This window comes from Janthinobacterium sp. FT14W, assembly GCF_009208755.1.
GTDB classification, from domain to species: Bacteria; Pseudomonadota; Gammaproteobacteria; order Burkholderiales; family Burkholderiaceae_D; genus Janthinobacterium; species Janthinobacterium violaceinigrum.
This window is the reverse complement of record NZ_WFLL01000009.1, coordinates 110,940-155,817: the sequence shown is the minus strand read 5'-3', so window position 1 is coordinate 155,817 and position 44,878 is coordinate 110,940. Positions and strand designations below refer to the sequence as shown.

The following is a 44,878-nucleotide window of genomic DNA, read 5'->3' as shown; positions in this document are numbered from 1 at the left end:
GATAGCACCTGGTTGCCGCCTTTCAGGAAGCACAGATCGCAGTTGCCGTGCATCGTCTTGCCGCTCATATTCGGCAGGCCCAGGTCAAAATCTTGTGCTGCCCAAAATGCGCTGACGTCAGCCACGGTCAGGCCGGCCGCCGCCAGGGGCGCTTCTTTCACTTCGTGCTTGCCGTAGTCCTGCGTCGACAGCCGCGCCACGCGCATGGGCTCGTCGGCGCGCATGCCGATAAACGTGGTCCACTCGACCAGGCCTATCGATTTCAAATAGCGCTGCATCGGGCGTACCTTGAGTTCCGCCGTGCAGAAGCGCGCCACAGGGTTCGGGAGGAATTTCTTTTCGTCGTGCAGATCAGCGAACGGCTCGCCGCGGCGGCTGGCCGTAGCAAAGTCCACGATGGCAAATTCCTTGCCGCGCGCTTCATTGCGAGGGCGGTTTTCTATCCAGACGATGGGAACGCCCCAGCGTTCGCCGCAGTCGCGCACGAATTCAAGGGTTGCTTCCTCTTCCTTGCCAGTGTTGGCGAAGCACACCACCACGTCGGCCGGCAGCGTGCCGCCGTAGGCTTGCAGCGTCATCCACAGCATCATGCCGCTGGTACGGCCGCCGCTGAACGAAATGACGCCCGGGCCGTCGAACAGGAATGGACTGTTCATGCTGGCACCGCGCAGCGTTGAGCCAGGGCCACCAGCCAATGCGCCAGCTCGGGCGGCGTATGCTCGCGTTCTGCCTTGCCGCACTCCGGGCGCCAGCCCGGATCGCCTTTTCGGCGCCGCTCGCCGACGCGGTTGCGGCCGGATGGCGCGATCACATGCGAGGCTTCGCCCAGGACGATGGGCATGGCCGGTATTTGCGCTGGCGGACAGCCGACGATGTACAGCAAGGTAGCCTTTTCGGCGCGGTGACCAAACGAGCTTTGGAAAATCGGCAGCGTCCAGCCGCCAAATCTGTCCCGCTCGCCGACCGCAGGCAAGCCACAGTGTGGCCAAAGGGTCGAGCGCTTCGGGTGCTCGAGCACGCCGCCGAACTTGCGCACCTGGGCGACGGCCCACACCGCCAGTTCCTTTTCGTCCGGGCGCGGCTTGGCCAGATGGCGCAGCGTGCCCCAGGAGCGGCAAGGCGGATGCGCCACCACTGGCACGCCACCCGGCCAGGCGCGGGCGTCGCGCTCCGCGTCCCAGGCGTCAACTGCCGGCATGGTTTTGTAGATCGAATTGGCGCGCACGAACAAGGCCGCCACGGCAGGTAATGAGCGTTCCCTTGTCATGCTGGGCACCCGACAGGCGCGGTTGCCTTCTTGACCGCCTCGATGGCTCCCAGCGGCACCGCCCGGAACATACCCGCCCACTGATGATCCAGCTCCACCCACGCATGCAGCTCCCCATTGCCCACGTCGCGGCGCAGGTCGTTGACGGTGCCGGCCTGGTAGCCTTCGTCGGTATCGAACGTCACGCGGTCGCCCAGGGCGATTTGCCGCGGTGAATCGGTCAGGATGGTCAGCATTGCGGTGCTCCTTTCAGTTTGGCGGTAACGCCGCACACGCCGTAGCGGTCGATGGCGGCGTCGATCACGTCACCGCTGGATGCGGCAACCTCAAAAAATTCAATGCGTTCGGTTTGCGTGCGAACGATCACGGCATAGGTGCTCATGTGCCATTTCCTTCTTGGGGTGGGGTGTCGGGGACGATCAGCCAGGGCCACGGGCAGGCGTTGACGGCCGCCCAGGCGGCAATCAGCGCTGTTTTTGCCTCGTCCGACAAATTAGGGACGGGCGCCGCCGGCGGCGTGGCCGGGGTAGGGCGGTCGGGGTGCGTACAGTTATTTACACGAGTCCGAGGAACGGCAACCCCAACAGCCACCCCGCGCCCGCCTGTGGCCTGTACCGGCGTCCACGTATGGCGCACGGACTTGAAGACCACGCCGATGAGGTCGCTGCAGCGCACGCCGTAGGGCGTGGTGCGCAGCGTTTCGCCATAGCGGCCGATGACGGTCTTTTCGTCTTTGGCCAGGGTGACGACCAGCTCTTTGCGCGGCACCAGGGCGCCGCCCTGGGCGCGCAGGTATTCGGCCCAGCAGGCGCGCTTTTCGCCGTCGATCTTTTGCACGGCGTCCCAGGCGCGGCGCATGGCGGCCGGGGCTTCGTTGAGCATGCTTTCCTCGATGCGGCGCAATTCGCGCCATACGGTGACGGGTGCGCCGCCCCATTGCTGGAATTGACGGATGCCCCAGCACGCGGCCCAGGACTCGACCCGCGCCGATGGCGTCAGCTCGACATCGCCTTCGGTGTCGGCCGTGACGACGTAGCCTTCCTTCGTCTTGTGCTCGGCCACGCCGTCGATGTTCTTGGCCACGTACTTGGCGATGTAGCCGGCGGCGCTGCCCTTGGCCCAGTCGATGCGTTTCACGTCCAGGCGGCGCGCGAAGGCGCCGGGCTCGCCACGGTCCACGCGCCAGGCGTAGCGCTTCATAATGCGGATGGCGCGGCCGGCCACGTCCTGCAGGTGGGCCGTTTTGTATTTCGCCGTGGGGCGCACGAACAGCAGCAGATGCCAGTGCGGACAGCCATCGTGGTGCGGCTCGGCGATGCGAAAGCCGTACAGCCCTATGCCACGGCGCGCCAGCGCGGAGCGGCACAGCGACGTCATCTTGCCCAGGTAGGTATTGGCTTCGCGCGGCGTGGAGCCGTCGAACTTGTCGTTCGGTTTGCCGCTGTGCTGCATGGCGTGGAAGCGCGACGGGCACGTCCAGGTGATGAAAATGCCCTGGTCGCCGCACTCGCGGGCGATCTGCTCAAAGCCGTTGATGCGCAACATCAGCTCGCCGCGCCGGATGGCCTTGTTGGCCGTTGTCTTCTCGGCCAGCTCGGCGATGCTGAATTGTTGGCCGTTCTCGTTCTGTACCAAGGTGGAGGCCAGCGCCGCCGCGTTGCGGCGGTTCTGCGCCAGGCGCGACAGCACGGCGTCGTTGCTGGCGTAGGGTTCGCCGCGATAGTTCACATAGCCCAGTCGGATATTGCCCGCTTCAAATGCGCGTTTGACGCGCTTGCGCAGTTGGCGGCGCCACCAGCGGGCATCCACCAGGCGGGCGATGGTGTCGGTCATCGTGTCGAACTCAGGCAGCTCGATGCCATACGAGGCGCATTCGTCCTCCATGATCTGCAAGGCGTGTTTGTCGGACACGGCCATCCATAGCATTTTGGTCACGCCGGCCGCCGCGCGCTCGGCGGTGGCCACAATGTCGGCGTCGCTTTGCGACAGATCGACGCCGGCCGGCACGTACTGTTCGGCGAATTCGCGCACAAAGCTGGTGGCGATGGACTCATAGACTTTGTACCAGGACGACCAGGCCATCTTGGCCAGGGCCGCCGTGATGACGCGGTTGCGCCATTTGTAGGGGATGCGGGCCAGCTCGGGCGCGAAGTACGGGGAGCGCAAAAACGCCTCGTGACGCTGGGCAGGCTTGAGAATTTCTTTAGATGGCATTCGACAGTCTTTCGTACACACGGATAGCGGCAGAGGTAGCGGCGCGCAGCTCGATGCGCTCTTCCTCGGTAAATGAGTTAATCGGCGATTCCCAGCGGTCGGCGTCCAGGCCGGCGGCGATCAGCACGGAGCGGCGCGCGCCGCGTGGCGACAATCCCCAGGCCTGGGCCACGAAGGGCGCCAGATTGCGCGGCTTGATGCTGCGAAGCTGGGCCTTGGCTTCGGCGATGGCGGCCAGCGCATGCCCGGCGCCTGGTGGCGTCGGCATATCCTTGTCGCGTGCGGCCAGAATCTCGGTGGCAGGCTGGAAGGATAGGTGGTTGTCGATAAGGGACGCCGGCATGGTTCAGTCCTTAATGGCGCCGATGGCCCGCAGCACGCCAGGGGCAATGACGATCAGGAGCGACAGCAGCCAGATGCCGCAGGTTTTGGCCACGCGCAGCATCAACGTGTTCCTGCCTTGAGAAAATGTTCTGCCCAGTACGGGAGCGTGTGCGATGCGCCGCAGCAGTGGCGGGAACCCGCTTCGTTGGCGAAAATGTAGTTCACCTCGATGGGCAGCTTGCCGACCAGGGCGCGTTGCTTGGTTGGCGCGAAAAAGCCGTCGCGCTCCAGTGCTTGCGCATCGCTGACGATGAAGGTCAGATTGGCAGCGCCGTAGGCGTGATAGGTCTTGGCAATCTCATGGATGCGGACGGTCAGCGCCGCGATGCCTATGTCCGCGCTGGCTTGCAGCAAAAAACACGTTGGTGCCACCGGGACAATGCAATTTTGCAAGGTCGGGCGGATCGTGCTCGATGCCATGGATTGGTCGGCGTGACGGGTGGCGTGCAGCGTGTTTTGCATCGGTTTTCCTTATTTTGGGTTGAACGAATCCTGCACGCTCAAAAAGGAGCGCAGCGGGGCACAGCAAAAGAGGGGAGTTACGGCGGCCGGGTTACGGCAGCGCGAGGATCGGGATAGTCATCAGCAGCCCACAGTCAGGTCCAGGGCCAGCTGGCTGGTGGTTGCCGTGCGCGCATGCTGGGACAGCGGGATGCGGATACACTTGCATCATTCAACGCACGTAATTCCGCGCTGGAAGGGAATTTCCTCATGCCGCACGCGTGTCGGCGGCGGCGGCATCTGTTACGGAAATCCCCGCATCGATGAGCGCCAACAGTTCGGCGTTCATGCTGCGACGATTCTTCTCTGCGCGAGACTTGATGGCTTCGCGCTGTTTCCCGTCAAATCTGATTATAAATTTGTCCATCTTGGCTTCCTTGGTGTCGGTGCTCATGTTAAATTCCTTCTTATGGCTTAGAGCCATATTGCAAATATATGGCATTGAGCCACTATAGGCAAGATTTATTTATGGCTAAGTGCCAGTATTGCAAAATGGCTCAATGCCAGTATCCTTTGCTGTATGAAAAGTCACACACCTCCACTAAGAACAACGCCGCCGCCAAAAACTCCACGGGCCGCAGCGTCGGCTCGCACTGCGCAAGATTCCGACAAGTACATCGTTCGCTTTCCCGATGGCATGCGGGATAGGATTGCTGCTGCTGCAAAGGCAAATAATCGTTCGATGAACGCGGAGATCGTGAAGTGTTTGGAGTGGGCTCTAAACGTCATCGGCGAGCCCACGAGCCAACCCAACATTCCAAATGTAACGGGTGATATTCCGTTTACCATGGCTCAAGATATTGCTCGGCTGGCCATTGATGCCGAGGTTTCTTTCGACGAGATGCTTGCGCGAACATTTGTCGCAGGCTTGCACAAGGACGCACCGCAGGTTGTGTACATACCGATTTTGCCTGGCGTCACAGCATCTGAAATTAAATCTGTGCTCCGGGAGGCAGGGGAATTTGTCCGTCCCGATGCAACGATAATGACCGAGCTTATTACTCGTTGGTCTGGGGTGCTGGTTCCTGTCAAGGCTAACCCATCTGATCTCCCTGTTAAGCGGGTTCGGCGCACAACTCCTACGTGAAAGTAGAACTTAATCCAATCCACCTTATAAGTACTAGGGAAGCGCTGATCAATTTGGGTTTTTAACGAGGTGGCCGCGCCAAATGGTTGACCGGCAAACCGCTCAAGCTCGTTTTTTGTTCAATTTGACGCGATGCTTCGCGTCTTTCTGCAATCAAGACGGATTACGGGATTCGATGATCGAAAAGCGCCTGCCGGTCAGTACTTGGTTGGCAAAGGTGAACAAGGTAAAAAGCTGTGCAGTGTTGTTGTCCAAGCCGCGATAGCGCGTCTTACGATGACGGAAGAGGTTCTTGATGACGTGAAACGGATGCTCGACTTTTGCCCGCACGCTCGCCTTCAGATGCTCCAGTTTTTCGGTCAGGCGCCCCAATTTATTCTTGGGCAGCGATTTGCGTTTGGAGCGCTTCATGGCCACATGCCACGTCACCGATTTGCCGATATTTTCAAGCCGCTTTTCCACACCTTGGTAGCCGGCGTCGCCAAACGCGGCGATCTCGTCACCATGCAGCAAGGCATGCGCCTGCGTCACATCAGCGACATTTCCTGCCGTGCCGATGACCGTATGCACCAAGCCCGAAGCGGCGTCCACGCCGACATGCCTCTTCATGCCAAAGTGCCAGTCGTTGCCTTTCTTCGATTGGTGCCTTCGCGCATCATCAAGCCTTTCTCGGCCAAGTGCCCGTTGATCGTGGCGAAGATCTGGCGCGTCAGTCCGTTGGCCTCAAGCAGGTGGCGGAACTTCAGCAAGGTCGTCGCGTCCGGCGCCGATTCGCGGCCCAAGTCGATGCTGACGAAAGCACGAATGGACTGGTTGTCATAGATCGCGTCTTCGATACCTTCATCGGACAAACCAAAGCACTGCTGGGGCACGTACATGCGCAGCATGCGCGCCAGCCCAATCGGTGGCCGACCGACACCTTCAACTTTCGGATAGAACGGCTCGATCACCTTGTACAATTTCCCCCACGGCGTCACGCTGTTAATCTTGGCCAGGAAGCGGTCGCGCCGCGTCAATTTCTTCGTGGCGGCGTATTCAAGGTCGGAAAAGCTTTCTTGCATGATGGTTCGCGGGTGTTGATGCAGTGTCATTCTCCCAGGGCAGCGCGACGCATGGAACAGTATCGCGTGAATTAATCAGTATTTCCTTAGGCGTTCTAAGATTATTCTAGAGTGGACTAGATTTCAATGGATATTCCCAGTATGACCCTGACTTTTCGTAGAAATGTATGCTGCACAAATTTTTTATATTTTACAATTTGACATTTTTCCGTGAAGGTGTAAAAATATTGACGGATAAATTGTGCTCGTGATAATTGGTATTCGGAAGAAAATATTTAAAATTTTCTTGTGCTTGGCTAAATGTCTAATTATTATTGTAGTAGATTGTCATATTTGGTGTGTTGAATTTTCAGTTAACCGTAAAAATAATCATTAATTATAACTATCATGATATTTCGCAAAAAATTTTTCAAGATGGGTATCTGTCTTTTCTTCGCCCTGTTGAGCAGTAATGCAATAGCTGGTTGGACGACGGCAAAAATAGCGTCAATTGTGGTCTGGGAAGGAGGTGATCTCATCTATGTTTTTCCTGAAGGTGGCGTGAAGAACACACCAGCATGCGATGCTTCTGGCGCCACCTATCTTTCATTTTCCTTGAAACGCCCGCGTGCCAGGGAGTATTACGCAGGATTACTTGCTGCCTATATTGCCGGAAAAACTGTTCAGTTCAGGGGCGCTGACGCCTGCACCGATCAATCAACATCTGAGACACTCCAGTATTTTCAACTTGATTAAATCCATCATGTATCCGTTAGCTTTACTCTCCGTTTGATTAATGTAGAGTAGAGAGCCACTGGTCAATTTGATTTGAGGCAGTAATACCTACGCTCACTCCCGGACTCGATGACGCGAAAATGTGGCTCCATCCTCGAATGCGCAGCTATGGAGCCAATGAGTCGACTCGACATCCGCTCACCAAGCGCATCTCCCCGAATGAGGCAGTCCGCGTATTGATCGGACTGGCGCGTAAGTTGCGTGTGTAGGTGTATCCAAATAATGCGTTGGTGTATCGGATGAAGATATTGAAGATGTGCGCCACGACAGCTAGTCTATTCACGCTTATTGGGGAATCGCGCTTACCCGTGAGTCGGTGCCGGGCATGACTAACTTGGTGCTGGTCTGCAGGTATGTTACGTTCGCAGAGTTCCGCCGTCCGTCTGAATTGTTGCACGATGGGGAACATCACGTTAAATCGAGCAAAAACATGCTGGATAAGGCTACTGCTTGAGCAGTAGGCGCATGAACTTAGTCAAAAAAGCGAATTGATCGGCACCTCTCTAGGTGCCACGTCATTTAATTTTTCAAGATTCAATGTATCCTTTCAAAAAATTACAGCTATTCCATTTCTCAGTACGCTACTACTGGCCGTGGATGGCGGTCGGTTTATTGCTATGCGGGTCGGTGTGGCTGGGTTCATATGAATTGCCGGCGAAGCGGTCCGAGAACGCAATACTAGCGACCAAAATACGCCTGCTGGAAGCCCAGTCTCGTGCGCAAGCGGCTGATTCTGTTACAGCGCAACAGAATTTGGCAGTACAACTGGCCAGCTTCGACAGCCTGTCACTGGTGACGGCGGACTTGCAGTCGCTGGCTACGCAAAACGGCTTGCTGATGTCGGATGCGAGCTTCAAGCCAGCCGCCGACAGTCAAGCCGCTGCCGGAATCGGGCGCGTCGAGGTCAGTGCACGTATCAAAGGTGCCTATTTACCGCTGAAGAAAACCCTGGCCGCGATAATGGCCATGCACGGCGGACTCGCGCTGGACTCGATGTCGCTGCGCCGCGCCCGCGCCAGCGATATCGTCATGGATATCGATGTGCGTTTCATTTACTTTTACCGGAAGCCAAGCTGATGGCAATATCGATGCCGGCCTTGCCATCCAGACGGCAAGGCCTATGGCTGGCAGCGCTGCTCACGGCGATCTTGTGCGGTTGGACCGCTTGGCGAGAGCAGGAAAGCCTTACCTTGTCCACCCAGGATGCGGTGCCGCGACGGCAAGCCGCCCCGACCGTTCCGATGGCGCCGGTAACCAGCGCTGGAGAGGCCGCTAGTTTGCTGGAACGCGACCCCATGGTGGAATCAAAAACAGACCTGTTTCGTTACATCAGTTTCCAGGCGCCCGCACCAAAGGCTTTGGCGCCACCGCCACCATCACCGCCACCAAAACCGAGCGCGCCGACCTTTCCCTATCAGTACTTCGGGCGCATGGTCGACGTCGACGGACGGACGGTCACTTATTTAACGCGTGGCGACACACTTATTCCCATCCAGGCGCGCCAGTTGTTGGATAATACATACCGCATCGACGCAGTGACCGAGACGCAGATTGTGGTGACGTACGTGCCGCTGGAAGAAAAAATAGTGATCGCCGTGCAGACCGGCAATTAAAGGCTGCGCCAGCAGGGCGTTCATGCATAACAGGGAGTAGGGCATTGCGTTACAAGGCACATTATTTAGGCTGGGCTGGCGCGGTATGCAGCGCCGTCTTGCTGGCGGGATGCGGCACGCAGTATATACGCGACGATGCACAGCGCCAGATCGGCGCTGGCAAGTATGAGGAAGCGCTGATGGCCTACGATACGGCCTTGCAGCGTGATCCGGAAAGTGTGATTTTGCGCACTGGCCAGCTTGCCGCACGTGACACCATTCTGGCACGCTTGCTGACGGCAGCGACGGCAGCGCGCTCGCGCGGCAATGAGACACAGGCGAAGGAAATTCTGCAGCGAGCACTGGCGATACAACCCAATGAGGACAGAGCCAGGGCCATGTTGCTGGAAATCGAACGAGACGCCCGGCAAAAAGCCGCCGTGGCCAACGCCCGCGAGCTGATTGAAAAAGGCATGCGCGAGCGTGCAACGCTGGTGATCGAAGCAGCGCTGAAAGATACGCCAAGAAATGCCGAATTGCTCGGCCTGCAGCGGCAACTGGAGCTGGCCAGCAAACAGTCCGAGCTGAGTGTCGCTCGGCTTGCCGAAACGCGTCCCATCTCGCTCGACTTCCGCGATGCCAACCTGCGCATGGTGCTTGAGGCTCTGACGCGCAACAGCGGCATCAATTTTGTGCTCGACAAGGACGTGCGCCAGGATTTGCGCGCCACTATTTTCTTGCGCCAGACACGTCTTGACGATGCGCTTGAGCTGCTGACCTCGACGAGCCAGCTGACCTTCAAGGTGCTCGATGCATCCACCGTGTTGATCTATCCGAAGACAGCAGAAAAAGCCAAGGAATACCAGGACCTGGTGATTCGCGCCTTTTATCTGTCCAGCGCGGACGTCAAGCAAACCGCCTCGCTACTGAAAACCATGCTGAAAATACGCGAGCCTTTTGTCGATGAAAAGCTGAACCTGATCATGGTGCGTGAAACGCCGGAGACAATACGCCTGGCCGAACGCCTGATCGCACTGCATGATTTGTCCGAACCAGAAGTCATGATGGAAGTCGAAGTGCTGGAAATCAAGCGCTCCAGCCTGACCGAACTGGGTATCAAGTATCCGGACGGCTTCAACCTGACGCCACTCGCGCCTGCAGGCTCTGACGGTTTTACGCTGGGTAACCTGAAAAGCCTGAATCGCGATTCCATCGGCATCAATTTGCCCGATGTCCGCATCAATCTGCACCGCGATGTAGGCGACGTCAATATACTGGCCAATCCCAAGATTCGCGCGCGCAACCGCGAAAAGGCCAAGATCCTGATTGGCGACAAGTTACCAGTGGTCACCACGACCGGCAGCTCCAACAATAACAGTTTCATCTCTGAATCGGTGCAGTATGTCGAAGTCGGCTTGAAACTCGACGTCGAACCGAATATCTACCTGGATGACGAAGTGGCGATCAAGGTCGGACTGGAAGTGAGCTCGCTAGTGCGCGAGATCAAGACAGCTGCCGGTTCGCTGGTGTACCAGATCGGCACGCGCACCGCCAGCACGGTCCTGCGTCTACGCGATGGGGAAACCCAGTTGCTGGCCGGCTTGATCAGCAATGAAGAGCGCATGAGCGCAAACCGCGTGCCCGGCATCGGAGATTTGCCTTTGGTCGGCCGGTTGTTCTCTTCGCAGCGCGACGATGGCCAGCGCACGGAGATCGTACTGTCGATCACGCCGCGTATCGTGCGCAATATCCGCAGACCAGACCTGAACCAAGCGGAGTTCTGGTCGGGGACCGAAAACGATGTGCGCAGCCGGCCTTTGACCCTGCCGGCTGTGGAAAAGCCAGGCGCGGTCAAGGGCACGCCACCGATGCCCGGCCTGCCAGGTGCGGTGCCGATGCCGATGGCCCCGGGAGCGCCACAGGGTGCGGCGCCGATGATGGTACTGCCGCCGGAGGGAGGGGCACCCGTAACGGCGGCACCGCAAGTAGCCGTATTTCTGGTGGGGCCACATGAGGTCAAGGCTGGCGACACGTTTACCGTGCATGCCAATGTGAAGGCAGCTACTGCTTTACGGGGTATGCCGCTGAAGCTGCAGTTTTCGCCGCAGAACCTGCAAGTGGTCGATGCGGATGAGGGGGCTTTTTTCACCCAGGATGGCGCTTCTGCCAGCGCGAGCAAATCGATGGAGCAAGCCAAGGGGCAGGCATCGATGGCCATCCTGCGTACCGGTGCGGCCGGTGTGAAAGGAGAAGGCACGATGATGAGCTTCAAGTTCAAGGCGCTTGCGGCGGGTCCCGCCGAGATCCGCGTGCTGTCTGCCAAATCGATTTCCTCTACGCCGATCGACGCCGAAGCATTGCCGGCGCCGCTGCGCGTCATGGTCAAGTGAGTACGGGCCATGCTTAAACCGCGCGAGTCCGGACATCTTCTGCGCGCCGGCTATACCACCGTCGAGCTTTTGGTGGTGATGGCCGTAATGGGTATTTTGGCGACGGCCGCCATGCCGCTGGTCGAGCTGACGGCGACCCGCAATAAGGAGCGCGAGCTGAAGCAGTCCCTGTGGGAGATCCGCCGTGCCATCGACGGTTACAAGCAGGCCTATGATGCCGGGAGGATCGGCAAAAACGGCCAGGGCAGCGGGTATCCGCCGTCGCTGTCAGTACTGGTGCAGGGCGTGCCAGACCTGGCAGCTGGCGGCCAGACGATGTACTTGCTGCGGCGCATCCCGAAAGATCCGTTCGCGCCTGCCGATGTGAAGGCGGAATTATCCTGGGGCTTGCGCAGCTACCTGTCTCCACCCGAGGAACCGAAAGAGGGCGCGGACGTGTTTGACGTCTATTCCACCTCGGACAAGGTCGGCATGAATGGCATCGCGTACCGGCTATGGTGACGCGTCCCTTACAACGCGGCTTCACGCTGATCGAACTCCTAGTGGTGATGGCGCTGATCGGCATGCTGCTGTCGCTGTCGGTGCCACGCTATTTCGGCAATGTCGACAAGGCCAAGGAATCGGTGCTGCGGCAAAACCTGGCCCAGACGCGCGATGCGATCGATAAATATTTTGGCGACAATGGCCGCTATCCCGATTCGCTCGATGAAATCGTCACACGCCGCTACCTGCGCAGGTTGCCGGTCGATCCGATTACCGACCGCAGCGACAGCTGGGTCATCGTGGCACCGGAAAAAAAGGACATGGGCGGCGTATTTGATGTCAGGAGCGGTGCGACCGGCCGCGCGCGCGACGGGAGCGAATATGCCTCGTGGTAACACCATTGGAACGCAGCACGGTTTTACCTACGTCGCCATGCTATTTGCGCTGGCGATGTTCGGTATCGGGCTGGCTGCCGTCGGCGAAGCATGGAGCACCGCGACCCAACGCGAGCGGGAGGAGGAGTTGATCCAGATCGGACAGGCGTATGTGCGCGCCATCGGCACCTACTACATGCAGGCGCCCGGTACGGCGAAAGCGTACCCGCCTGCATTGCAGGACCTGGTCGAGGACAGGCGTTTTGTCGGCGTGCGGCGCCACTTGCGCAAGATTTATCGCGATCCGGTGGGCAAGGACGCGGAATGGGGACTCGTGAAGGCAGCCGATGGCGGTATCGCCGGCGTGTACAGCCTGAGCGAAAAAGTTACCTTGCGGCGCCAGCCTCTGCTCCTGCCCGGCGCCGCTCCGGTGATGGGTGGGCGCTACGCCGACTGGAAATTTGTATATGTGGCGGCGCCATGAAGGGCATCCCCCATATGGTAGCAGCTACCCGTCAAAATGGATTGGATCTTCATGCAATTTAAGATACGCACCTTTCATGCCGCCAGCGGCGCCATTGCGGAACGCACGGTGGACGCTGAGGATACGGCCGCCGTGACACAGATGGTGGAGCAGCAGGGATACACAGTATTGTCGGTCGCGGCGCAGGGCCGGCGCACCCGTACACGCAGGGTTTCCGGCATTCGGGGCTTCAACTTGGTGCTGTTTTGCGATGAACTGCGTACCTTGTTGTCATCCGGCATGTCGCTAGTGGAAGCGATCGACACCTTGTGTAGCAAGGATAATGATGACACCAAGCGCACCGTGCTGCTGGAAATCAGGCAACTGCTTTTGGAGGGCAAGCCGCTGTCCTCGGCGCTGGAACTGAACCGACTGGGTTTCCCCCCTCTGTTGATTGCCTCTATCCGCGCCAGCGAGCGTACCAGCCGTCTCGACGAGGCGCTGGAAGAGTATGTGGCGTATGAAAAGGTGGGACAGGAACTGGGCCGCAAGGTGGTCAGCGCAGCAATCTATCCCAGCCTGGTCGTCGGCTTTGGCATGCTGGTGTGCCTGTTCATGATTTCTTATGTCGTGCCCCGATTTGCCAAAGTGTACGACGATTTTTCGCAAAAACTGAGTGTTTCCACCGTCATCCTGATGAAAGTAGGGCAGATTTCCAGCGATTACCTGGGCCTGATTCTCGCCGCGCTGGCGGGCTTGGTGGTGCTGGCCGTGATCGGCCACCGCAACGGCAAACTAAAGATATTCCTGCTGCGGGCGATGGGGCGTTTCCGGTTCGTCCAGCATTATCTGCGCCTGTATCAGCTGGCGCGCATCTATCAAACCATGTCGATGCTGCTCAAGGGGGGCTATACGCTGAGCGACGCCATACCGCTGGCGCAGAACCTGGCTTTTGAAAAGAAACTCCAGGATCAAATACTGCGTGCGCGCGGCGTGATTCAGGAGGGCAAGCGCCTATCGACTGCCTTTGCCGAGAACGGTCTGACGGACACGGTGACCGAGCGGTTGCTGCAGGTCGGCGAACGATCCGGCAACCTGGCGCGCATCATGGACATCATTGCGCAGACGTACCGCCAGGAATTTACCGTATTTATCGATCGCGCCACCCGAGTCGCTGAACCGATCCTGCTGATGGCCGTTGGCATCATGATTGGTGCAATTATTATTTTGATGTACATGCCGGTATTCGACCTGGCTGGAGGAATTTGATACATGAGCAGCGACTCCGCTTTATCCGGTATGCCGCCATTGAACACCTTGCTGGCGCAGGCACGGACCCGCGCCCGCGCCAGTGGCGGGACGCTAGCAACTGAACTAGCGGCACTTGCTGGCTGCACGGTTGCCGACCTCGCCACGGCGGCGCCGGCCCAGCTGGATATGGCATATTACCCACAAGCCACCATGCTTGCCTGCACTCCCGAATTCTCGCTGCTGAGCTTTACGGATTGCGTCAAGCGCGTCATCTATCCGCTGCGGCTAGCGGGCGGCGACAGTTTCGTCGTGGCCGACCCATGGGATGACCACGCGTTACAATGGCTGGCCAACAAGGTCGGCGGCTATCCCGCGCTGGCCTGGGGCGACAAAACGGACATTTTAGCTGCGCTGGACCAGGCACAGCACCGTATCAAGGCATCGAGCAACCTGTCAGCCGGTACGCCGGAAGAGCGCAGCAGCGTTGGTGATGGCGCCGGAAATGTGATTTCAATCGAAACCATTGAGCGCAGCACCAGTCCCATCGTGCGCTTTGTCGATGCGGCCATTTACGATGCCTGGAAAGCTGGTGCCAGCGACATCCATTTTGAATGCGACCGCAACGGCGTGAAGGTCAAGCTGCGCCTCGATGGCGTGCTGGTGCCGGCGTCCGAGTTGCCGGACCGCGTGCGCGCCGAGGAAGTGATCTCGCGCATCAAGGTGCTCGCGCAGCTCGATATTGCCGAGCGCCGCGTGCCGCAGGACGGTCGGTTCCGCATCGAGCTAGGCTCGCGCGAACTGGACTTCAGGGTTTCCATCATGCCGAGCATTTTTGGCGAGGATGCCGTTGTACGGCTTCTCGACAAGACGCAGTTGCGCGGCGACGCCCATGCGATTTCGCTGGCCAGCCTCGGTCTCGATGCCGACGCCATCGAGCGCATCCGCCGCCTGGCGAAGAAGCCGCATGGCATGCTGCTGGTCACCGGGCCGACGGGCAGCGGCAAGACCACTACCCTGTACGCGGCGCTGACGGAGATCCAGACCGGCCAGGAAAAAATCATTACCATCGAAGACCCGGTAGAGTACGAATTGCCGGGCGTATTGCAAATCCCCGTCAATGAAAAAAAGGGGCTGACGTTTTCCCAAGGCCTGCGCTCCATCCTGCGCCACGACCCAGACAAAATACTGGTGGGCGAGATCCGCGATGCCGAAACGGCCGAAATCGCCGTACAGGCGGCATTGACGGGCCATCTGGTGTTTACCACCGTGCATGCGAACAGCGTATTTGATGTGATCAGCCGTTTTGCGCACATGGATATCGACTTATATAGTCTCATGTCGGCGTTGAACGGCGTGGTGGCTCAACGCCTGATCCGCTCGAACTGTCCTGTTTGCAGCGAGCCGGAGCCAGCCAGCGGCGACATTCTCGAACGCTTGAAGGTGGCTGGCATGATACCTGCCCAGGTCACGCTGACGCGCGGACGTGGCTGTGAGCATTGCCGCAATACCGGCTATAAGGGCCGCCACGCGCTGGCCGAAGTTCTGCCATTTGACGATACCCTGCGCACCATGATATTGAACCGCGCCGATGTCATCGAGATCAAGCGCTACGCGCTGAAACTCGGCGTGCGCCCGCTCTATGTACGCGCGATGGACCTGGTGGCCAGTGGTGCCACCACCATGGAGGAAATTGACCGCGTGGTGGCGCATGATTGATGCATACCATATTTACCTGAATGGCAGCGAGGCGATGCTGCGTCGTCAGACAGGATGGGGGCGATGGCGCCGTGTCGAAGAAATGGCTCGCTGGCAGTGGGAGGCTGGCATGCCGGCCAGCCTGAATTTCGGAGCGCTGGAGCTACGTAAACGCCGGTATGCGACGCTGGCGGTGCACCTCGGCTCGGCGCTGGGCAAGTTCATGATACTGGAACTGCCGGCCGGGTTGCAGGGCGAGCAGGAGGAGCGCGCCGCCGCAGAGGCGCAGATGCAGCATCAGCTGGGCCTGAACCCAGGGCAGTGGGAGTTCACGTTGGACCATTTGCCAGGGCGGAAAAAGGTGGTCGCCTGCGCGCTGCGCGTCGATATTGGGGCGAGGTTGCGCCAACTGGCAAGTGAGCACGGCCTACGGCTGCTGTCTATGCGGCCCTATGTGACCGGCGTATGGAATGCGATGCAATTGCGGCGTGGTTCGTCGGCCCCTGCCTTCCCGCACAACAGGGCCGTTATCATGATAGAACGAGATGCTTTCACGATCGTGATTGAAAAGGACGGTGCAATGGAGGCGATGAGTGCCATGACGCATCGCCGCGAGCCCGATATGATCAACCGCGAGATGCGGCGCATGGCGTATTCCCTGGGGGAGGACGCGCAGCAGCACTTCCGCCTGGCAGTAGCGGGCGAACTCCTGCCGTTGGCACAGCTGCACGCCGAGAAAGTGCTGAAGCTGGATGACTATCTGCAGCCCGTCCTGTATGCCGATTTCCGCGACCTGCTGTTCCAGTCTCCTGCGCAGGTGACGCCATGATGCTGCAACTTGAATTCATTCGTCGCCGCCGCGTTCCGTGGCTGGGACTGTTTTTCATGGGCGGCGCGCTGGTCTGGGGGGCAGTACTGCTGGCGGAATCGCTCGCCTTGCGCGAAGTGGCGATGCAGGATGCGCAACGCGCCGTGCAGCTGGAGCAGTCGCTCAAGGAGCGGCGTCTAGCCGCGTTGAAGTTGCAGGCCAAAAACGATCCGGAAACACTGCGCCGTCAAAAGGAACAGGAAAAAATCATTGCCGCTTTGCGTTATCCATGGACGAGAGTGTTGTCGACAATTGAGCAGGCCGATTCCAATGACGTCGCCGTTTTATCGCTGTCGCATGAACAAGCGGGCGGCCAAACACAAATTACCCTTGAAGCGCTGGACAGCCAGGCGCTGGTGCATTTTGTCAATGCGCTCAATGAGGAGAACATTACCAATTCTCCAGGAGAGAAAGTCGATGGACAAGCGCAATGGTATATCACGAATTATCAGAGCCAGCGCCAGGACGGTCCGCAGACGGTGAAGGGGGCCATCTTGAATAAATAGCTGCCAGCATGTTGGATCCATCAACTTCGCAGAAGAATACCCTCGCATACCTAATCATTCATCTCTCAGAAATATTGCTCCTATTCAGAAAAATATGCCAATCTATAAAAACACTTGCATGAAAATATTAGGCTTGAATTGTGTATTTTGCAATTAAAAAATGAGCATACAGTATTAATTCGCTGCGGGATTAATCCAACTATCATAATGCTGCAATAGAATATAGAAATTACCATAATGCATGATAGCGATTTCGAGTGCAGGCGTCACGGAAATGCAGTTTCAATCAACAAAAATCACAATGATTTAATTGTGCCAAGCTACGACGTACATCTTGCAGGAATACGGACGCATCTTAGCCCGCTACCAGTTGTGCGATGCCATCGAGTCTGTAACGCCATGGCAATTCTAGTTCAATCAGCATCGACTACTAAAATCGCTTTGCTATTCGTCGTGGGCCAGAGCTGAGACATCCTATTATGAACACCGTGTCGTGCAAGACTTCTTTACCTAACTTTCATAAAACAGGCGCTTCCAACACGAGAATGGTGCATATTAATGTGTGGGGACCGTTGTGTATGAATTTTAGCATTCATGTTTTTGCACTTTTCAATGATGTGCCGCGAAGAATGCACGGGCAAAGTGAAATTTCAGCAAAAAATATACAGGCACGACCTTTCCGTGAAAACACGCCTGCTACGTTACGAACATCATGGTACATAATTAAGGTGCCAATCATGCCGCGCCGACAACCTCCCTGTCAAATATTTTCGCAAATAAATTTTCAATTTTGATATATTTTCTGTAAATTGGTATAAAATTATTTGTTAATTTTCGTTATGCATTGTGTGGCATGACACATTCCCGTTTCTTTCCCTAAATTTTTACTGCATTCATGTGCATCAGGAGAATTTTTTCGTGTTTCTTGTCAAAAGCATAATTTCAACCCTGGTGCACCTTTGTGTCTCTCTATTTTTGTTGTTAGCAATGCCCGGCTTACATGCCGCTCCTATCGATCCGGAGTCCAAGGATGGGGCGCAGTTTATTTCACAGAGCGTACCGCTGTCGATGGTTGGCGGGCGAAGCTATCCAGTGTCGATCACGATGCGCAATGTCGGAAATACCAAGTGGACGAATCTTCATCAACTCGTTTCTGCAAACCCGGAAGCAAATATAACTTGGGGAACGCAATCGGTGCAGGTGGATTCCGAAGTTCCACGGCAAGCCCAATATACATTTACTTTTAATGTCGTCGCACCGCAGGTTCCAGGAAATTACAATTTCCAATGGCAAATGCAGAGTGGCACATTCTTTGGCGGGCCATCGACCAATCTGGTGATCAACGTTACGCAAAATCCGAATCCCTCTACGCCGGCCGGTGCAAGTCAATACGGTGCACTTCTGGGCATCATCAATCTGATTCTGGACGACGCCTCACAGGTAGGGCCGCCTCCCGAGCTGCCGCCCTTGCCGCCGAATCCCGATGGCTCGCCCGTCTGGATCGGCCATCCGGCACAACTCAAGAATGCTGACGCCGGTACCTTGCCGGGTAGCATGGGCGTTGGCAATGGCGCTGCCACTTACAATCTGCCGATCGCGTTACCGCCTGGTGTGGCAGGAGTGCAACCGAGTCTGAGCCTCAGTTACAGCAGCACCGACACCGGCGGCGTGGCTGGCCTGGGCTGGAGCGTGGCGGGCGTATCGAGCATCGACCGTTGCGGCCGTAAATTTGCCGTCAACAACACCACCGACGTGGCGCGCTTCCTGCCGGCCGACCGTTTATGTCTGGATGGCCAGCAACTGATCCTGATCAATGGCAACCATGACAACGATAGCGACTATTGGCGCGATGGGGCCGAGTACCGTACCGAGATCGACACGTTCAGCCGCATCCGCGCCACGCTCTCGAACGGGCACCGCAGCTTCACGGTGGAGACCAAGACTGGCCAGACATTGACCTATGGTGATCGCGCCGATGCTTATTTATTGGGGCAAGGTCGCATCGACGGGCTAGCGCACCGCTGGTGGCTGTCGGGTAGCACGGACCGCTCTGGTAACACGATTGGCTATTGGTACAACCTCGATGCGGCAAGCGGCGAAAGCCGGCTGGCCAAGATCCGTTGGGGGGGCAATACGCGCTCCGGCCAGGCGATGTTCGTCAAGGCAGAATTGCAGTACGAAGCCCGGCCTGATGCGCAGGTGGCGTATGTGTCTGGCAGCCATTTCGACGCACGCCTGCGCCTGAAAAGTATCGTCACCAGCACCGATACACAGGCAGACGGTAGCGGCGGCACGCCGGCGCTGCGCTACAACCTGGCGTATGAGTTGAGTGCCAGCAGCGGGCGCAGCCTGCTCAAGACAGTACAGGCATGCGATGCCAGCGGCGTGTGCTTGCCGGTGACGACGTTTGACTGGGGCAGAAAAAATCCGAATGCCACGCGCGCCTTTGTCAGCCTTGGGGGCGTGCGCCAGGGACCGAATTTGATGGCAATGGGCAGCGATGCTGCGTGGTTCAGCAATAGTCCGCAGGGCATGCTGGCCTTCGGCGATTTTAATGGTGACGGCAAGACCGATATCATGGAGCGTTACCGTGTCGCCGCCAACCACTACCAGCAGCGCCTGTTCCTGTCGAATGCCGATGGCAACGGCTGGACGGTCTCGACGCCGATGAACAGTATTTCCGGCCACGTGATGGAAACCGGTGATTTCGATGGCGACGGCCAGCTTGATTTGCTGATAGCGGACCAGCCGCTTGGTCAATACGCCATCAGTAACTGGCGCATCTGTCATTCGCGCTTGAGCACGGGTGGTGGCTTTGTCTGCGACACCAGGCTGACATTTCCCTCCGACGCGTTCAACACCTTTTCTCCACCGAAGCCGGCACGCATGGTGGGTGACTTCAATGGCGATGGCCGCGACGATCTGATGCTGTCCGCCGGCGATATGTTTGGCAACAAAAAATACAAATGCCTGTCAACGGGGAGCGCGTTCGACTGCAGAGCGGTAAACGGTACCAATGAAGACATGATCCTCGGTGATCGTCTGACCAAAGGATACTTGGGTGTGCACCCGAATGCCGACATGGACGGGGACGGTCGGACCGAGCAGGTCATGTTACAAGGCTGCATAAATATAGATGATCCATATGCGCCTGAGCCGAAGGGGATATGGCAATGTCCGGCGGAGGGAATTTATGTGTACACGCGCAGCCAGGTGGGCACGTTTAATTATTCATCTGGCTGGTTCCCGATCACAGAACAAAGCCCAACCCGTATCCTGGAGCCGGCAACGTCGGGAGTCTTGACCAGCGATCTGAACGCCGACGGGTTGACAGACATGGTGTTTGCTGCAGCGTCGCTGAATAAGGACAACCAGATAATCTCGACAAATGCCTACGTCTGTTATTCGAAAGGTGGCGTTGCAAATTTAACGGCCAACGCGACAGGGGGGGATTGCCGCGCCTTGCCTGCTTCCGGCACCGCTTATTCGCATGAGGTCGTGACGCTGGGGGATTTTGATGGTGATGGCGTGGTTGATGTCTTGCGTCCCGCCCATGACACCCGGAACACCGCCAATATCTCCGCTTACCAGTTGTGCCATGTGGGAGCCGATGCTACGTCCCATACCTGTGAAGCCTGGACGGGCCCCACGTTTTACACGCCCTCTGGCGCCATGAAGGAAACGCCACAGCCAGCGAACACGTATCTTATCAAGGTAGAATCGCAATTCCTGGGCGACTTCGACGGTGATGGCAAGCAGGACATCGTCAGCTATCTGGGCGGCAGTAACTGGGAAATTTCCGGTGCTGCCGACCAGGCCATGCCTGGCCAAGCTATCGATAAGCTGATCAGTGTGACCAATGGATTGAGATTGGTTGAAAAAGTGGAATATGCCACGGTCAACGATGCCGCCGTCTACCAGGACGTGGCCTACGATATCAGCGGCCAGCCGATCATGCCGGCGTATCCGGTCAAGCGCGCACCGGTGATGCGCCAGCTGGTAAAAACGTTTAGCCGCAGCAACGGGCAGGGCGGTTGGCTGACATCGCGTTATCGCTATGCTGGCAACGCCAACGACGGTTCCGGCCGTGGCAACCTCGGTTTTGCACGGCAGGATGTGACCAATGCGCAAAGCGGGCATGTCACGACCACCTGGTACCGTCAGGATTTCCCGTTTATTGGCATGGTCGGCGCCAGCCAGACGACCCAGTACGCCCAGGCCGCGCCGGTACCGGCAGCCAATGTCCTCAGCGACATGCGCCAGACGCTGAGCCAGTACACTGTCACGCAGCCGAACAACAAGATTACCCGCCATCCGTACGTGCAAACGTCGAACGTGTCGCGCCGCGACCTCGATCAGAGCGACATGGGCAACGTCACCACGACCAACGAAGTTGGGGCCTATGGCAACCTGCTCAGCATCACCATCACCGCCACGGCACCCGGCAGCGAAACGTTCACGTCGCAGATCGTGAACACGTACGCTAGCAACGAACCCAACTGGCGCCTGTCCGACCTGATGAGTACGACCGACACCCGGACATCGCCGTCCTTGACGGTCACTCGCACGAAGGCGTTTACCTATGATGCGCAAGGTCTGCTGCTGGCGGAAACGCAGCAAGCGAATGATCCCACACTCAAGCTGACGACGTCCTACGATCGTCAAAGTAACTTGTCTGGCCTGGTCAATAAAATTACGCAGAGCTGGTTCGATCCAGCCAGCAACAGCGCGCAAACGCGTACTGTTTCCGAGGTGGAGTACGACACGCAGCGCCGTTTCCCGATCTCGAAGAAGAACGCACTGGGGCAGGTGGAATCGTATCCATCGTACGATGCCGCCAGCGGCACGCTGAAACAGCGTATCGATATCAATGGCCTGGTGCATAACCAGACGGTAGATGGTTTCGGTCGCAAGCGCATTGAAACCGCACCAGACGGCAACGAGACGCGCAGCTACGAAAAGGTGTGCGACGCCAGCTGTCCGGCCGGCGCGGTCGCGATCGCGATCACCGACTACATGAAAAATGGCCAGCGCGTCGCCTTGCCCAAACTGGTGTACAGCGACAGTGCCGGCCATGTGCTGCGCACGCAAAGCTGGGCCTTTGATGGTAAGCAGGTGGTGGCTGACAGCCGTTACGATGCACGTGGCCGCCTGGCGGAAACCTACTGGCCGCGCATCATGGGCGCGCCTCAGGTGTCTGCCAGCCGGCTCGCTTATGACGACCTGGACCGCGTGACGAGTACCGTGACCCGCAACGATGCGGGTCAGGAATTGACGGCGAGTACCGAGTATGCGGGGCTGCGCACCGTGTTGACCAACGCCAAGGGACAGCGCAAGAGCGACACACGCAATATGCAGGACAAGCTGGCCAGCAGTATCGACGCATTAGGTGGTACCACCACGTACACGTACGACGGGTACGGGAATTTGCTGCAGACCCAGGATCCGGCGGGCAATGTGGTCACGGTCAGCTACGATGCGCTGGGACGCAGGGTCGCGCTGAACGACCCGGATCTGGGCAAGATTAGCTATGGTGTAGACCCGCTGGGCCAGGTCTGGAAACAGGTTAGCCCGCTACAGTTGGCCGCCGGCGCCGCGACGACGATGCGCTATGACGCGCTGGGGCGCATGACCCAACGCAGCGAGCCAGATTTGATCAGCTATTGGGACTATGATGTGCTTCCTGGCCAGAGCAGTTGCGCCGCGCAGAAAAGCTGCGGACAGCTGGTGCAGGCGTATACGACGGATCTCACCGGCAAGGTCGATTATCGGCGCCAGCACAGTTTTGATGCACTGGGCCGGCCTGTCACCACGACGACCCGCCTGGACCAGGTACAGTCCGCGACCTATACCGCCACGACCGGCTATGATGCCTGGGGCCGTTTGCTGACTCAGTCCTACCAGCGCGGCAGCGATACGGCGAAAGTGTTTACGCAGCGGTATAACGAACGCGGCTACTTGGAAAGCATCGGTCGCGGCCCGCTGTTACTGTGGCAGGCAACTGCGCAGGATGCCGCGAACCGCGTGACCGGCGCTTTGCTGGGCAACGGCTTGAAGATGGCCCGGGAGTACAACCCGAACACCGGCTACCTGTCGTTTGGCACCTTGAACAATGCGCAGAACCAGGGGCAACTGAGCGAATCGTATAACTACGATGCGCTGGGCAACGTGAAGCAGCGCGCACAATACTGGCCGGGCGGCGGGCTCGTGGGCTTCACGGAAGAGTTCAGTTACGATGGTCTGAACCGTCTGACCAGCGCTACGGTGGCGGGCCAGCCTGTGCAAAGCTTCCGCTACGATGGTATCGGCAACCTGCTGTCGAAGACCGGTGTCGGCACGGGCGACTACGCATATGCGCCGGCGGGCGGCCGCCTGCCGCATGCGGTCAAGTCGATCCCGGGCATTGGCGCGCTCGATTACGACCTCAACGGCAATCTGGTCTCAGGCGCCGGACGTGCACTCAGCTGGACCAGTTTCGACATGCCGCGTTCGATCAGCAAGGGCAGTGAGAACAGCATCTTCATGTATGGACCAGAACACCAGCGTGCGCGCCAGGAGCGCAACGATGGTACGACGACGTACTACGCGGGCGCCATGGAAGTGGAAGTCAAGGGCGGCGCGCCAACTGTCAAGACCTACTGGCCGATGGGGCTGGGGGTGGAGATCGACAAGCCAACGGGCAGTACAGAGCTGAACTGGACGCATCTGGACCGCTTGGGCAGCGTAGTGGCGATCAGCGACGCGGCTGGTGTGGTGAAAGAGAAGTTGGCCTATGACAGCTGGGGCAAGCGCCGCACGGTCACTGGCGACGCCATCCCGGACAGTCTCGATGGCGTGACGGACAACCGTGGATTTACGGGCCATGAAATGCTCGACAAGCTCGACCTGGTGCACATGAACGGGCGCATCTATGATCCCTTGCTGGCGCGCTTCATGAGCGCCGATCCGCTGATCCAGGATCCGATGCATAGCCAGAGCTACAACCGCTATACTTATGTGTGGAACAACCCGACCAACCTGACCGATCCTACTGGATTTGCAGGAGAGGAGTTGCCGGAAGAGCAGCGGAAAAGGCAGCTCGAGGAACAGCGGCTGTTGGAAAAGAAAAAGGCCGATTCGAGCAACCAGAACGATAAAGGAAACGGCGATAAGTCGAAGCATGGCAAGGATGATTCGGCCAACCAGGGTGCCGATAAGGTTTCGGCAAACACCATAACGCGGACATTCTCCGAAAAAATCGAGACAGGAGCAGCGAATAACGGCGATCAAGTCGTTATACATACTGGATCGTGGAAAGAAACGAATTCGCGTAGCTATGGCACATCTGATCAAGTGATGGGGCAGTGGTTTGCCTTCAATCCTGTTGAGCAAATTGCACACGACATGGGAGCAAGCCAGCGACAGGCCTTCTGGCTAGGCTTTGGCGCAATGGTGCTGGGTAATCCGAAGCAGTTGTTGACCGGGGCAGCAAAGAGCGCAGGGGCGCTCGGACGTGAGGGTGAGACCGCTGTTCGTGCAGTTTATAACATTGGTGAGAAGGTTAAGCTCTCGATCAACGGCCGTGTCCGAATCCCTGATGGCCTAAATGTTGCGGAAAGAAGTCTTAGCGAAGTGAAAAACGTAAAAAGCTTAAGCTTTACGCGGCAATTGCGTGACTACTTAGACTATGCGCAAAGCCAAGGTTTCCGGTTCGATCTCTACACTCGACCAAATACGACATTGTCAGGGCCATTGCAGAATGCAATCGATAGCGGATTTATCAACCACCTTCCTATTCCATAATGATGACAAAAAAAACAGCGACGCGTACTCCGTTGACAACCGAAGCTTTGGAGCGAATGACAGTAAATGAATTAGTGAGGTTCAAATTGACCGACGATGAGAAGGCACGGCTGCGGGAAATCAACAAAAAGCGAGAAGAGGAACGGATGGCGAGCGTGGCACGAATACGTGTGGAAGCTGCTCCCCTATTGGCGGAATTACATGCCGTTGGATTGAAAATAAAATCAGTAGGCGATTTGATTGGAAGGGCTGAGAGGTACGAAGCTGCTATTCCTATTTTGTTGAAGCATCTACAGATGCCTTATTCCGATGTGATTAAGGAAACTATCGCTCGTTCCTTAGCAGTGCCTGAACCAGCGGTAATGAAGGCGTGGCCAATGCTGGTCGATGAATATCGCAACGCCCCGATGGGATGGGGCATCAAGGGCCCAGGAGATACGAAGGAATTTCGGTTAGGCGCAAAGGATGGCCTAGCGTGTGCGCTGTCAATCGCGGTCACAAATGAGACTATGGAAGAACTAATTGATCTTGTCAAAGACCGTACTCAAGGCGAAAGTCGTATACTGCTGTTGTCAGCCTTGCGTAAATCAAGTAACCCGCTGGCACAGCAAGCAATAGAGGAACTCAGTAGCGATCCTGATCTAGCAAAGGAAATCGCATCTTGGCGGACGCGATAATGTCAGGCGGACGCGGTCCCCGCGATCCAGATGCAGCCCTTCACAACCGTGCCCGCACCCTATCATTCCGTTGCGCCAAATTTGAAATCGCACTGTGAGCCCTACCTTGCTGCGGTCGGCTATGCAATACAGCGTGTCCACGGCATCGTTGGTCAAGTCGATGTAGTGCCCACGCTGGTGGGCATCGAGCGACACGATGTCGGCTGTGATGGCTGGTGGCATATCCGGCATGGTGAAATTTCCGGCAATAGTTTGAAATCTGCTGCAATTAAGTGAAATTACCTGCATTCCTTTGCAACTATTTGGAATTCGGTGAAATTTCCTGCAACAGGGTGAAATTCTGCTGCGATCTGCCAAGGCGGTTTTAACCCAGATGAGCTGGATACGCTTTTTAGCCTGTTCTGCGATGTTCGTATACTGCGTTTTTGGTCGAAAACCGTGGCCAAAAGGCCGTCCTAAAAGCTCCACACCATACGCACATTACAAATGTGCCCGAAACCCGCATGAATCCTAGCTTCGCGTGTATGACAAGCTGCCGCCGTTGTATGACGCCGTTGCGTAAGCACCTGATCTTGCGAGGGACAATCCACCAAAACTGTCATACACGTCGCTGGTGGTGCCGGTGATCGACACCAACGGCGTGATCCATGAAGTGTACGGCCGCAAGGTGCTCAACAACCTGCGTGCCGGCACCGCCTACCACCTGTACCTGCCTGGCCCGCATGCCGACGTGTGGAACGAGGAAGGCGTGATCTCCAGCGGCGGCGAGATGATCCTGTGCGAAGCGCTGATCGACGCCATGACGTTCTGGGTGCATGGTTTGCGTAACGTCACCGCCAGCTACGGCGCGGGCGGCTTCACGGACGACCACCTGGCGGCGTTCCAGCGGCATGGCGTCAAGCGGGTGCTGATTGCCTATGACCGCGACGACGCTGGCAACCAGGCCGCCGCTGCGCTGGCGGAAAAGCTGACGGCGCAGGGCATCGGCTGTTACCGTATCCTGTTCCCGAAGGGGATGGACGCCAACGAATACGCGCTCAAGATGGCGCCACCGGACAAGGCGCTGGCCCTGTTGATCCGTAAGGCCGAATGGATGGACGAGGGGCGCGGCCCCGCGCCCACGTCCGCGCCGCTCGATGCTGTGGCCGACGTTTCCGCTTTAGCTGACCTTCCTGGACGACAAAACGCGCACGCGGCGCGACCACATGAAATACCTGTCGCTGAGGCGTTCACGCCGAACCGGCTCACGCAGCTGGTGCGCGATCACGTCAACGCGGCCGGCATCGGCAAGAGCGGCGCTTGCCAGCGTACGTAAGATGCTTACCGAAAGTCAGTTGGAAGCTATCAGAAAGTTGGATAGCTATATGGCTTCTGTTAGTGGTCCCGAGAACGCTCATGTATGGGAAATTGGCGCTTTGTTTGATACCCCTGAGTGGAGTATTTTGCGACAATTAGCCGTCGACCTTTTGGAGAAGATGAACTGGATACTTGAGCGGCCGTCGCAAAATATTGATTTATATGGCCGACTCTAACGGGGGCACGGGGTCAGTGACCACATTCCAACACGATCTCGTCCGTGAACAGGTGCCCGGCCCGGCCTGGACGAATCATGGCACGTGCGACTCGTATCCTGGTCGTACCCCGTCGTATCTCATCGGCGAATGGTCGTCTCCCATTCGTATCCTGCTGAAAACGCCTCCCGGTGCCGGTGCCGTTACCGCCGCTGGCGGCGGCCAGCCAGGGCTGATGCGGGGAGTCCCCGCTCCCCCGCCAATTTTCTCACACATCACGGAACCCTCTGGGTTGGCAAGAAAGCCCGCCGTTGTCGGCTGTCCGCGTAGTGCAGGATATTCTTTCGTCCCAACTTGTGATATAGCGTGTCCAAACTAGCGTATGGCATTAAACGATACGATGTCGGGGGTGGTGGCCGGTGGCATATCCAGCATGGTGAAATTTCTTGGAATAATTTAAAACTCGCTGCAATAAGACGAAATTATCTGAGATAGTCTGCAACTATTCGCAACTTGGTGAAATTCTGCTGCAATTTGCCAAGGCGGTTTTAACCCCGATGAGCTGAATACGCTCTTTGGCCTGTTCTGCGGTGTTCTAGCACCATGTTTTTGGCTGGAAATCGTGGCCAAAAGACCGTCCTACAAGCTCCACACCATACGCACATTACAAATGTGCCCGAAACCCGCATGAATCCTGGCTTCACGTGTATCCTGCCCAACAATGCCGGCGGCGCGCGTCTTCGCTCGCAACGAGCTGGTGCCGCTACAGTCGCAGTTCATGGCGATCAACGAATGGGCGGGCGTGGAAGTGGTGCGCTTCGCCCCGTATGAGCTGGCCACATGGGAGGGCGCAGCATGCGCGACCACGTGGACAACACTGACAAGATCATCTTCGCCGAGGTGGCGCGCAGCCTGGCCGCTGTCCGCGGACGGCCCGCCCTGGTGGCGCACGGCGCCTGCTACTACTGCGACGAGGCGCTGGCGCCCGGCCTGCCGTTCTGCAACGTGGACTGCCGCGACGATTACGAGAAGGAGCAAGCGGCGAAGGCCCGCGCCGGCCGTCCAGAATGACTAGCACGCCACGCTAGCCGGCTGGGCCTGGCCGTGAAGGTCTAGTACCGCCGGAGCGCCCCAGCTACCGCATAGGCCGCCCACGAGGCGGCTTTTTCACATCCTGACGATTGATGTTGCAGTAGATGCAAGAAAAAGCCTTATTTCGGCCCGGCGCGCGCAGTTGTCCCCCCTCCACACCTGCCCGCTATATAGGGCTCTTTTGACTCAAATGTGCGCCATGGCCGAAGGCGCATGAGGACTGGTGCGGCGGGGCGAAGAGGGGGCGTGCGTTTTGACGCATTTTGACGCACTTTGGGCGGTTTTTCGTGCGGGTGGCGTGATGGGCAGGGATGGGCTGAGTTTGCGCCCTGGTGGGGCTGTGTTGCCTCCCTGCGACCTTGCTGTCGTTACCCGAACGTCAGCATGACGCTGCCCCAATACTCTTGCCAGTCCGCAGATTCAGGCCGATAAAGCAGCGGTATTCTTCGCCAATATGATAGGTGCAATAAAGATTGCCTTTGCGTCGATCGCGGTCGCCTTTTTCATTGCTGCATGTCGGCTTGAAATCTGGAGACATCGAATCGAACATGTCGCGTGCCAGTTTTCCCGTAACTTCGATGGCGAGTTTACGATCATTCTGGGTGGGCGCCTCTTGTTCCCCCAGTTCTCCGGAATAGATAAGGTATGCGCCTTTAAACGGCTTGTATTCCCATGTCCAACCGATGTTGTCTTTTGCATAGGCCAAGGAGAGTAGTGCTGTGGCGCCAAGTAGCAATCCCAGGATTTTTTGCATGTCAGCCTCGCAGCTTCACGTGAAAATGATGATCATGCTCTGCCAGATGAGTCACGAATGGAATATGACTATCGTTAAAGTAGATTAAGGCGACGGACGAGTAAAGGCGAAATAGCTCGATGAGCTTGGCCGTTGCGGCCTGGTCGTACTCTTCGTTGTACCAATGAACTGCGACCTGACGACCGTCTTTGCGCAGCGGACGCACGTCGACCTCAAGCCCGCTTCGATGCGTTGCATGCCCCTTGTACTTCACGCCTTCGGCCAAGCTGATGTTCCCCACACCGAATTTGCGCTTATCGATAGCTTGCCATTCCCGCTCTACCCGCAGGATCGCGGTCATCATCGTCGGGTGGGCATATTGGCCAGCACCGCCGCCCGGGGTGCCGTACACGTAATAACCGGCATCCTCCGGGGCTTGCGGAATGATGAAGTGGCCACGTTTATCCTTGCGTTGGACTTCAAGCATGGTTCGCTCCTACTAGGCCATGCGATTGGTCGATAGGTTCCAGCCGCCGGTCGTGTTGCCACTGGCGCCGCCGCCAATTTTTTGTTGGGTGTATTTCCAGACTACTTTTGAGAATTTCAATCCAATAGCGTCGTGCAAGACGCTGCCCTCATATACGATCTGCTCCATATTGCCTATCAAGACGTTTTCTAGCGCTACCTCGTAGTATTTGACAGGCCTGCCATCGCCATCGGCACGCATGAATTCAAGCCTGGCCTTGGGGATCGTCTTGCCGGAAGAACAGGTCTGCATCAGGAGGGGAGAGGAGAGGTCTGCCAGCTTGGTGATAGAAAGGCATCGATGCTCACACCGCTCGGCGGTATGACCACCAGCAGTCGATGCGGTCGCACTTTTGGGTTGCGTGACACCCCACTGTGCCGAAGTGATTTCAATCCAGCCTGGATGCCCGGAGTCGGTCGATTCGCCCTTGATGCCATCGATTTGGAGGTATACGTCGAGTGCCATGATGTCTCCGGGATTTGAGTGGGGGGATGACAGGCATTGTTCCGCAGTCTTGGTAATATCTAATTGCGAAATCACAAAATATTGCTCAATAGGCAATTTGCTTCAAAGGGAGGCGATGTATTGTTGGCCGACGGCGCTCGGTGCCTGGGATTTTGTGTGTGTAGGTAAATTAGTAGGTATGGTTGTTGCATGGTGCGTGAAAGCCGCATGAAGCCTAGTTATTCGCATTACACCGCTTCCGCCAGGAAATAAAGAAACCGCCTTCGGGCGGTTTTTTATTGCCTGGCGGAAGCGAGCAGGGCGCCTTCGCGCCCTGCGTGTGAGATTCGAAGGGCTGGGCCTCCCGGCCCAGCCCGCCCCGAATCCCCCAACTGCTGCTGCTGCTGCTGCTGCTGCTGCTGCCGCTGCGCGGCAGCCCCGCGCGCCGAGGGCGCGCGTTAGTGGTACTAATTAGGTATTCAACTGAGCCAGCTTCTACAGCACCCAACGCATCAGCCCGTGTCCGAATGGCCGACCTGACCCTCGCGCCCTGCGAATGGCCGACCTGACCCTCGCGCCCTGCCCAATTAGCTATTCAACTGGGCCAGATTTCACAGTACGTGACGCATCAGTCCGTGTCTGAATGGCAGACCTGACCCTCATCCTTCATGTCCGAATGGCAGACCTGACCCTCATCCCTTTTGCAGACCTGACCCTCATCCCTTTTTGCCAAGGGCAGGTGACGAGAGAAACTCTGTCAGCCTTTCGTTGAGAATTCACCCCCTCCCCAAGCTTTGGCCGACGGGTGCGTACTTGCGTTTTTTGGTGGCCGCCACATAAATATGCAGCCACCGCATCATTAAATTAGGTAGTGACGTCAGTATTGCAGCCAATATAAATCCATGCATTATTGGTCTCGTTGACGCCCAGCAAAGCTGCTGAATAGCCAGTACCCCAGGTTTGTCCTGAGTTCCAAGAGCCAGAAGTTGAGTTGGTTATCTCTGTCGCATTTAGCCATGCTGCCGGATTACTCGGTGGAGTGCCACTGTATATGGCAACTGCAAGTCTTACCATGCCTGGAAAGCTTTCTGACCAATTAATGTAAGCCTTCCCTTGATATTCATGAAGAGTAATGCTGAAGCTGGACCGAATTCCCTTGGATACAGGATTTATGTTGCTGACTTCTACTTGTTTTAAATTGAAAGATTTGTCATTCATTTTATGCCTCTAATGTTAATTTGATTGAGTATGAAATAAATATCATATGGCCTGTCTTTCATGGCCGATCAGAAAAATATTAAAAACATCTACATCTACATCTACATCTACATCTACATCTACATCTACATCTACATCTACATCTACATCTACATCTACATCTACATCTACATCTACATCGGAAATGAAGAAAAATTGTCAATGTGGTATTTGTTTTTTCAATTAAAAATCAATGTGATTTTTCATGGGGGATACTATCGGTTTTGTGCTTTAAAGCTTGGAGAATTTTTTTGGGATAATTGATTCATAGTATCAGTGGAAATCTTGTGAAATTGCACACATTTACACAAATAAGAAAAATAATTACATGGCACGTGAAAGACGGTTGTTATCTGAAGAGTTGAAGCGCGAAGCAGTCCAGCTGGTAGGTCAGCCGGATGCAAGTAAACGTATGTAGGCAGAGGGCGCTAGGAAGTGGCTACTCCAACAAAAAAGGCTGTCATTTTGTTGTCATTTCCAGGCTAAAACAGCCCAAAAATAACCCAAATAATGACAGCCTTCTTCTTGCTAACTACTTGATTCTAAAGAATTCAGTGGTGGAGATGGCGGGAATCGAACCCGCCGCGCACGAAGTCCACCTTGGACTAGTCCAGGGCAAGCGGTTCGGAAGTGCGCAAGCCGGTTCGGAATGCAAGTTGCAACAGGTTACAGCCCTTACCGGTTGCGTGGGTCGATCAAGGAACCCAGCATGGCATGCGCTTGCAGGTCGCTCCGGGCCGCCGCCTCTTCCTCGCCGCTTAAAATCCAGTGCGTTCTGCCGTCTTGCGTATTACTGCTGCCATATGCCTGCATCGCCTTGCGCAATGCCTGTTGACGCTCCGGCGGTAGCGCGTCGAGCCTGGACTGGCTGAAAATACTGATGGGATACACGTCGCGTATGTGCTCATACTGCAGCCCGTTGCGCTGGATGGCGCCCCAGTTATTGCCAGGATCGGAACTGGCCGGTATATATGGATGGGCTTCATCGATTATCCGATAGCCGCCGGCGTAACCCGTACCATAGCCCAGCGTTTCGCTGTAGCCGTACACATAATCGCAATGATCGAGCAAGCCAGATATGCCCTCTGCACTTTGAAACAGCTGCGCCAACGGCAGTTTGCTGGCGTTGACAGCCAGTATCAGCGAAGAGCTATTTGAATACAGGGAAAGAACGTCGCAGTTCGCCCACTCGTCTATATCGTCGGGTGGTACGACTCGAGGCGAATACAGGCTGATGCTGTCGGCATCAGGTGCGAACAGGGTTTTCTCGTAGTTTTTCTGCGAAAACTTGACGACCTTGCCGGTCTTGCTGCCGTAGCGATCGACGCGCTCGCCCATCTGCTCAAACCAGGCAAACAGTTGCGCGCTGACGGCGGCAGGAATAAATGGGCTATTCTTTTTGAATTCGCCTACCAGGAAATGAAATTGCTCCATGTGTCACCATAGTTAATGTTCTGCGCGCATGATGCCATGCGCGCGGCCATGCGGCTGCGCGCCATTTCAACCTATACATTTGATTTTCATGGCCAAATCGCATTGGTGCAGGCATACAAAGACTTTTTGTAGCGATTTTTATGTGTAGGTAGTATGGTAGGTACGGTTCGCGTATGGTGGCTTGAAAGCCTTTAAAACTTAGATATTTGAATCTCACACGCAGGGCGCCTTCGCGCCCTGCGTGCGAGATTCGAAGGGCTGGCCTACCGGTCCAGCCCCGAATGCCGCGGCGCGGCAGCCCCGCGCCGCGAGGGCGCACGTTCGTGTTTCCAATTGGGTCTTCAACTGAGCCAGCTTGTACAGCAAGCGCATCAGTCCGTATCCGACCAGCCACTCGTACTTGCTAATGCACGCTCTTCATCAACACCAGCACGATGAACACGCAAAACACGATATTGGCCACTACCAGCAGCATGCAAGTGCGCCACAGCGCGCCCCATTTGCCCAGGTTATAGGTGCCGCGTAGCTGCAGAAACATGTGCAAGGGTGGCGCCAGGCACACCAGCAATCCGATCAGCCAGCCCTGGTTGAGTATCGAAAGCGGTATCAGCACGGTAAACAGCAAGGACATGAAGCACAGCGAGTACAGCACGAACACCGCATGCTGGTACATGGTCACGTCGCGTTTCCAGAAAAACATCAGCCACATGAAGGGCAGCGAGATCGGGATCAGCAGGAACGAGAACTTGTAGATCGTGTTCTTGAGCTTGTAAAACGCCAACTCGGGATTCTCGGCGGCATGACGAAAGCTTTTTTCCAGCTCCGGAAAATCGGCGTCGGGATTGGGTGGGCTGGACGCGATCTTGGAGAGAGTCTTGTCGAACCAGCCGGGCTCTCTCAGCTCAATGGCCTCCTCGCTGTTCACTTTTTCTGGCGATACGACGTACAGCAGGCGTTGCTCGGCTTCGTGTTGCAGCTTGCGCGACACGGCCAGCGCCTTTTCGACCCCAGCGACCCCGGTATTGGCCTTGCGGGCTTCAGCCAGCGCCTGCTCATTGCGCTCGACCCGGAGCTTGGCAGACGCGGCGTGGTTGGTCAGCGAGGCGATATTGGCGTCGCGGCTGAGAAGCTGGCCGCTGCCGAACGAGGTGACGAAGAAGGTCAGGAAGACCATGAACAGGAACAGCGCTAGCGGCGAAACATAGTTCTTGCGCTGGCCGTCGATGTAGCGGCGCGTCAGGCGGCCCGGAAAGGCCACCAGCAGCGGGAGCGTCTTCCAGGCCTTGGCGTCGAAGTGCAGGATGCCGTGCATGACTTCTTCGGCCAGGTGCAGCAGCGAATGGTGGATATGGGCCGACTGGCCGCAGGCCTGGCAAAAAGCGCCGCCCAGCGGCGCCTGGCAGTTGGCGCAGTTCGCAATGGGCGCGGCACTGGTCCGCTGCGGCGTGTTATCGCCCTCGATCTCGCTGGCCGTCACACCTGCCATCGTCAGGGCACCGGCCGCTTTCAAGTCACTCATCGCGCATCTCTCACCAGGAAAATGGCTGATTGTGCAACAAGGCGCCTGTATGTTCAAGTAAATACTGGCAAAAACGGCAATCGGTTCGCGCAGCCGGGTGCGTGCCAATTCAGCGTCAACAGCGAGTGGCCTTGAATCTGAACCTCGCGCGCTCAGCCGCAGTGGTTTTTGGTGCGGATGCTGTGATGGCGTGGGACGCGCCATGTCTCTTCCATGCGTGCTCCGGCCCGGTGCCGTCACGCCCGGCTTACTGGTAAATGGTCAGGTATTGCGCGGGAATGTCGAGCGGATGGAGCATGCCCGCGAAAGCCAGGTCAATCAGCAGGGCGGCCAGCAGGCCGACTCCCGCCGGGATGCCAATGGCGAGCCTGCGCACCGTCAGGGAGCGCGCTTGGACTTGCCAATACATGGCACAGCCCAGGTGCGTGAACAGGGCACACACCGAGAAGAAATAGTACGGCGCAAACAACAATGCATATGGCATCCGCACAAAACCGGCAGCGGCATAGTAGAAATTGGTGTCGAGCTTGAGCGCGGCGCGGCCGAACAGGACTGCACCGACATGAAAAAGCAGGAACAGGGCCAGGTAGATCCCCGATCCGGCCTGCAGCCAGGCTACCAGTCCGGAGCGTTTTTTCCATTTCTGCATCACCATCCATGTTCCGCTGCCACATTGAAACAGCACGCACGCCAGCAGCACCGGCTCGACTACGGCATGTCGATAGAGTGGCTGGATCGCCTCCACGATCCCGAGGGCAACAGAACCTGCCGTGCTTGCCAACGTCACCTGCCCCATGGCCTCGGAGCGTTGGCGCCGCCTACCACCGCGCTGGAGATAACCCCCCATAAGAAGATCCCTGTCCAGGCGCGATCAGTCCATTGCCGCCGGTCCCCGCTGGCGCAGGGTGATCGCCAGCGGCGTGGGCGTCATCGTGAAACCCATCACTTCACTGGGTGCGGCGCCAGTCAACGGCCGGACTTGCGTGGCATCGAAGCTGGCCAGCAGCGTTGCCATCGCTACCTTGATTTCCATCAGCGCCAGGTAGCGCCCTGGGCACATTCTTGGCCCGGCGCCAAACGGCAGGGACAACTGGCGGGCAGCGCCATCGTTAACCAGCCAACGCTCCGGTGTGAAACGCTGCGCTTCGGGTATGAACGCCTCGGCCCTGCTGTCGTGCCGCAATACGCACCACAGCAGGGTGTCTGCCGGCAGGCGCACATCCAATACCGTGGTCTCGCACAGCGCCTGCAGCGGCAGGAATGGCGCGGGTGGCTTCAGGCGCATGGCTTCAAGCGCACATGCCTCCACATAGTCGAGCCCGTCGACCTGTTCCGGTGTCATCGTATTGATATCGGATATCTTGCTCAGTACTTCCTGTTGCGCACGTTCCAGTGCGGTTCGATTCTGCCAGAGCAGCCATATCAGCCATGCGAGCGCGCTGGCAGTCGTCTCCTGGCCGCCCAGCAGCATGGTGGAGACGTTGCCAGAAATGACAGCATGATTGACGCCGCTATCCGGTTTTCCGGCGGCCAGCAGCATGGCTTGCAGCATGTTGACGGGCTGGGCGCGCAGCGCAGGATCGGCCGCAAGCGCCTGGCGTGCCTGGTCGATAAAACCGTCCGTTGCCGCTTGCAATGCGCGTACGCTGCGTTCCAGGCGCCGGTCCGCGGGAAGCCGCAGCCAGCGCCAATAAGGGAACGGCATCAGCGAGCGGCGGGCTACCCCGGCCATCACCTCGCTCACGTCTTCCTGCAGCTTGTCGTCGCCGTTGAGCAGCGTATTGACGTCTTTACCAAAGGCGAGACCGGCAATCACATCGACCGTGTAGCGTTTGAGGTCACCAGAAAGATCAATCTCCTGCTGCGCTTCTGCCGCAGCGTTCCAGCGCTGCGCCAGTCGCAGGCCCACTTGACGCAGACGCGCGAAATACGCCCTGACCATTGCTGGCGAAAAGCTGTGCATCACCATGCGGCGCTGCGTCAGCCATGCGTCGCCCTCGGCCAGCAGCAGACCGGGCGCGCCGCCCAGTTCGGCCGAGATATCGGCCGTCACGGCGGGGCGGCGGAAGGTGTCGGGCCGCGCACGCAGTACCTGGGTGATCGCCGTGCTGTCAGACAGCACCACCACTTGCCGGCTGCCTATGCTGGCCCGGAATATCGGACCGTAGCGCCCGCTCCACTTTTCCATGGTCTGGTGGATAGTGCGGGGGGTGAGCTGGTGCGCATTGCCGAGAAACGGCAGCGCGGGCGCGGCAGGCAAGTCGGCGATCTCGCGCGAGACGGGCATGGCGGCTGTGTTCATGAGACTCTCTCGGTTGGCAGATGATGAAGGCAGTATCGTTTGCTCAGGCAAGCAGGTCTTGAACGTTTGCGACACGCTACAATGCTTGCATGACGCCACCTGATGCCATCTGCCCGCCGACTGTCGCACGCCTCGTTGCCCCGCGCGTGGCACTGGCTTCCTGCGTACGTGCCTGGCTGGTACGCAGCACCATGTGCTCTGCCCCGTTGCCGCCGGAACAGCGTCTTAACCGCTTTCCCGCGACGCCGTTCTGCGCCATTACATGGATGATCGAGGGAAATGCCACACTGGTGGAGCCGGCCACCGGCGAGGAGGCGGGCCCCGGCGAGGCGGTCTTTTCCGGTCCGCGCACGCAGCCCTGCATCACTGCCAATCCCGGCCCCGTACACACGATTACGGTGCTGTTCTTTGCCGACGCGCTGCATCGGCTGACCGGGATGGACATGTCCGCTCAGATCAACAATATGGCCGAACTTGGCGCGGCGCTCGGTGACGAATGGCGGGCGCTGTCGGCGCCCTTGCTGGCGGCGGCGGACGATGAGGCCCGTATCGCCGTGCTGGAAGACTGGCTGGAGCCGCGCTGGCGCCAGGAGCGGGGCTCCGAGGGCGCATTCTGGGCGCCGATCCACGACTGGCTGCAGGCGCTCGCCCTGCGGGCCGCAAGCGCAGGCGCGGGACGCAGCGCACGAATGGTGGAGCGCCGCGTGCGGACATGGACAGGGCATCCCTTGCGTATGCTGCGCCGCCTGGCGCGGGCCGAGGAATCGTTGGTGGCTGCGACGCGCGAGCAGCAGCAGGGGAAAACGTCGCTGTCCGACGTGGCGGCCCGTTCAGGCTATGAGGATCAGGCGCATCTGTCGCGCGATGCACGCGAATTGGTCGGCGCCAGCCCGCGCGAGCTGATTACGCTTGCACAGACGGATGAGAGCTATTGGTTGTACCGCATATGGGTTTGACCGGGGATCGCTGTCGTCGCGCGGCAGCTTCGCGCGCCGCGGCGGGCGCGCGTTCGTGACCCCGGTTATCTTTCGACTGCCCCGGCTTTTACCGCACCCAACGTATCAGTCCGTGTCTGAGTGACGGAACTGACCCGCGCGCGTGGACAGTCAAACCACGGCCGCGCTGAACGACTCGGGCCGCCGCGCAAGCAGATGCGACAGCCGCTGAAGGCCCGCCTGCAAGCGTCCGCGGTCCTTGATGCTGCCCAGGGAGATCCGGATGGCATTCACGGATACGCTGCCAGTTGCAAATGCCTCCGCCGGCGTGACTGCGATGCCGGAGCTGTCGGCCGCACGCGCCAGCTGCGAGGAGTTCCAATACGCCGGCAGCTCGAGCCATACGTGCAGGCCGTCACCAGAGCCGCAGTAGCGCCCCGCCAGGATATCGCGGGCCATCCGGTGGCGCAGGCGCGCCTCCTTGCGTACGCCTTGCAACAGGCCGTCGGCCGAACCGTCGAGTATCCACTGCGTGGCCAGGGCGGCCGTCAGCGGCGCGACCATCAGCGCAAATGACCTGAGCGCGACCAGGAAACGTTCGCGCTCAACCGGGTCGCGTATCAGCACGAAGGCGACACGCAAGCCGGGCGTCAGGCATTTCGACAGGGTGGAGATGTAGTACACGTGTTCCGGGGCAAACGTGGCAACGGGCGGTGGCGGGGCATCGGCCAGGAGCCAGTAGGGATCGTCCTCGACGATGCGTACATTGCAGCGCTGCGCGATGCCGGCGAGCTCCTTGCGCCGGCGTTCCGGCATGGTGATGGCGGTCGGGTTCTGCAATGTCGGATTGAGGTAGATCAGCCCAGGCTTGTGCTGGCGGCACGCTTGCTCCAGCATCTCGGGCACCATCCCGTGCTCGTCCGCTTCCACGGCAATGACGTGCCGGCCGAATTGCGCCGCTGCCGCACGCAAGCCGGGATAACTGGTGGGCTCTGCCAGGATCGCGTCGCCAGGCTCCGTCAGCGCCAGGATCAATGCGGCGATCGCCGCTTGCGCACCGGGGCAGACAACAAGCTGCCGGGAATCCAGATGCCCGAACATCGGTGCCAGCCATTTGCTGCCGGCCTTGCGGTCGGAGTCGCTTCCCCCGCCCAGGTGGTAAGTCATCAGCAATTCATTATCTGCCCGCATCAGTACTTGCGACAGGCCTAGTCTCAACATGTCGTCGAAGTCCACGCCATCGGGCGGCGGCGGGGTATTCATGCTCAGGTCGAGGACCGCCGTCAATTCGACTTTCGGCGCCGCGACATAGGTGCCCCGAGCGCCGCGGCCCTCCAGCAGGTTGCGGCGCCTGGCTTCGTCGTATGCGCGCGTGACCGTCGTCAGGTCGACGCCCAGCTGGGCTGCCAGCTGGCGCTGCGGGGGCAGGCGGTCACCCGGGGTCAGGGAGCCGATTGCCACCGCCGCCTGCAGCGCATCGGCAATCTGCAGGAAACGCGGCCCTTTGTTCGGGGTCAGGCGCGGCAGCCAGTTGGTTAAATCTTCATCTTGTATGGTTTTCAACTGGGACATTTTGTCTCAATGTATGGAGATTGTTTTCATGTAGTATGCATCATAACGTAGAGCAACACCATGCTTGTATGGCAGTTGCTGACGTTTTCTCTGCTCTCATGCGCATTCGGCACCTCACTGCGCCCGATGCCACTGTTATGTCATGGCTGGCTATAATGAAAGAGTCAGACAGGGTGCCTGGGGGATGGGTTGGAGCAGTTGCTGCTGAAGCAGCGTTTTGAGGAAGTGTTCCTCACCACAGATAGTGTCAAGTAATAGCCTGGAAATATTCAAAATGATAGATTGGACCCCTATAGTCTTCGTTACGTTCAAGGCTCTCGTGCTCGCTACGGGCATGTTCTTCGCCATCAAGTGGCATTACGATCAAGGCAAGAAGGATAAGGACAAGGCGAAGCAGAATCGCGCGGTGCTGCGTGCGAGCGGCAAGGTGATCGCCATCTTCGGGCTATTGCTGCTGAGCCTGGGTCTCGTTACCTTCATCTTTGTCAGGATGCTCGGCCTGGAGTTGGCCTTCTCATGAGCGAAGCGCGATGCCGAGCGAATTTTCCAGGTCCGTGACCTGTGTTTCGTTCTTGAAGGGGATGCCGCATCGGTTCGTCGCATCCGTTCGCGTATGCATGCTGGACCCGACTCCCGCGCCCGCACGGTGCTTTCTGTCCTGGGTTCTGAACGTGCCTCCACGTATGCCTTGCCTGCCTGAAAGTACTGTGTAAAAATACAGTGTCAACTTTCAAACAGGACATCTCATGATCAAAGGCAGTTGCTGCTGCGGCTCGGTAAAGTTTGAATTGGCATCGCCCCCAGCCGTGATGGGCATGTGCCACTGTTCTCGTTGCCGGAAGGCCGGAGCGAGCGCCCTGGCGTTCGTTGATAAAAGCTCATTTACCTTGCTGGAAGGGCGGGAGTTTATTCAGCGATATGCGCCAGAGCCACCGTTTACATATGCAAGAACCTTTTGCAAGCACTGCGGGACTTCTTTGGGCGAGATTGGCTCAGAGAGTGATTCATTTCCAATCTCGGTGAATTGCCTGGATGATGACCCTGAGGTAAGAATGCAATTTCACGTGTATGTCGGCTCCAAGCCTGCATGGTATGAGATTTGTGATAATGCAAAACAGTTTCAAGAAAGTCCGACATAATAAAAAAGCCAGTCAGTTGACTGGCTTTTTTATTGCACTCCTGAATTTTAGCAGGACGGCGATGTTTATTTTTTTCTCAGGATGGGTCTTCGTAGCGACCCTTCATTCCGGCATTATCGATTCTTTGCAATCACATTACTCATGTACTCATTTAAATCGCGAAAATCCTTGACCCGCCAGGCATACGGCGCCACCTTGACGCCATTCTCTTTCAGGGTTTTTGGAATCAAGTCTCCATTGGGACGCAATATTACCGATGAAACAATGACGCCCGGATAATCCTTGAGGCGTTTTTTGAAAGCGGATGTTGTCAGGTCAGGTGTGGGCGGATTGCTTTTGTTTGCCAATGGCCCGGTTCCCTTGATATCCACGCCGTGGCACATGGCACATCTCTGCACATAGAGATTTTTTCCATTGAGATTCTCTGCGAAGGACGATGATGCTTGAAGCAGTGACAGAATTCCCAGCGAAGCGATGAGTAATGTTTTCATGTTGCGTTGTTGTCCGGGCCGGATATGAATCCATCATTATATCTGCCCTTGTCTGCTTGCACGAAGTGGGTGGTTTTGATCGGGAAGTTATGGCGCCGCCGCATCGCAGGCGCCTGAATCTCCACGCGAGCAGTTATGCGCGATGAACACCTTATCGGCTGACCGGCACGAACACTTCCCATTTCTTTTGGGGCGTGGGCTTTACGGTCCTGGCGCAACTCACGGCGACATTGGGTGCAGACAGGCCGTAGCTCTTCGGAACCCATGTGGCACGCAAGGGCGCCGCGCATGTGCTGACCAGAATCTTCCGGTTTGGTTCCATGACTTGCCACTTTGTGCCATCTTTTAGATTCTCTGCTGCAATGAACTTGACGGCAGCCTCCCTTATCTCAAACAAGCCTTGTATGTCGCCGCGTGTCCGATCCTCGTCCAGCGTGGACGCGCGTGCCGGCGAGATGCCTGTAATAAGAAAAAGAGAGGCAATCAGGGCGGCGCACATGCGCTCATTCAATGGGGACGGTAGCAACATATTGACAAGCCTTGCCGGGTCTGTTCGATATTGGATAGGAATAGGGGAGTATCGCCAGGCATTGCGCGCTGGCGGGTTTTCAGCGTGACGCAGTCAGGCTTTTTCACCCCGTCGATATGTGAATTGTTGACTGCTGATGCCTTGGGTGACAAAGTCAGCATCCGGCGGTATCGTTTCCCAGAAAAACTTCCACTTGAAGATTGGAATCTTGTTGAATTTTCGAGAACGGAATATCCATCTGTTTTTCGTGAAATCGCTGTAGCGGTCCCCTTTGAACTGCTTGTGTACAGTTGTGAAAGGAAGCAGATTTTCCGCGATGTCCGGGAAAGCCAGGCTAGGGTTGTCGTCCTTGAATTTCTCGAAGATGCCGAATTGATCCCGGCAGATGACTTGAATGGCCGTCTCGGGAAAACGATAGCGCGGTGACCATAAGACGTTCCAGCCTGATTCTATTTCATTGATGAAATTTACCAGGCGCGGCGACATGATATAGGCATCCGATTCGATGTGGATGATCTTGTCGACACCTAATTCATTTGCCACATTGATGGAATGGAGAAAGCTCCGCCACCAGCCGGGGTAGTCAGCCCCGCTTTGTCGTCCCAGATTGTTATCGAAGCGAATGATGAGATTATTGTCGCCATTGGAAGCCAGCGCATCTTTATTGGAAACCGTCTTGATGATTTCAGCAGGCGGAAGAAATGGCGAGCCATCGTCTATCATTATTTTTTTGACGGCATTGATTGGAATGTTTTCGTAATAGTCGAGCCACCGTTGATACCGGCTTTCCCATGACGGCGCATCTTTTATAAAACTGGTGCAGAATATAATGGCTTTCATTGCTTAAGCACATTCCTTGTAGCTGAAAAACTCCGGGTTATTCATGGTTCACTGATTGAAATTTGCATGTATTTTAACAGGTCGGAGGCGCTTGAATCAGCGTACGGGCATGCCGGCGATGGGGCCGGCGGTCACCCGGCAGCAGCATGGTTTCTGGCGCGCGCTCCGGGCGCCGCCACGCCATGCATCGGCAGATCCCGCTGCCTCCGCCCGCTTCTGTCGTATCGTCCACAGGCCTGGATGATCGCTGGTTATACTCCTGCATACAAGAGGTTTCTTCCCGGGCCTGCAAGCCGCCGGGCCCGGATCAACCATTGAACATTGAACGCGCCATGCGCAAACCCCTTACACCCGTGAATCAATGAAAAACATCACTGTCGAATACCGTCATAACTTTCCTCTGGATCTGCTCGATGTTGTCCGTGTCTTCGATCAATCCGGCATCAAGCGGCCGACCGCCAATCTCCCGCGAATCGCGCGCATGTTTGCCGCGCCTTGCCTCTTGCTGTCGGCATGGGTGGATGGCCAGCTTGTAGGGCTGGCCCGTTCGCTGACCGACCATGCATATTGCTGCTATCTCTCGGACCTGGCGGTGGACAAGCAATATCAGGGCCTGGGCATCGGCACAGAGCTGGTCAGGCGCACCCAGGCAGTCATCGGCGACGAAGTGTCCCTGATACTGCTTTCCGCTCCCGATGCCATGTCCTATTATCCGACGCTGGGTTTTGAGCCGGCGGGCAACGCCTACGTCGTGCGGCGCAAACATTGAGGAGGATGCCTCGATGCAATAGGCCGCGAGAAGGTGGGGTGCTGCCGCTCGCTCCTGCATGCGACCTCAGCCCTGAGCGGGGACGCGCTTGCGTCAAACCCGCCATCCTCACCGTATCAGACATGTTGACCAGGAATTGCTGCACCTTATGAAACCCGTCTACACCCTCGCCGAAGCCCTGGCACAAGACCCCGGCCGCATTGCCAAGACCCAGGCCCTCACCCTCGACAGCGCCAGGCCCCACATGGGCTTGAAAGGCCGCCACGGCCTGTTCGCCTCCGACGCCTGGTGGGAAAGCATCAAGGCGGGCCGCATCCGGACGCAAACGTTGACGGGCATCATAGAGCGCATATATTTCGCGGGCCAGGACAGCCGCCGCGGCGGTCAAGTCAACAGCGTCACCCTGCGCCTGGCCGATGGCTCGACCGTCGATGAGGGCATCTACGCGCACCGCAAGCAGGATATCAAGCTGTTCGTGCCTGGCGCCATGGTGACGATGGTGTACGCGCTGGACGAACTGAAGGCGCAGCCGGCCGCCGATGGCAGTGTCAACGTGGCGCGCATCGTGCTGGAAGGGTACTGCGTTTTGCCGTCACACCAGCCATCTGCGCAGAATTGATCCCGGACAAGTTCTCCACCGAAATTCGTTTGACCGCTTCCCGCGCCAGGTCTACAGTCGTCGGCGAGACTCCAACCGGCTCCATCGCCCAAACCCATGGCCAAACCGTTTCCCTTGAACCCCAGGAATCCTGAGCGCATCTGCTGGGGCTGCGACAAATATTGTCCGCCGGACGCCATGCGTTGTGGCAATGGTTCCGAGCGCACGCAGCATCCCATCGAGCTGTTTGGCGAAGGCTGGAATGACTGGGGGCTGGCGGCCGCCGACAAGCAAGAGGACGAAAGCAAGCCCTGACGGTAACGTCAGCCTGTTTGCCTTGCTGCACGACAGCACGCAGACGGTGGAACTGGTGCTGGACCAGGCCGTGTGGGACGCTGAATCTGTGCAAGCCCATCCGCTGCGCAACACGGCCACCGTGGCGCTGTCGCATGGGGCCATGGTGCGTTTCCTCGCATACACGGGGCAAATGCCCCGCATCCTGTCCATCCCCGCTGCCGATTAAGCGACGGCCATGTCAATGCCCGGCCACGGGCGCGCCGCCGCTGCGCCGTCCCGGGCGGAAGCCATGTTTGCGGGCCGACCAGGCAATGGCAAAGGCCAGCACCAGCAAGCTCGCCATGGCCCAGGGGAAGGCGCCCGCGCCCCAGGCTTCCAGCAGGGCGCCGCCCGCCACGCCTGCTGCCGCGATGGCTCCGTTCCACGCCACCACATTCATCGACAAGGCCACGTCGGCGCCGCTGCCGGCCGTATCGGCCAGCGCCGTCTGCAAGAGCGTTGCCGCGCCGCCAAAGCTCAGGCCCCAGACGGCCATGCCCACGTAGATGACGGCAGGCAAGTGCGACGCGACACCCAGCACGAGGGCCGTCGCGGCAAACACGGCCAGGCTGGCCAGCACGGTGGCGCGCAGGTGGCGCTCGACCAGCTTGCCCGTGATCCAGATGCCGGCCATGGCGGCGGCGCCGAAGACAAGCAGGACCAGGTCGATTCTGCCCGTCAAGCCGGCCGGGGCGACAAACGGCGCGATGTAGGTGTAGAGAATATTGTGTGCCAGCATCCAGGCAATGACGACGGCCAGCACGGGGCGCACGCCCGGCGTCGTGAACACGCGGCGCAGGGGCAGGCGCTCGTGGACGGACTGGCCCGGGTAGTCCGGCACCTTGGCCAGCACCCAGGCGATCAGGATCAATGTCAGGGCGGAAATGATCCAGAACGCGGCGCGCCAGCCCACCAGGGAGCCGAGCAGGGTACCCAGCGGCACGCCCAGGGACAGGGCGACGGGCGCGCCCACCATGGCCAGCGCCAGGGCGCGGCCTTGCTGGTGGGGCGCCACCATGCGCCGCGCATAGCCGGCCAGCAAGCTCCACGCCAGCCCGGCCGCCATGCCCGCAAAGAAGCGGGCCGCCAGGGTCAGCCAGTAGTGGGACGACAGGGCCGTGACGGTATTGAACACGAGAAAGCCGATGATGGTCAGCAGCAGCACGTTGCGGCGGCGCCAGCCGCGCGTGGCGATGGTGAGCGGAATGGCGGCCAGCAGGGAGCCCAGCGCATAGGCCGTGACCATTTGCCCGGCCAGCGCGGCACTGATGTCCAGGCCCGCGCTGATCTGCGGCAGCAAGCCGGCGGGCAAGGTTTCCGTGACGATGCAGATAAAACCCGTCATGGCCAGGGCCAGCAAGCCGGCGACGGGGAGGCGGTCGGCCAGCGCAGGGCTGGTTCCGGTAGTGATAGTGGCGTGATTCACGGCAAACATCCTTGTCAAGTGATCGGGCGCAGGAGTGCCCCCGACCGTCGTTGCGG

45 protein-coding genes and 1 pseudogene are annotated in these 44,878 nt (G+C 58.0%); 24 read left to right on the top strand and 22 right to left on the bottom strand.

What is annotated here, in order from left to right:
- From GCN74_RS09250 to GCN74_RS09220, 8 genes are all read right to left on the bottom strand, one after another.
- On the bottom strand, positions 1–656 hold a 656-nt coding region (locus tag GCN74_RS09250), incomplete at its 3' end, for a phosphoadenosine phosphosulfate reductase family protein (protein ID WP_152256384.1).
- Complete coding sequence (locus tag GCN74_RS09245) at positions 653–1,267, bottom strand: hypothetical protein (protein ID WP_226938952.1); 615 nt, start codon at positions 1,265–1,267, stop codon at positions 653–655. The genes GCN74_RS09250 and GCN74_RS09245, both read right to left, overlap by 4 nt.
- A complete protein-coding gene (locus tag GCN74_RS09240) occupies positions 1,264–1,503 on the bottom strand; it encodes a hypothetical protein (protein WP_152256383.1) in 240 nt (79 codons plus the stop codon). Before GCN74_RS09240 ends, GCN74_RS09245 begins: the two co-directional genes overlap by 4 nt.
- The gene (locus GCN74_RS28700; RefSeq protein WP_193317023.1) at positions 1,497–1,649 is read right to left on the bottom strand and encodes a hypothetical protein; all 153 of its coding nucleotides are present in this window, start codon (positions 1,647–1,649) and stop codon (positions 1,497–1,499) included. Before GCN74_RS28700 ends, GCN74_RS09240 begins: the two co-directional genes overlap by 7 nt.
- Positions 1,646–3,481 carry a replication endonuclease gene (locus tag GCN74_RS09235; protein ID WP_152256382.1) on the bottom strand — a complete coding sequence of 612 codons (1,836 nt, stop codon included), beginning with the start codon at positions 3,479–3,481 and terminating at the stop codon, positions 1,646–1,648. The genes GCN74_RS28700 and GCN74_RS09235 overlap by 4 nt, the downstream gene beginning before the upstream one ends.
- Positions 3,471–3,824, bottom strand: a complete 354-nt coding sequence (locus GCN74_RS09230) for a hypothetical protein (protein ID WP_152256381.1) — start codon at positions 3,822–3,824, stop codon at positions 3,471–3,473. Before GCN74_RS09230 ends, GCN74_RS09235 begins: the two co-directional genes overlap by 11 nt.
- A 101-nt stretch (positions 3,825–3,925) precedes the next feature.
- Entirely contained in the window at positions 3,926–4,327 is a 402-nt protein-coding gene (locus GCN74_RS09225) for a hypothetical protein (protein ID WP_152256380.1), read from the bottom strand.
- Positions 4,328–4,574: 247 nt separating this feature from the next.
- Positions 4,575–4,760 carry an Arc family DNA-binding protein gene (locus GCN74_RS09220; RefSeq protein WP_193317022.1) on the bottom strand — a complete coding sequence of 62 codons (186 nt, stop codon included), beginning with the start codon at positions 4,758–4,760 and terminating at the stop codon, positions 4,575–4,577.
- A gap of 126 nt (positions 4,761–4,886) precedes the next feature.
- On the opposite strand from GCN74_RS09220, the gene GCN74_RS09215 reads away from it, so the two are divergent.
- Complete coding sequence (locus tag GCN74_RS09215) at positions 4,887–5,453, top strand: Arc family DNA-binding protein (protein ID WP_152256378.1); 567 nt, start codon at positions 4,887–4,889, stop codon at positions 5,451–5,453.
- Positions 5,454–5,606: 153 nt separating this feature from the next.
- On the opposite strand, the pseudogene GCN74_RS09210 reads toward GCN74_RS09215, so the two are convergent.
- Positions 5,607–6,514, bottom strand: a pseudogene (locus GCN74_RS09210) (IS5 family transposase).
- A 387-nt stretch (positions 6,515–6,901) separates the two neighbouring features.
- Here GCN74_RS09210 and GCN74_RS09205 point away from each other — a divergent pair.
- The 16 genes from GCN74_RS09205 to GCN74_RS09125 all read left to right on the top strand — a co-directional run bounded on the left by GCN74_RS09205 (position 6,902) and on the right by GCN74_RS09125 (position 27,951).
- Entirely contained in the window at positions 6,902–7,249 is a 348-nt protein-coding gene (locus tag GCN74_RS09205) for a hypothetical protein (RefSeq protein WP_152256377.1), read from the top strand.
- A 576-nt stretch (positions 7,250–7,825) separates the two neighbouring features.
- A complete protein-coding gene (locus GCN74_RS09200; protein ID WP_152256376.1) occupies positions 7,826–8,365 on the top strand; it encodes a hypothetical protein in 540 nt (179 codons plus the stop codon).
- A 113-nt stretch (positions 8,366–8,478) separates the two neighbouring features.
- Positions 8,479–8,901, top strand: coding sequence for a hypothetical protein (locus GCN74_RS09195; protein WP_152256375.1), 423 nt, complete (start codon positions 8,479–8,481; stop codon positions 8,899–8,901).
- Between the two features lie 44 nt (positions 8,902–8,945).
- The gene (locus GCN74_RS09190) at positions 8,946–11,270 is read left to right on the top strand and encodes a cohesin domain-containing protein (protein WP_152256374.1); all 2,325 of its coding nucleotides are present in this window, start codon (positions 8,946–8,948) and stop codon (positions 11,268–11,270) included.
- Positions 11,271–11,279: 9 nt separating this feature from the next.
- Positions 11,280–11,771, top strand: a complete 492-nt coding sequence (locus GCN74_RS09185; RefSeq protein WP_152256373.1) for a type II secretion system protein — start codon at positions 11,280–11,282, stop codon at positions 11,769–11,771.
- Positions 11,765–12,148, top strand: a complete 384-nt coding sequence (locus tag GCN74_RS09180; RefSeq protein ID WP_193317021.1) for a type II secretion system protein — start codon at positions 11,765–11,767, stop codon at positions 12,146–12,148. The genes GCN74_RS09185 and GCN74_RS09180 overlap by 7 nt, the downstream gene beginning before the upstream one ends.
- Positions 12,135–12,611: a type II secretion system protein gene (locus GCN74_RS09175; protein WP_226938951.1), complete on the top strand. Its 477-nt coding sequence runs from the start codon at positions 12,135–12,137 to the stop codon at positions 12,609–12,611. Before GCN74_RS09180 ends, GCN74_RS09175 begins: the two co-directional genes overlap by 14 nt.
- Before the next feature lie 51 nt (positions 12,612–12,662).
- A complete protein-coding gene (locus GCN74_RS09170; protein ID WP_193317020.1) occupies positions 12,663–13,859 on the top strand; it encodes a type II secretion system F family protein in 1,197 nt (398 codons plus the stop codon).
- A 192-nt stretch (positions 13,860–14,051) separates the two neighbouring features.
- Positions 14,052–15,557, top strand: coding sequence for a GspE/PulE family protein (locus tag GCN74_RS09165; protein ID WP_226938950.1), 1,506 nt, complete (start codon positions 14,052–14,054; stop codon positions 15,555–15,557).
- Positions 15,550–16,365, top strand: coding sequence for a hypothetical protein (locus tag GCN74_RS09160; protein ID WP_193317019.1), 816 nt, complete (start codon positions 15,550–15,552; stop codon positions 16,363–16,365). Before GCN74_RS09165 ends, GCN74_RS09160 begins: the two co-directional genes overlap by 8 nt.
- The gene (locus tag GCN74_RS09155) at positions 16,362–16,910 is read left to right on the top strand and encodes a hypothetical protein (protein ID WP_152256369.1); all 549 of its coding nucleotides are present in this window, start codon (positions 16,362–16,364) and stop codon (positions 16,908–16,910) included. The genes GCN74_RS09160 and GCN74_RS09155 overlap by 4 nt, the downstream gene beginning before the upstream one ends.
- 918 nt (positions 16,911–17,828) lie before the next feature.
- Positions 17,829–24,692, top strand: a complete 6,864-nt coding sequence (locus GCN74_RS09150) for a putative toxin (protein ID WP_152256368.1) — start codon at positions 17,829–17,831, stop codon at positions 24,690–24,692.
- Positions 24,693–24,748: 56 nt separating this feature from the next.
- A complete protein-coding gene (locus GCN74_RS09145; RefSeq protein ID WP_152256367.1) occupies positions 24,749–25,369 on the top strand; it encodes a hypothetical protein in 621 nt (206 codons plus the stop codon).
- 30 nt (positions 25,370–25,399) lie between these two features.
- The gene (locus GCN74_RS09140) at positions 25,400–25,645 is read left to right on the top strand and encodes a hypothetical protein (RefSeq protein ID WP_152256366.1); all 246 of its coding nucleotides are present in this window, start codon (positions 25,400–25,402) and stop codon (positions 25,643–25,645) included.
- Between the two features lie 346 nt (positions 25,646–25,991).
- Positions 25,992–26,684, top strand: a complete 693-nt coding sequence (locus tag GCN74_RS09135) for a toprim domain-containing protein (RefSeq protein WP_226938949.1) — start codon at positions 25,992–25,994, stop codon at positions 26,682–26,684.
- A gap of 1,036 nt (positions 26,685–27,720) precedes the next feature.
- The gene (locus tag GCN74_RS09125) at positions 27,721–27,951 is read left to right on the top strand and encodes a hypothetical protein (protein WP_226938948.1); all 231 of its coding nucleotides are present in this window, start codon (positions 27,721–27,723) and stop codon (positions 27,949–27,951) included.
- A gap of 400 nt (positions 27,952–28,351) precedes the next feature.
- On the opposite strand, the gene GCN74_RS09120 is transcribed toward GCN74_RS09125, so the two are convergent.
- The 8 genes from GCN74_RS09120 to GCN74_RS09085 form a co-directional block, all read right to left on the bottom strand.
- Positions 28,352–28,726, bottom strand: coding sequence for a hypothetical protein (locus tag GCN74_RS09120; RefSeq protein ID WP_152256364.1), 375 nt, complete (start codon positions 28,724–28,726; stop codon positions 28,352–28,354).
- A gap of 1 nt (position 28,727) precedes the next feature.
- Entirely contained in the window at positions 28,728–29,192 is a 465-nt protein-coding gene (locus GCN74_RS09115) for a penicillin-insensitive murein endopeptidase (protein ID WP_152256363.1), read from the bottom strand.
- A gap of 12 nt (positions 29,193–29,204) precedes the next feature.
- On the bottom strand, positions 29,205–29,696 hold the full coding sequence (locus GCN74_RS09110) for an Hcp family type VI secretion system effector (RefSeq protein ID WP_152256362.1): 492 nt from the start codon (positions 29,694–29,696) through the stop codon (positions 29,205–29,207).
- An 843-nt stretch (positions 29,697–30,539) separates the two neighbouring features.
- Positions 30,540–30,893, bottom strand: coding sequence for a hypothetical protein (locus GCN74_RS09105; protein ID WP_152256361.1), 354 nt, complete (start codon positions 30,891–30,893; stop codon positions 30,540–30,542).
- 714 nt (positions 30,894–31,607) lie between these two features.
- Positions 31,608–32,366, bottom strand: a complete 759-nt coding sequence (locus tag GCN74_RS09100) for a hypothetical protein (protein ID WP_152256360.1) — start codon at positions 32,364–32,366, stop codon at positions 31,608–31,610.
- A 403-nt stretch (positions 32,367–32,769) separates the two neighbouring features.
- A complete protein-coding gene (locus GCN74_RS09095) occupies positions 32,770–34,089 on the bottom strand; it encodes a DUF3667 domain-containing protein (RefSeq protein WP_152256359.1) in 1,320 nt (439 codons plus the stop codon).
- Positions 34,090–34,132: 43 nt separating this feature from the next.
- Entirely contained in the window at positions 34,133–34,732 is a 600-nt protein-coding gene (locus tag GCN74_RS09090; RefSeq protein WP_152256358.1) for a hypothetical protein, read from the bottom strand.
- A gap of 24 nt (positions 34,733–34,756) precedes the next feature.
- Positions 34,757–36,187, bottom strand: coding sequence for a cytochrome P450 (locus tag GCN74_RS09085; RefSeq protein ID WP_226938947.1), 1,431 nt, complete (start codon positions 36,185–36,187; stop codon positions 34,757–34,759).
- A gap of 89 nt (positions 36,188–36,276) precedes the next feature.
- Here GCN74_RS09085 and GCN74_RS09080 point away from each other — a divergent pair, with 89 nt between their 5' ends.
- Positions 36,277–37,143, top strand: coding sequence for a helix-turn-helix domain-containing protein (locus GCN74_RS09080; protein ID WP_152256357.1), 867 nt, complete (start codon positions 36,277–36,279; stop codon positions 37,141–37,143).
- A gap of 150 nt (positions 37,144–37,293) precedes the next feature.
- Here the strand turns inward: GCN74_RS09080 and GCN74_RS09075 are convergent, their stop codons facing one another.
- Positions 37,294–38,694 carry a PLP-dependent aminotransferase family protein gene (locus GCN74_RS09075; RefSeq protein WP_193317017.1) on the bottom strand — a complete coding sequence of 467 codons (1,401 nt, stop codon included), beginning with the start codon at positions 38,692–38,694 and terminating at the stop codon, positions 37,294–37,296.
- 274 nt (positions 38,695–38,968) lie between these two features.
- Here GCN74_RS09075 and GCN74_RS09070 point away from each other — a divergent pair, with 274 nt between their 5' ends.
- Positions 38,969–39,214: a hypothetical protein gene (locus GCN74_RS09070; RefSeq protein WP_152256356.1), complete on the top strand. Its 246-nt coding sequence runs from the start codon at positions 38,969–38,971 to the stop codon at positions 39,212–39,214.
- Positions 39,215–39,440: 226 nt separating this feature from the next.
- Entirely contained in the window at positions 39,441–39,833 is a 393-nt protein-coding gene (locus GCN74_RS09065) for a GFA family protein (protein ID WP_152256355.1), read from the top strand.
- Between the two features lie 113 nt (positions 39,834–39,946).
- Here the strand turns inward: GCN74_RS09065 and GCN74_RS09060 are convergent, their stop codons facing one another.
- The 3 genes from GCN74_RS09060 to GCN74_RS09050 all read right to left on the bottom strand — a co-directional run bounded on the left by GCN74_RS09060 (position 39,947) and on the right by GCN74_RS09050 (position 41,693).
- Positions 39,947–40,324, bottom strand: a complete 378-nt coding sequence (locus GCN74_RS09060; RefSeq protein WP_152256354.1) for a c-type cytochrome — start codon at positions 40,322–40,324, stop codon at positions 39,947–39,949.
- Between the two features lie 151 nt (positions 40,325–40,475).
- Positions 40,476–40,853, bottom strand: coding sequence for a hypothetical protein (locus tag GCN74_RS09055; RefSeq protein WP_152256353.1), 378 nt, complete (start codon positions 40,851–40,853; stop codon positions 40,476–40,478).
- 93 nt (positions 40,854–40,946) lie between these two features.
- Positions 40,947–41,693 carry a hypothetical protein gene (locus tag GCN74_RS09050; protein ID WP_152256352.1) on the bottom strand — a complete coding sequence of 249 codons (747 nt, stop codon included), beginning with the start codon at positions 41,691–41,693 and terminating at the stop codon, positions 40,947–40,949.
- A 361-nt stretch (positions 41,694–42,054) separates the two neighbouring features.
- On the opposite strand from GCN74_RS09050, the gene GCN74_RS09045 reads away from it, so the two are divergent.
- The 4 genes from GCN74_RS09045 to GCN74_RS09030 all read left to right on the top strand — a co-directional run bounded on the left by GCN74_RS09045 (position 42,055) and on the right by GCN74_RS09030 (position 43,583).
- Positions 42,055–42,462 carry a GNAT family N-acetyltransferase gene (locus GCN74_RS09045; RefSeq protein WP_152256351.1) on the top strand — a complete coding sequence of 136 codons (408 nt, stop codon included), beginning with the start codon at positions 42,055–42,057 and terminating at the stop codon, positions 42,460–42,462.
- Positions 42,463–42,610: 148 nt separating this feature from the next.
- Positions 42,611–43,081, top strand: coding sequence for a hypothetical protein (locus GCN74_RS09040; RefSeq protein WP_152256350.1), 471 nt, complete (start codon positions 42,611–42,613; stop codon positions 43,079–43,081).
- 96 nt (positions 43,082–43,177) lie between these two features.
- Entirely contained in the window at positions 43,178–43,375 is a 198-nt protein-coding gene (locus GCN74_RS09035; protein WP_152256349.1) for a DUF3079 domain-containing protein, read from the top strand.
- Positions 43,376–43,397: 22 nt separating this feature from the next.
- A complete protein-coding gene (locus tag GCN74_RS09030; protein ID WP_152256348.1) occupies positions 43,398–43,583 on the top strand; it encodes a hypothetical protein in 186 nt (61 codons plus the stop codon).
- Positions 43,584–43,595: 12 nt separating this feature from the next.
- Here GCN74_RS09030 and GCN74_RS09025 read toward each other — a convergent pair whose 3' ends face one another.
- Positions 43,596–44,741, bottom strand: a complete 1,146-nt coding sequence (locus GCN74_RS09025) for an MFS transporter (RefSeq protein ID WP_226938954.1) — start codon at positions 44,739–44,741, stop codon at positions 43,596–43,598.
- Between the last annotated feature and the right edge of the window lie 137 nt (positions 44,742–44,878).

Excerpts from the sequence above, each read along its gene's own strand:
- GCN74_RS09105 (WP_152256361.1), bottom strand. The coding sequence starts at position 30,893 with ATGAATGACAAATCTTTCAATTTAAAACAAGTAGAAGTCAGCAACATA.
- GCN74_RS09055 (WP_152256353.1), bottom strand. The coding sequence starts at position 40,853 with ATGTTGCTACCGTCCCCATTGAATGAGCGCATGTGCGCCGCCCTGATT.
- GCN74_RS09230 (WP_152256381.1), bottom strand. The coding sequence starts at position 3,824 with ATGCCGGCGTCCCTTATCGACAACCACCTATCCTTCCAGCCTGCCACC.
- GCN74_RS09110 (WP_152256362.1), bottom strand. The coding sequence starts at position 29,696 with ATGGCACTCGACGTATACCTCCAAATCGATGGCATCAAGGGCGAATCG.
- GCN74_RS09185 (WP_152256373.1), top strand. The coding sequence starts at position 11,280 with ATGCTTAAACCGCGCGAGTCCGGACATCTTCTGCGCGCCGGCTATACC.
- GCN74_RS09100 (WP_152256360.1), bottom strand. The coding sequence starts at position 32,366 with ATGGAGCAATTTCATTTCCTGGTAGGCGAATTCAAAAAGAATAGCCCA.
- GCN74_RS09040 (WP_152256350.1), top strand. The coding sequence starts at position 42,611 with ATGAAACCCGTCTACACCCTCGCCGAAGCCCTGGCACAAGACCCCGGC.
- GCN74_RS09235 (WP_152256382.1), bottom strand. The coding sequence starts at position 3,481 with ATGCCATCTAAAGAAATTCTCAAGCCTGCCCAGCGTCACGAGGCGTTT.
- GCN74_RS09050 (WP_152256352.1), bottom strand. The coding sequence starts at position 41,693 with ATGAAAGCCATTATATTCTGCACCAGTTTTATAAAAGATGCGCCGTCA.
- GCN74_RS09080 (WP_152256357.1), top strand. The coding sequence starts at position 36,277 with ATGACGCCACCTGATGCCATCTGCCCGCCGACTGTCGCACGCCTCGTT.
- GCN74_RS09095 (WP_152256359.1), bottom strand. The coding sequence starts at position 34,089 with ATGGCGCGTCCCACGCCATCACAGCATCCGCACCAAAAACCACTGCGG.
- GCN74_RS09170 (WP_193317020.1), top strand. The coding sequence starts at position 12,663 with ATGCAATTTAAGATACGCACCTTTCATGCCGCCAGCGGCGCCATTGCG.
- GCN74_RS28700 (WP_193317023.1), bottom strand. The coding sequence starts at position 1,649 with ATGAGCACCTATGCCGTGATCGTTCGCACGCAAACCGAACGCATTGAA.
- GCN74_RS09180 (WP_193317021.1), top strand. The coding sequence starts at position 11,765 with ATGGTGACGCGTCCCTTACAACGCGGCTTCACGCTGATCGAACTCCTA.
- GCN74_RS09120 (WP_152256364.1), bottom strand. The coding sequence starts at position 28,726 with ATGCAAAAAATCCTGGGATTGCTACTTGGCGCCACAGCACTACTCTCC.
- GCN74_RS09045 (WP_152256351.1), top strand. The coding sequence starts at position 42,055 with ATGAAAAACATCACTGTCGAATACCGTCATAACTTTCCTCTGGATCTG.
- GCN74_RS09070 (WP_152256356.1), top strand. The coding sequence starts at position 38,969 with ATGATAGATTGGACCCCTATAGTCTTCGTTACGTTCAAGGCTCTCGTG.
- GCN74_RS09205 (WP_152256377.1), top strand. The coding sequence starts at position 6,902 with ATGATATTTCGCAAAAAATTTTTCAAGATGGGTATCTGTCTTTTCTTC.
- GCN74_RS09115 (WP_152256363.1), bottom strand. The coding sequence starts at position 29,192 with ATGCTTGAAGTCCAACGCAAGGATAAACGTGGCCACTTCATCATTCCG.
- GCN74_RS09245 (WP_226938952.1), bottom strand. The coding sequence starts at position 1,267 with ATGACAAGGGAACGCTCATTACCTGCCGTGGCGGCCTTGTTCGTGCGC.
- GCN74_RS09200 (WP_152256376.1), top strand. The coding sequence starts at position 7,826 with ATGTATCCTTTCAAAAAATTACAGCTATTCCATTTCTCAGTACGCTAC.
- GCN74_RS09090 (WP_152256358.1), bottom strand. The coding sequence starts at position 34,732 with ATGGGGGGTTATCTCCAGCGCGGTGGTAGGCGGCGCCAACGCTCCGAG.
- GCN74_RS09140 (WP_152256366.1), top strand. The coding sequence starts at position 25,400 with ATGCAGCCCTTCACAACCGTGCCCGCACCCTATCATTCCGTTGCGCCA.
- GCN74_RS09145 (WP_152256367.1), top strand. The coding sequence starts at position 24,749 with ATGACAGTAAATGAATTAGTGAGGTTCAAATTGACCGACGATGAGAAG.
- GCN74_RS09240 (WP_152256383.1), bottom strand. The coding sequence starts at position 1,503 with ATGCTGACCATCCTGACCGATTCACCGCGGCAAATCGCCCTGGGCGAC.
- GCN74_RS09075 (WP_193317017.1), bottom strand. The coding sequence starts at position 38,694 with ATGTCCCAGTTGAAAACCATACAAGATGAAGATTTAACCAACTGGCTG.
- GCN74_RS09035 (WP_152256349.1), top strand. The coding sequence starts at position 43,178 with ATGGCCAAACCGTTTCCCTTGAACCCCAGGAATCCTGAGCGCATCTGC.
- GCN74_RS09085 (WP_226938947.1), bottom strand. The coding sequence starts at position 36,187 with ATGAACACAGCCGCCATGCCCGTCTCGCGCGAGATCGCCGACTTGCCT.
- GCN74_RS09220 (WP_193317022.1), bottom strand. The coding sequence starts at position 4,760 with ATGAGCACCGACACCAAGGAAGCCAAGATGGACAAATTTATAATCAGA.
- GCN74_RS09160 (WP_193317019.1), top strand. The coding sequence starts at position 15,550 with ATGATTGATGCATACCATATTTACCTGAATGGCAGCGAGGCGATGCTG.
- GCN74_RS09025 (WP_226938954.1), bottom strand. The coding sequence starts at position 44,741 with ATGACGGGTTTTATCTGCATCGTCACGGAAACCTTGCCCGCCGGCTTG.
- GCN74_RS09215 (WP_152256378.1), top strand. The coding sequence starts at position 4,887 with ATGAAAAGTCACACACCTCCACTAAGAACAACGCCGCCGCCAAAAACT.
- GCN74_RS09155 (WP_152256369.1), top strand. The coding sequence starts at position 16,362 with ATGATGCTGCAACTTGAATTCATTCGTCGCCGCCGCGTTCCGTGGCTG.
- GCN74_RS09165 (WP_226938950.1), top strand. The coding sequence starts at position 14,052 with ATGCTTGCCTGCACTCCCGAATTCTCGCTGCTGAGCTTTACGGATTGC.
- GCN74_RS09065 (WP_152256355.1), top strand. The coding sequence starts at position 39,441 with ATGATCAAAGGCAGTTGCTGCTGCGGCTCGGTAAAGTTTGAATTGGCA.
- GCN74_RS09225 (WP_152256380.1), bottom strand. The coding sequence starts at position 4,327 with ATGCAAAACACGCTGCACGCCACCCGTCACGCCGACCAATCCATGGCA.
- GCN74_RS09175 (WP_226938951.1), top strand. The coding sequence starts at position 12,135 with ATGCCTCGTGGTAACACCATTGGAACGCAGCACGGTTTTACCTACGTC.
- GCN74_RS09125 (WP_226938948.1), top strand. The coding sequence starts at position 27,721 with ATGGGAGGGCGCAGCATGCGCGACCACGTGGACAACACTGACAAGATC.
- GCN74_RS09060 (WP_152256354.1), bottom strand. The coding sequence starts at position 40,324 with ATGAAAACATTACTCATCGCTTCGCTGGGAATTCTGTCACTGCTTCAA.